This window comes from Rhizobium giardinii bv. giardinii H152, from assembly GCF_000379605.1.
Taxonomy (GTDB): Bacteria; Pseudomonadota; Alphaproteobacteria; order Rhizobiales; family Rhizobiaceae; genus Pararhizobium; species Pararhizobium giardinii.
This window is the reverse complement of the sequence record NZ_KB902578.1, coordinates 505,201-561,791: the sequence shown is the minus strand read 5'-3', so window position 1 is coordinate 561,791 and position 56,591 is coordinate 505,201. Positions and strand designations below refer to the sequence as shown.

56 protein-coding genes and 2 tRNA genes (2 of these 58 only partly in view) are annotated in these 56,591 nt (G+C 60.2%); 26 read left to right on the top strand and 32 right to left on the bottom strand.

From position 1 onward, the window contains the following. From A3AY_RS0102830 to A3AY_RS0102810, 5 genes are all read left to right on the top strand, one after another. Positions 1 to 611 carry the 3' portion of a FliM/FliN family flagellar motor switch protein gene (locus A3AY_RS0102830; protein WP_018324164.1) on the top strand. The gene continues 337 nt to the left of window position 1, outside the view, so the window shows 611 of its 948 coding nt (coding positions 338–948); its start codon lies beyond the left edge, outside the window; its stop codon occupies positions 609 to 611. 60 nt (positions 612 to 671) lie between these two features. Continuing rightward, positions 672 to 1,295, top strand: a complete 624-nt coding sequence (fliN, locus tag A3AY_RS0102825) for a flagellar motor switch protein FliN (RefSeq protein ID WP_018324163.1) — start codon at positions 672 to 674, stop codon at positions 1,293 to 1,295. 29 nt (positions 1,296 to 1,324) lie between these two features. After that, complete coding sequence (gene fliG, locus A3AY_RS0102820; protein ID WP_018324162.1) at positions 1,325 to 2,356, top strand: flagellar motor switch protein FliG; 1,032 nt, start codon at positions 1,325 to 1,327, stop codon at positions 2,354 to 2,356. 206 nt (positions 2,357 to 2,562) lie between these two features. Continuing rightward, entirely contained in the window at positions 2,563 to 3,639 is a 1,077-nt protein-coding gene (gene flhB / locus A3AY_RS0102815; RefSeq protein WP_018324161.1) for a flagellar biosynthesis protein FlhB, read from the top strand. A gap of 5 nt (positions 3,640 to 3,644) precedes the next feature. Next, positions 3,645 to 4,085, top strand: coding sequence for a hypothetical protein (locus tag A3AY_RS0102810; RefSeq protein WP_018324160.1), 441 nt, complete (start codon positions 3,645 to 3,647; stop codon positions 4,083 to 4,085). A 35-nt stretch (positions 4,086 to 4,120) separates the two neighbouring features. On the opposite strand, the gene visR is transcribed toward A3AY_RS0102810, so the two are convergent. From visR to A3AY_RS0102705, 21 genes are all read right to left on the bottom strand, one after another. After that, positions 4,121 to 4,867 (bottom strand): transcriptional regulator VisR, encoded by a 747-nt coding sequence (visR, locus tag A3AY_RS0102805; RefSeq protein WP_018324159.1) that lies wholly within the window; start codon positions 4,865 to 4,867, stop codon positions 4,121 to 4,123. Between the two features lie 10 nt (positions 4,868 to 4,877). Continuing rightward, positions 4,878 to 5,618, bottom strand: a complete 741-nt coding sequence (gene visN, locus A3AY_RS0102800) for a transcriptional regulator VisN (RefSeq protein ID WP_026203044.1) — start codon at positions 5,616 to 5,618, stop codon at positions 4,878 to 4,880. A 254-nt stretch (positions 5,619 to 5,872) separates the two neighbouring features. Next, the gene (locus A3AY_RS38885; RefSeq protein ID WP_154663240.1) at positions 5,873 to 6,154 is read right to left on the bottom strand and encodes a hypothetical protein; all 282 of its coding nucleotides are present in this window, start codon (positions 6,152 to 6,154) and stop codon (positions 5,873 to 5,875) included. Between the two features lie 280 nt (positions 6,155 to 6,434). After that, complete coding sequence (gene fliF, locus A3AY_RS0102795) at positions 6,435 to 8,123, bottom strand: flagellar basal-body MS-ring/collar protein FliF (RefSeq protein WP_018324157.1); 1,689 nt, start codon at positions 8,121 to 8,123, stop codon at positions 6,435 to 6,437. A gap of 298 nt (positions 8,124 to 8,421) precedes the next feature. Beyond that, a complete protein-coding gene (gene cheT / locus A3AY_RS0102790) occupies positions 8,422 to 8,814 on the bottom strand; it encodes a chemotaxis protein CheT (RefSeq protein ID WP_026203043.1) in 393 nt (130 codons plus the stop codon). 112 nt (positions 8,815 to 8,926) lie between these two features. Continuing rightward, positions 8,927 to 9,481, bottom strand: coding sequence for a chemoreceptor glutamine deamidase CheD (cheD, locus tag A3AY_RS0102785; RefSeq protein WP_018324155.1), 555 nt, complete (start codon positions 9,479 to 9,481; stop codon positions 8,927 to 8,929). Then, positions 9,478 to 9,867 (bottom strand): response regulator, encoded by a 390-nt coding sequence (locus A3AY_RS0102780; RefSeq protein ID WP_018324154.1) that lies wholly within the window; start codon positions 9,865 to 9,867, stop codon positions 9,478 to 9,480. Before A3AY_RS0102780 ends, cheD begins: the two co-directional genes overlap by 4 nt. 1 nt (position 9,868) lies before the next feature. Then, positions 9,869 to 10,924: a protein-glutamate O-methylesterase CheB gene (gene cheB / locus A3AY_RS0102775; protein WP_018324153.1), complete on the bottom strand. Its 1,056-nt coding sequence runs from the start codon at positions 10,922 to 10,924 to the stop codon at positions 9,869 to 9,871. Further along, positions 10,921 to 11,826 (bottom strand): protein-glutamate O-methyltransferase CheR, encoded by a 906-nt coding sequence (cheR, locus tag A3AY_RS0102770; RefSeq protein ID WP_018324152.1) that lies wholly within the window; start codon positions 11,824 to 11,826, stop codon positions 10,921 to 10,923. Before cheR ends, cheB begins: the two co-directional genes overlap by 4 nt. After that, positions 11,823 to 12,290 carry a chemotaxis protein CheW gene (locus A3AY_RS0102765; RefSeq protein ID WP_018324151.1) on the bottom strand — a complete coding sequence of 156 codons (468 nt, stop codon included), beginning with the start codon at positions 12,288 to 12,290 and terminating at the stop codon, positions 11,823 to 11,825. Before A3AY_RS0102765 ends, cheR begins: the two co-directional genes overlap by 4 nt. A 5-nt stretch (positions 12,291 to 12,295) precedes the next feature. Beyond that, the gene (locus A3AY_RS0102760) at positions 12,296 to 14,593 is read right to left on the bottom strand and encodes a chemotaxis protein CheA (protein ID WP_018324150.1); all 2,298 of its coding nucleotides are present in this window, start codon (positions 14,591 to 14,593) and stop codon (positions 12,296 to 12,298) included. 16 nt (positions 14,594 to 14,609) lie between these two features. Further along, positions 14,610 to 14,975: a chemotaxis response regulator CheY1 gene (cheY1, locus tag A3AY_RS0102755; RefSeq protein WP_018324149.1), complete on the bottom strand. Its 366-nt coding sequence runs from the start codon at positions 14,973 to 14,975 to the stop codon at positions 14,610 to 14,612. A 3-nt stretch (positions 14,976 to 14,978) separates the two neighbouring features. Further along, entirely contained in the window at positions 14,979 to 15,272 is a 294-nt protein-coding gene (locus A3AY_RS0102750; RefSeq protein ID WP_018324148.1) for an STAS domain-containing protein, read from the bottom strand. Between the two features lie 127 nt (positions 15,273 to 15,399). Next, a complete protein-coding gene (locus A3AY_RS34390) occupies positions 15,400 to 17,019 on the bottom strand; it encodes a globin-coupled sensor protein (protein ID WP_040667993.1) in 1,620 nt (539 codons plus the stop codon). Between the two features lie 786 nt (positions 17,020 to 17,805). Continuing rightward, positions 17,806 to 19,182 carry an FGGY-family carbohydrate kinase gene (locus A3AY_RS0102735; protein ID WP_018324145.1) on the bottom strand — a complete coding sequence of 459 codons (1,377 nt, stop codon included), beginning with the start codon at positions 19,180 to 19,182 and terminating at the stop codon, positions 17,806 to 17,808. A 4-nt stretch (positions 19,183 to 19,186) separates the two neighbouring features. Beyond that, positions 19,187 to 19,501 carry an L-rhamnose mutarotase gene (gene rhaM / locus A3AY_RS0102730; protein ID WP_018324144.1) on the bottom strand — a complete coding sequence of 105 codons (315 nt, stop codon included), beginning with the start codon at positions 19,499 to 19,501 and terminating at the stop codon, positions 19,187 to 19,189. A gap of 9 nt (positions 19,502 to 19,510) precedes the next feature. Then, a complete protein-coding gene (locus A3AY_RS0102725) occupies positions 19,511 to 20,515 on the bottom strand; it encodes an ABC transporter permease (protein WP_018324143.1) in 1,005 nt (334 codons plus the stop codon). Continuing rightward, the gene (locus A3AY_RS0102720) at positions 20,515 to 21,492 is read right to left on the bottom strand and encodes an ABC transporter permease (RefSeq protein ID WP_018324142.1); all 978 of its coding nucleotides are present in this window, start codon (positions 21,490 to 21,492) and stop codon (positions 20,515 to 20,517) included. Before A3AY_RS0102720 ends, A3AY_RS0102725 begins: the two co-directional genes overlap by 1 nt. After that, positions 21,492 to 22,988, bottom strand: coding sequence for a sugar ABC transporter ATP-binding protein (locus A3AY_RS0102715; RefSeq protein ID WP_026203042.1), 1,497 nt, complete (start codon positions 22,986 to 22,988; stop codon positions 21,492 to 21,494). Before A3AY_RS0102715 ends, A3AY_RS0102720 begins: the two co-directional genes overlap by 1 nt. Before the next feature lie 220 nt (positions 22,989 to 23,208). Continuing rightward, positions 23,209 to 24,198, bottom strand: coding sequence for a rhamnose ABC transporter substrate-binding protein (gene rhaS / locus A3AY_RS0102710; RefSeq protein WP_018324140.1), 990 nt, complete (start codon positions 24,196 to 24,198; stop codon positions 23,209 to 23,211). A 121-nt stretch (positions 24,199 to 24,319) separates the two neighbouring features. Continuing rightward, positions 24,320 to 25,132, bottom strand: coding sequence for a DeoR/GlpR family DNA-binding transcription regulator (locus A3AY_RS0102705; RefSeq protein WP_018324139.1), 813 nt, complete (start codon positions 25,130 to 25,132; stop codon positions 24,320 to 24,322). Positions 25,133 to 25,332: 200 nt separating this feature from the next. On the opposite strand from A3AY_RS0102705, the gene A3AY_RS0102700 reads away from it, so the two are divergent. From A3AY_RS0102700 to A3AY_RS0102670, 6 genes are all read left to right on the top strand, one after another. Further along, positions 25,333 to 27,432 carry a bifunctional rhamnulose-1-phosphate aldolase/short-chain dehydrogenase gene (locus tag A3AY_RS0102700; RefSeq protein WP_018324138.1) on the top strand — a complete coding sequence of 700 codons (2,100 nt, stop codon included), beginning with the start codon at positions 25,333 to 25,335 and terminating at the stop codon, positions 27,430 to 27,432. Positions 27,433 to 27,445: 13 nt separating this feature from the next. Beyond that, positions 27,446 to 28,738 (top strand): L-rhamnose catabolism isomerase, encoded by a 1,293-nt coding sequence (gene rhaI / locus A3AY_RS0102695; RefSeq protein ID WP_018324137.1) that lies wholly within the window; start codon positions 27,446 to 27,448, stop codon positions 28,736 to 28,738. A gap of 210 nt (positions 28,739 to 28,948) precedes the next feature. After that, entirely contained in the window at positions 28,949 to 29,203 is a 255-nt protein-coding gene (locus A3AY_RS0102690; RefSeq protein ID WP_018324136.1) for a GlsB/YeaQ/YmgE family stress response membrane protein, read from the top strand. Between the two features lie 62 nt (positions 29,204 to 29,265). Beyond that, entirely contained in the window at positions 29,266 to 29,454 is a 189-nt protein-coding gene (locus A3AY_RS0102685) for a hypothetical protein (protein WP_018324135.1), read from the top strand. A 114-nt stretch (positions 29,455 to 29,568) separates the two neighbouring features. Then, a complete protein-coding gene (locus A3AY_RS0102675; protein ID WP_018324133.1) occupies positions 29,569 to 30,030 on the top strand; it encodes a YbaK/EbsC family protein in 462 nt (153 codons plus the stop codon). A gap of 126 nt (positions 30,031 to 30,156) precedes the next feature. Next, a complete protein-coding gene (locus A3AY_RS0102670) occupies positions 30,157 to 30,546 on the top strand; it encodes a DUF930 domain-containing protein (protein ID WP_018324132.1) in 390 nt (129 codons plus the stop codon). A gap of 503 nt (positions 30,547 to 31,049) precedes the next feature. On the opposite strand, the gene A3AY_RS0102660 is transcribed toward A3AY_RS0102670, so the two are convergent. Beyond that, on the bottom strand, positions 31,050 to 31,241 hold the full coding sequence (locus A3AY_RS0102660; RefSeq protein ID WP_018324130.1) for a DUF2735 domain-containing protein: 192 nt from the start codon (positions 31,239 to 31,241) through the stop codon (positions 31,050 to 31,052). Positions 31,242 to 31,730: 489 nt separating this feature from the next. Here A3AY_RS0102660 and A3AY_RS0102655 point away from each other — a divergent pair, with 489 nt between their 5' ends. The 6 genes from A3AY_RS0102655 (at position 31,731) to A3AY_RS41010 (ending at position 35,574) form a co-directional block, all read left to right on the top strand. Continuing rightward, positions 31,731 to 32,771, top strand: a complete 1,041-nt coding sequence (locus A3AY_RS0102655; RefSeq protein WP_018324129.1) for a glutamine synthetase beta-grasp domain-containing protein — start codon at positions 31,731 to 31,733, stop codon at positions 32,769 to 32,771. Positions 32,772 to 32,979: 208 nt separating this feature from the next. Further along, positions 32,980 to 34,197, top strand: a complete 1,218-nt coding sequence (locus A3AY_RS0102650) for an adenylate/guanylate cyclase domain-containing protein (protein ID WP_018324128.1) — start codon at positions 32,980 to 32,982, stop codon at positions 34,195 to 34,197. Positions 34,198 to 34,371: 174 nt separating this feature from the next. After that, complete coding sequence (locus tag A3AY_RS0102645; RefSeq protein ID WP_018324127.1) at positions 34,372 to 34,773, top strand: hypothetical protein; 402 nt, start codon at positions 34,372 to 34,374, stop codon at positions 34,771 to 34,773. A 232-nt stretch (positions 34,774 to 35,005) separates the two neighbouring features. Next, the gene (locus A3AY_RS38880) at positions 35,006 to 35,149 is read left to right on the top strand and encodes a hypothetical protein (protein WP_018324126.1); all 144 of its coding nucleotides are present in this window, start codon (positions 35,006 to 35,008) and stop codon (positions 35,147 to 35,149) included. A gap of 80 nt (positions 35,150 to 35,229) precedes the next feature. Further along, positions 35,230 to 35,397, top strand: a complete 168-nt coding sequence (locus tag A3AY_RS38875; protein ID WP_018324125.1) for a hypothetical protein — start codon at positions 35,230 to 35,232, stop codon at positions 35,395 to 35,397. Between the two features lie 42 nt (positions 35,398 to 35,439). Further along, positions 35,440 to 35,574 carry a hypothetical protein gene (locus A3AY_RS41010; RefSeq protein ID WP_018324124.1) on the top strand — a complete coding sequence of 45 codons (135 nt, stop codon included), beginning with the start codon at positions 35,440 to 35,442 and terminating at the stop codon, positions 35,572 to 35,574. Between the two features lie 103 nt (positions 35,575 to 35,677). On the opposite strand, the gene A3AY_RS0102625 is transcribed toward A3AY_RS41010, so the two are convergent. The 10 genes from A3AY_RS0102625 to A3AY_RS34385 form a co-directional block, all read right to left on the bottom strand. Beyond that, positions 35,678 to 35,753 (bottom strand) — tRNA-Phe (locus tag A3AY_RS0102625). A 191-nt stretch (positions 35,754 to 35,944) separates the two neighbouring features. Next, positions 35,945 to 36,151, bottom strand: a complete 207-nt coding sequence (yacG, locus tag A3AY_RS0102620; protein WP_018324123.1) for a DNA gyrase inhibitor YacG — start codon at positions 36,149 to 36,151, stop codon at positions 35,945 to 35,947. Positions 36,152 to 36,155: 4 nt separating this feature from the next. Further along, entirely contained in the window at positions 36,156 to 36,776 is a 621-nt protein-coding gene (locus A3AY_RS0102615; protein WP_026203041.1) for a Maf-like protein, read from the bottom strand. A gap of 51 nt (positions 36,777 to 36,827) precedes the next feature. Then, positions 36,828 to 37,046, bottom strand: coding sequence for a translation initiation factor IF-1 (infA, locus tag A3AY_RS0102610; RefSeq protein ID WP_004435948.1), 219 nt, complete (start codon positions 37,044 to 37,046; stop codon positions 36,828 to 36,830). A 125-nt stretch (positions 37,047 to 37,171) separates the two neighbouring features. Continuing rightward, positions 37,172 to 37,588, bottom strand: a complete 417-nt coding sequence (locus A3AY_RS0102605; protein WP_018324121.1) for an arsenate-mycothiol transferase ArsC — start codon at positions 37,586 to 37,588, stop codon at positions 37,172 to 37,174. A 68-nt stretch (positions 37,589 to 37,656) separates the two neighbouring features. Further along, positions 37,657 to 38,127 carry a UPF0262 family protein gene (locus tag A3AY_RS0102600; RefSeq protein WP_018324120.1) on the bottom strand — a complete coding sequence of 157 codons (471 nt, stop codon included), beginning with the start codon at positions 38,125 to 38,127 and terminating at the stop codon, positions 37,657 to 37,659. Continuing rightward, a complete protein-coding gene (gene hisD / locus A3AY_RS0102595; RefSeq protein WP_018324119.1) occupies positions 38,124 to 39,428 on the bottom strand; it encodes a histidinol dehydrogenase in 1,305 nt (434 codons plus the stop codon). The genes A3AY_RS0102600 and hisD overlap by 4 nt, the downstream gene beginning before the upstream one ends. 63 nt (positions 39,429 to 39,491) lie before the next feature. Further along, positions 39,492 to 39,932 carry a DUF2948 family protein gene (locus A3AY_RS0102590; RefSeq protein ID WP_018324118.1) on the bottom strand — a complete coding sequence of 147 codons (441 nt, stop codon included), beginning with the start codon at positions 39,930 to 39,932 and terminating at the stop codon, positions 39,492 to 39,494. Positions 39,933 to 40,037: 105 nt separating this feature from the next. Further along, positions 40,038 to 41,330, bottom strand: a complete 1,293-nt coding sequence (murA, locus tag A3AY_RS0102585; protein ID WP_018324117.1) for a UDP-N-acetylglucosamine 1-carboxyvinyltransferase — start codon at positions 41,328 to 41,330, stop codon at positions 40,038 to 40,040. Between the two features lie 260 nt (positions 41,331 to 41,590). After that, on the bottom strand, positions 41,591 to 41,824 hold the full coding sequence (locus A3AY_RS34385) for a hypothetical protein (RefSeq protein WP_018324116.1): 234 nt from the start codon (positions 41,822 to 41,824) through the stop codon (positions 41,591 to 41,593). Between the two features lie 156 nt (positions 41,825 to 41,980). Here A3AY_RS34385 and A3AY_RS0102575 point away from each other — a divergent pair. From A3AY_RS0102575 to A3AY_RS0102535, 9 genes are all read left to right on the top strand, one after another. After that, positions 41,981 to 42,055, top strand: a tRNA-Thr gene (locus A3AY_RS0102575). Between the two features lie 422 nt (positions 42,056 to 42,477). Beyond that, positions 42,478 to 44,145, top strand: a complete 1,668-nt coding sequence (locus tag A3AY_RS0102570; protein WP_018324115.1) for a putative bifunctional diguanylate cyclase/phosphodiesterase — start codon at positions 42,478 to 42,480, stop codon at positions 44,143 to 44,145. A gap of 159 nt (positions 44,146 to 44,304) precedes the next feature. After that, positions 44,305 to 44,820 carry a hypothetical protein gene (locus A3AY_RS0102565; RefSeq protein WP_018324114.1) on the top strand — a complete coding sequence of 172 codons (516 nt, stop codon included), beginning with the start codon at positions 44,305 to 44,307 and terminating at the stop codon, positions 44,818 to 44,820. Continuing rightward, on the top strand, positions 44,817 to 45,995 hold the full coding sequence (locus tag A3AY_RS0102560; RefSeq protein ID WP_018324113.1) for a class I SAM-dependent methyltransferase: 1,179 nt from the start codon (positions 44,817 to 44,819) through the stop codon (positions 45,993 to 45,995). The genes A3AY_RS0102565 and A3AY_RS0102560 overlap by 4 nt, the downstream gene beginning before the upstream one ends. Next, complete coding sequence (locus A3AY_RS0102555; protein ID WP_018324112.1) at positions 45,992 to 48,352, top strand: SpoIIE family protein phosphatase; 2,361 nt, start codon at positions 45,992 to 45,994, stop codon at positions 48,350 to 48,352. Before A3AY_RS0102560 ends, A3AY_RS0102555 begins: the two co-directional genes overlap by 4 nt. A gap of 3 nt (positions 48,353 to 48,355) precedes the next feature. Then, positions 48,356 to 48,916 carry a slr1658 superfamily regulator gene (locus A3AY_RS0102550; protein ID WP_026203039.1) on the top strand — a complete coding sequence of 187 codons (561 nt, stop codon included), beginning with the start codon at positions 48,356 to 48,358 and terminating at the stop codon, positions 48,914 to 48,916. 12 nt (positions 48,917 to 48,928) lie between these two features. Continuing rightward, positions 48,929 to 49,276, top strand: a complete 348-nt coding sequence (locus A3AY_RS0102545; RefSeq protein ID WP_018324110.1) for a slr1659 superfamily regulator — start codon at positions 48,929 to 48,931, stop codon at positions 49,274 to 49,276. Between the two features lie 177 nt (positions 49,277 to 49,453). Then, entirely contained in the window at positions 49,454 to 49,636 is a 183-nt protein-coding gene (locus tag A3AY_RS38870) for a hypothetical protein (protein WP_154663239.1), read from the top strand. A 716-nt stretch (positions 49,637 to 50,352) separates the two neighbouring features. Continuing rightward, positions 50,353 to 56,591 carry the 5' portion of a type I polyketide synthase gene (locus A3AY_RS0102535; RefSeq protein ID WP_018324108.1) on the top strand. The gene runs 1,351 nt beyond the window's last position, so 6,239 of the gene's 7,590 nt are visible here — the first part of the coding sequence; the start codon lies at positions 50,353 to 50,355; its stop codon lies off the right edge, out of view.

Genomic DNA, 56,591 nt, shown 5'->3' with positions numbered 1-56,591 from the left:
CGCCGCCGACCGCCATTGAAGAACCGAGGCCGCGGACGCTCTCCAATATCGAGCTCGACGTTGCCTCCATGGTGTTCGAAAAGATCGCCGATGTGCTGAAATCGGCCGTCAGCGCCGCCGGGGGCTTCGAGCCGTCCGTCGCACGGCCCCACAATGCCACCGAACGACCGGCTGCGGACCCGGATGTCAAGGATGTCTTTGCCGCCTGCGTCAACGTGACGATGGGCCTTGGACCGGTACTCTCGACGTTCTCGATCATCGTGCCGCAGCAGGTCTTGCTGAAGACCACCGTTGTCTTCCCAAAGGGCGTCGCACAGGCCCGCAAGGCCAAGAGCGCGTGGGGCGAACAGCTGGAGCAGCAGGTCCGCCGCTCGGCCGTCGACCTCGAAGCCCGCATCAGGCTCGAGGACCTGACCCTCGATACGATCAGCCGCCTGCAGCCGGGCGATGTCATTCCCTTCCAAGACGCCAAGGACGTGCGTGTCGAAATCAGCGCCAACGGCCGCGACCTCTATGTCTGCGAGCTCGGCCGGTCCGGCGCAAGATATACGGTTCGGATCAAGGATACCCACGGTTCGGAGAGCGACATTCTCCACCATCTCATGAGTTAAACCCCCCCTGCCTTACCCGGCAACATGGTTGGGGCAAGTTTCAACTGGAATAGTTCGCACATGGCACCGAAGAAAGCACGAATTGAAGACAAGACGATCCTGAGCGCCGGCGATGCCGAGCTCGATCAGGCCATCGACGATCTGCGTGGCGTCCTACAGAGCAACGCTGCAGGCACTGCTCCGGCGACCGATTTCGGCATGGATTTCGCGGCCACGCCGGTTGGCGAAACATCGGATTTCGGCAGCACGTTCGGGGCCGAAACCGATCTCAGCAGCTTCGGCGGCGATTTCGGCGACAGCAGCAGCTTCGGCGACCTCGACCAGGGCGCAGCCGGCTCATCGTTTGACGCCGGATCGTTCGGCGGCAGCGATTTCGGCGGTTCGAGCAGCTTCGAGGAGATGTCCTCCACCGAGCCGGGCAGCGGCATGACGGCCAATCTCGACCTGATCATGGACATCCCGATCGATGTTCAGATCGTTCTGGGCACCAGCCGGATGCAGGTCTCCGGCCTGATGAACCTGACGGAGGGCGCAACCATCGCGCTCGACCGCAAGATCGGAGAGCCGGTCGAAATCGTCGTCAACGGCCGTGTGATCGGCCGCGGCGAGATTACCGTGCTCGACGAGGACGAGACACGTTTCGGTGTTAAACTCATCGAGATCAAGGGTACCAGTAAAGTTTGAACCCGATCACGGGTTATGAGGATCAATCCATGATGGATTTCGACAATTTTGAAGCTTCCTCGCCGACGAGGCCTCTCAGTCAGATGGACAAGGCCGCAGCCGTTCTGCTTGCGATGGGCAAGCCGGTCGCCGGAAAATTGTTAAAGTTCTTCACCCAGAGCGAACTGCAAGGCATCATCGCCTCGGCCCAGTCGCTTCGGTCGATACCGCCCCACGAACTGGAAATCCTGGTCAACGAGTTCGAGGACCTGTTCACCGAAGGCGCCGGCCTGATGGACAATGCCAAGGCCATCGAAGGCATTCTCGAAGAGGGCCTGACACCCGACGAAGTGGACGGGCTGCTCGGCCGCCGCGCAACTTTCGCAGCCTATGAAGCCAATATCTGGGATCGCCTGCAGGACTCCGATCCGGTCTACGTCGCCCAGCATCTTGGCAAGGAACACCCGCAGACGATCGCCTATGTATTGTCGATGATGCCGTCGACCTTCGGCGCAAAGGTTCTGCTGCAGCTGCCGGAAAGCAGCCGCGCCGATATCATCAACCGCGCCGTCAACATGAAGAATGTCAGCCCAAAGGCCGCTCAAATCATCGAGACGCGCGTCGTGGAACTGATGCGCGAGCTGGACGCAGACCGCAACTCGGCTGGATCCAACAAGATTGCAGAAGTGATGAACGAGCTCGAAAAGACTCAGGTCGATACGCTTCTTGCATCGCTCGCATCGATCAACACCGAAGCGGTCAAGAAGGTCCGTCCGAAGATCTTCCTCTTCGACGACGTCCTCACCATGCCGCAGCGCAGCCGCGTTCAGCTTTTCAACGACGTGTCGAGCGACATCATCACCATGGCGCTGCGCGGATCGAGCATGGAGCTGCGCGAAGCGGTGCTCGCCGCCATCGGCGCCCGCCAGCGCCGCATGATCGAATCGGATCTCGCGGCCGGCGATGCCGGCATCAACCCGCGCGATATCGCGATTGCCCGGCGTTCGATCACCCAGGAAGCCATTCGTCTCGCGTCCAGCGGCCAAATCGAGCTCAAGGAACGGGACGCAGCCGCAGCCTGACCCTGTCCGGCGCCTCGCTGCCTGCCCTCTTGCCCGCAAAACCGCAAAGCCCCTTGAATGCTGGTTCAGGGGCTTTTTTGATGCCTCCATCTCTGTTTCTGTGAAGCACCGCGATTCCGCGCATAACTTTCTTGCATCCTCCGCGACCTCGGCCCACAACCGCGAGACGGCAGCGGCCGCCCTCAGGAGCAAGAGATCTTCATCCGATGTCGGACGATCAGGACAAAGACAGCAAAACAGAATCGCCGTCTGAAAAGAAAATGAACGACGCCATAGAGAAGGGCAACACGCCCTTCTCGCGCGAGGTGACGATGTTCGCATCGGTCGTCGCCACCTATATTTTCATCGTCTTCTTTCTCCCCCAGGGTTTTTCAACCGTCGCCGAATCGCTCAAGGACATCTTCGAGCAACCCGAAGCGTGGCGCATCGACACCGCGACGGACGTGGTGGCGCTTGTCTCGCATCTTCTCTGGAAGGCGAGCGCGCTGATGATCCCGTTCTTCACGCTGCTGATCGTGTTCGGCGTCGGCTCGTCCATCCTGCAGAATCTTCCAACACCGGTGTTCGACCGGATCGCGCCGAAACTGAATCGCATTTCGCCGATGGCCGGCTTGAAGCGGATTTACGGCATCCAGGGCCTCGTCGAATTCGCCAAGGCGCTGTTCAAGATCCTGGTCGTCTCGATCATCATCGTCCTGACGCTCTGGAACGACTACTACGCCACGCTCGATTCGATGTTCTCCGATCCGCTGACAATCCTCGCGACGATGTCCGGCGATCTCAACCAGATCATGATCGTCATCCTGATCTCGACCTGCCTCATCGCCGCCGTGGATTTTTTCTGGACACGGTACCACTGGTACACCGAACTCAGAATGACCAAGCAGGAGGTCAAGGAAGAGCTGAAGCAGTCGCAGGGCGACCCGATCGTCCGCGCCCGGCTGCGTTCGATCGCTCGCGACCGCGCCCGCCGGCGCATGATCACCTCTGTTCCGCGTGCCACGCTCGTCATCGCCAACCCGACCCACTATGCCGTCGCGCTCCGCTACATGCGCGAGGAAGGCGATGCGCCGGTCGTCGTCGCGAAGGGACAGGACCTTGTCGCGCTGAAAATCCGCGAGATTGCAGAGGAGAACGGTATCCCCGTTTTTGAGGACCCGCCTCTCGCACGCTCAATGTTTGCGCAAGTCTCGGTTGATAGTGTGATTCCACCGGTGTTTTATAAGGCAGTCGCCGAACTCATCCACCGGATCTATGCCACGCAGCCGAAACGGGTGACGTAAAAGACATGAAAAAATGCGAATATTCCGAACAGCGCGAAAAAATTGTAGCCGATGCTATTCGTCCTGTTGCGACCGAATTGCGTCTGATCGATGCGGCCGACTATATCGCGCTGCTTCGTTTTGAATCACACGGTAGCCTCGCCGACCTGGTTTCCTCCGCGGCGGAGCTCTATTTTCTTCCCGGCACGGTAAATTTCGGTATCGGCGGCAACTACACGCTTGACTGGGATACCGAACCGGAAATCTCGCTCGATCTCGAGTTGAAGCCGGACGGCGTGACGGTCTATGCCCGGCTGGCGCTCGGCAAGGATACCGCCGGCCTCGAGATCAACCATATCGCATTCAAGAGCCCGTCCAGCGATCCGGACGAGAATACTGCGTTCCTGGCAAACAGCCTCAACGCTGCGAAATTCGTAAAATCCTATCCGACCGCCCTTGCGATTTGAGCGGCGATAACCGGCCATGACGGCCAATAATCCAATCAGCTGATATAACCGAGACGAATGGCCTTCGCGATCGCCTGGATTCTGTTGACCGAATCCAGCTTGGTCGTTGCTGCGCCGAGGTAGGCATTGACCGTATGCACCGACAGCCCCATCTTCTCGGCGATCTCTTCGCTGATATAGCCATCGCCGGCCATCTGCAGGCAGCCGATCTCGCGGTCGCTCAGCGCTTCGGCCGGCAGCATGCGCCGCTCGTCGGCGGCAAGCAGATCGGTCATGATCTGGCAGGCGCGGCCGTGCAGATCGATGATGACCTCGCTCGTCAGGTCGATGTAGCTGCCGGTGAACACGACATAGCCATTGCCCTGTGCGCCGAGCCTGACCGGCAGGGCAATGCCGCAATAGGGCAAAAGGCGCGCCTCCAGCCGACGGGTGAATCGACCGAAATCCGGCGCCTCCGCAGTTTGGTGCTCGCCCATGCCGTTCCACAGAAGCGGCAGCAGCGAGACATCCAGATGCTGAAGCATTTCGCCGCCATAGGCCGCCACCAGTTCGCGTGTCATGGCTTCGGCCGCGGCGCCCCAGTTGTCGAGCGCGCAAGTCAGCTTGCATGACGCAGGCAGGCCGTTTCCGTTCAACCGCAGCACCGAGAAGTTCTTGGCGTTGATCTGCTTCTGCATGCCTTGCAGCCGGGTAACGAGCGTTGCCGCCCGAGACGCCCTGGCTTGCAGCCGTCCTCCCTTGTGGTCATCTGCGGCGCGGGTATTCGAGAGGAAAAAGGTCATGGCCGCATTCCTAGACGAGGTTGTTGCGAACAGCGTAGGCGATCGCCTCGGAACGGGTCTTCGTCGCGGTCTTGCGCATCACGCTGGTGATGTAGTTGTTGATGGTGTTGCGGGAGATGCCAAGGATGACGGCAATCTCGTCGCTGGTCTTGCCCTCGGCAATCCAGAAGAGGCATTCGAGCTCGCGTTCCGTCAGTTCGAATTCTCGATCGACGCGGGTGCCGTGCTCCTTGGTAAAGCTCGCGAAATATCCGGCCAGCAGACCGACATCCCTCAAGCTTTCTTGCGAGAGAATGACATCCTGGGGGAAGAGCAGCATCAGGGACAGGCGGGCGCGACCGACGTTGAAGGTGACGGCACAATACTCGCGGCTGATGCCGCGGCTGACGTCGATGTCATCCGGCAGGCCCATGAAGACAGGCTGCATGACGGAAAGACATTTCTCCATCTCGTTGGTTTTGGAATGGAGCTGCGACAGCACCTTGCCGAGCCGCTTGACCACGTCGAACGGCCAATCCGAGCACACGACGAAATCCAGACCGTCGTCTTGCGACAGATCATAGCGAGCCAGAAGATAGTGGGTGGCCCCGACATATTCCGTCAACGCGGCAAGCCCCTTGCTGAGGTTGCCACGTTCCGCAAACTCGCCGAGCCTGCGGATCAGTTGTTCTTTCGAAAATCCTCGTCCGGCGCCGCGCACCGAAACGACCGGCACCGGCCAGATTGCGATCTCTGTCTGTAGAGAATCCATGACATTACCCCTGATGGATTCGTCCGTGCTCATTCAAGCGCTGTTTGCCGCCGCCGACACCCGGATCAAGGCATTCCGCTTTCCTTAACCCGACGCAAATTAGTACGCGAATCACTACACAAAATGTACATCGCTCCCCGCGAAAAACTACTACCCCCCTTCTCGTGATTTACTTTTGGCGGGTTTCATGGAGCGATTCGAAATCGACAGGTCCGCATACCGATCGAAAATGAATGCCTAAAACAGGATATATCCTAATTATCTGACATTAAACGATTTTTATTTGTAGAATTTTTCTTGTCGGCATTTTCCAGCAAACTGGCGGGCGCAACATTGGCACGGTTCCCGGAAAAAACGCTCCTTAAACCAGCGTCAGCAAGCCAAATCGAATTTGTCGTTTCTTCTCTTTTCTTATTTGTTTTTCGGCGCTGTTGCGGAATTGCATCAGCGCCTTTGATGTCTATTTTCCCGCTTGGCCATGGCATCCAAAGTATAAATCTAAATAGTATTGCTGTAATATTTCTATAATTTCGCACTCCTCCCGATTTCTGGAATCAATACATGGCACGCGGCTGACAAAATCTCAGACCAAAGCCTCCGCCTTCGGGCGGAAATTAACCGTTGGTTAAATATAACGAATCCCGGCGCGTGGCGTTACGTTGACCTGTCGCCTCGCGATTCTTGCAAAGCCGCCAAAGGCATCCGGCAATACAGGAAATGGGCAGGCGTCTATTTCCGGCAGGCCGAGCGGCGCTTCCCGAAGAAAAACCCGCCTGAACGGCGGGTTGGTATTTCGCGGCCCATGTCGGACGAAGGCTAAGCCGCCTTTTCTGCAACCCACTTGCGAAGGATCTTGGCGGCGCGCTCCTCGCTGATCTCGACCATGCGGGCAAGCCTGCGTTCGGGGCCTTCCTTGACCCGGCGATTGAACCCGCCTTCGCTGTCGTCGCCGAGGCTGAGCAGGTCGTCGGTGCTGTCGAACCCGAAGTCGGAACCGAAGCCTTCCATCAGCGCCCCGCCCGCAGCACCCGTCGTGGCAGGCGAGAAGTCCGGCAGCTCGAGGCCGACGGCTTCGTTCTCGGCAAGAGCCGTGGCACCCGTGCCGATTCCCATCGAGCGGGCCAGCGGACGCATGCCCATCCAGACGACCACGACTGCGACCGCGACGAAGGCAAGCGCGTTGATGATGCCACCGAGATTGCGGGTCAGCGTTTCCATGATGCCCGGACCTGAGACCGGCTCGTCGAGCAGCTGCGTGTTGACGAAGTCCATGGCGGTCAGCGTGATCACGTCGCCGCGAGCTGGATCGAGGCCGACGGCCGACGCGACGATCTTCTGCATGTCCTTGATATAGGCGTCGATCTTCGCCTGGTCGGCGCCTTCGCCGACCATGGCGGCAACGCGGCCGCGGTTGACCACCACGGCGACGGAGAGTTTCTCGACCGTATAGCTGCTTTTGACCGTCGCTACAGTCTTCGAGTTGATTTCGTAGTTGGTCTGCTCTTCCTTCTTCTCGGTCTGGTCGTTCGACTGAGGTCCGGTCGTGTTGCCCTGCGGTGCTGCCTGTGGAACGTTCTGCTGTACGGTCGCTGCGTTGTCCGCCTGCTGCTGGCTGGATTTCTGTTCTTCCTTGGTGATACGGGTCGAGCGCTCGACGCGGGATTCCGGATCGAAGACCGTTTCCTGGATCTGCTGGGTATCGGTGTTCAGCTGGGCGGTGACGCTGGCGCGGAAGTTGTCCATACCGAGGAAAGGTGCGAGCGCCTTGTCGATATTGCTTTCGATTTCCTGCTGAACATTCTGGACGATGCCCAGCGACTGATTCATGGCGCTGTTGGCAGGATCATCGCCGGAGGCCAGAAGCTGGCCGGCGGAATCGAGGATGGTGACGTCATCGATGCTCAAGCCCGGAACGGACGAAGCCACCAGATGGCGGATGGATGCTGCAGCGTTGCGGCCGATGTTGGCGCTCGCCCGGATCATCACCGAGGCCGTCGGCTTCTGTTCCGTCTTGCGGAAGCTGCCCCGGTCGGCCATGACGATGTGGACGCGGGCGGCGGCAATTCCGGAAATCTGCTGGATGGTGCGGGCGATTTCGCCCTCGAGCGCACGGACGCGGGTGACTTCCTGCATGAAGGAGGTAAGGCCCAGCGAGCCGACATTGTCGAAGAGTTCGTAACCGGCGTTGGCGCTGTTGGGCAGGCCGCGCTCGGCGAGATAGAGGCGAGCCTTGCCCGTCATGCCGACCGGCACCTGCACGCTCGACCCATCAGCCCCCACGGCAAAGTCGATATTCGCTTCGGCGAGCGCGACGCTGACCTGATTGAGGTCGCTGCTTTCGAGCCCAACATAAAGCGTCTCATAGGATGGCTTGTTGACATAAAGGCCGGCAGCGAGAACGATCCCGACTGCGACGACGCCGGCCGCTATCAGCGCGATCAGCTTGCCCTGGCCGAGACTTGCCAGGTTTTTCGTGACCGTCGAAAGTTGATCCAACAGATTCATTCTGTTTCCGCACCCAGTGGCGCATGTTCCCTACCGGCAACATCGCCCGGGACATGCACAGATCCAAACATTCGGGATTGTCGGATCGATTCGGTCCGTGGCCTTCGTCAAATCACGCCAAATCTACCAACCCCGATTGGCACACTAGGAAACGAAACTTGCGCGAACTTGTCTTGAAGGCCTGCTTTTGACCGCAGTGCAAAAACCGATTTCGGGAAGGACGGCACAAAACGCGACCGCCGCCTCAGTGCGACGACCAAGGCGGCGGTTAGCGAATCGAAGGAAAATGCAGCTGCGCCTAGAAGGCTTCGAAATCGCCGGCGGCTTCTGTCAGTGGCTGTGAATGACCGTGCCGAAGCAAGCCGTTGCCAAGCGATTTCTGCATGTCTGCCAGCTTGACCAGGTTGAGGGCGGTTGTCACGTCAACCAGCCAGTGCTGCGGAATGGCCGCCGTCACAGTGTCGATGAATTCGGCAAGACCGCGTGTCTTCTGAACGGCGAGATCGATCCCCTGCAGAACCTTGATACGGTCGGCTGAATCCAGAACAGCTTCACCGTGGATATCGCTCAACATCGGTTCGATCCGCTCGATCAGATAAGCCACGTCATAGAGCTCGGAGACGATGCGCATCATCACATCCGGGAGCGCCTCGTCTACGTGAGGCATATGGCTCTTCAATTCAGTTCGCATTACTCGCCCTCACGCTGGCAGCAACTGCCGTCCCGGATTTCCCTGACGGCCTACGCTATACAATTTGCCAAAGCCACGCCCGGGACGGAAATCCCAGGCCGCCGCCCAAGCGCTAGAAAAACTCGATCGTGTTGTCGGCTGGCTTCGGTGCAGGCCGGGGGCGCTGCTCCTGGGCCACGGCCTTTTGCGCTTCCACGCCCGTCAACGCATATTGGCGGGCGCGGCCACTGAGGGGCCAATATTCGAGCTTGCGGCCGTGATCGCCGCCGGTGCTCTCACCGACCACCTTGATGCCTTCGTCCATCAGGAACTGCCGGGCGAACAATGCATTCTGCTCGCCGACGTTAGAGAAGCGCGCGATCGTCTTCGCACCACCGAAGATCTTCGCTTCCAGCCGTTCCCGACGCGCACCCTTCTTGAGGAGCCCGTTGATCAGCAGTTCCATCAGATGCACGCCATAGCGCGTTGCATCACCGCCCGAGGACATCGCCTCGGCCGAGCCGGGCAGCAGGAAGTGGTTCATGCCACCGACGCCCGCGACCGGATCACGCATGCACGCGGCCACGCAGGAGCCAAGGATGGTCGAAAGCACGACATCCGGATCGCTGACCACCTTCCATTCGCCCTGAATGACATGCACACGTTTGGTCGCGGTATCCATGATCATTTCAATGCCCCGAAAACAGCCTCGATCGCAGCCTTCATCTTTTCGATCGTGAAGGGCTTTGCCAGCACGTTGTTGGCGCCGAGCGCGGCTGCCTTGGTCACCAGTGCGCGGTCGCCCTGCGCCGTCAGGATAATGAAGGCCGCCTTCTTCGTCGCTGGATTGGCACGCACCGCCTGCAGGAGGCCAAGGCCGTCCATCTTCGGCATGTTGAAGTCCGAGATCACCAGGTGATGAGGCTGCTGGGCCATGATCTTCATGCCCTGTTCGCCATCGCCGGCAGCCGTGATCTGCTTGAAGCCGAGCTGCTGCAGCGCGTCACCGAGCAGCAGCCGACTTGTGACCTGATCGTCGACGATCAGAACTTTGATTTTTTCCGCAAGTGACATCTTATTCGCTTCCTTCTCTTCGGGCGGCGGTGCTTTTCAATACTTCTTCCCCGATTGAGCTGAGGGGTAGTTGGGTTTCGACGGCGCCCAGTTCATAGGCAACCCTCGGCATTCCATACACGACACAGGTTTTTTCATTCTGACCGAATGTGCGGGCACCTGCGTGGCGCATTTTCAAGAGACCAGATGCGCCATCGCGGCCCATTCCGGTCAGGATCACACCGACTGCATTGCGGCCTGCGAGCTCCGCAACGGAATCGAACAGCACATCGACGGATGGGCGATGGCCATTCACCGGTTCGCGGTCCAGCAGACGGCAGCACGGTGAAGATGGATTGACGACCTGCAGATGGCGTTCGCCACCCGGTGCCAGATAGATCTTTCCGATCTCGAGCCTTGCGCCATCCGTCGCTTCCTGCACGGTTGGAGCACAGAGGCGGTTCAAGCGCTCGGAAAAGCTCTTGGTGAACGTGTGCGGCATGTGCTGCGTGATCACCGTCGGCGGGCAATTGGCCGGAAACTTCTGCAGAACCGCAATCAGCGCCTCGACGCCACCGGTAGACGAACCGATGGCGATGATCTTCCTGCCTGCCCTGTAATCCGAGCTCGCATTGGCGTTGGCGGCGCTGGGCACGGCAACCTTGTTGCCGGTGATGATATACTTGCGCTGCGACCGGGCCGCGGCTTTCACCTTGTCGGCAAGATCGCTGAAAGGACGGGGATCGCCCGGCAGCGGCTTTCCGACGCAATCGAAGGCACCGATTTCCAATGCGGCAATCGTCGCTTCCGCACCCTTGTGCGTCAGCGTGGAAACCATGATCACCGGCATTGGACGCAGCCGCATGATTTTATCCAGGAATTCCAGCCCGTTCATATTGGGCATCTCGATGTCGAGCGTGATGACGTCCGGGTCGAGATCCTTGATCGCCTGGCGCGCCTGCATCGCGTCGGCCGCCTGACCGATAACCTCGACCTCGGGATCGCTGCTGAGGATACGCGTGATCAATCCCCGCATCGTGGCGGAGTCATCGACGACAAGAACGCGTGCTGCACTCATGAGCGTCCTCCCTGTGCCTTGCCCGTATAGCGGTAGGTGGTAATGCCGATGTTGTCGAAGACCGACTTTGCGTCGCCGGAAACACGCTCGGAATGCCCTATATAGAGATGTCCCTGGGGCGCGAGCATGCCGGCAAAGCGTGACCAGATTTTCATCTGGGTGGGCTCGTCGAAATAGATGACGACGTTGCGGCAGAAGATGACGTCGAACGGCCCCTTGAACGGCCACTGGGCCATCAGGTTCAGTTCGTTGAAGGTGATGAGCCGCTTGACGCGATCATCGACCTGCCACTTCTGGCGGCCGTTGACCGCGGTTTCGGAGAACCACTGTTTGCGCATCGCCGGACTGACGGTCTCGAGCGCCGTCGCATCATAGGCGCCGGCCCGGGCGAGTGCCAGGATCTTCGGATCGATGTCGGTCGCCAGAATACGGAAATCGTAGTCCGCCGCATTCGGCATCATCGACAGAACGGTGAGGGCTATCGAATAGGGCTCCTGCCCGTCGGAGCAGGCAGCAGACCAGATGCGCACCCGGCCGCCATTCTTGGCGCGGTTCAGCAGGTCTGGCAGAACATCCGTCTTCAGGTGGTCGAAATGATGGTTTTCGCGGAAGAAGCGGGTGAAGTTGGTGGTCAGATGCGAGAGCATGTCGCGCCGCTCGGCGGCACCGGCCGGCGAGGAGACGAGCTGGCAATACTCGCGAAACCCCTTGAGGCCGAGATTGCGGATGTGCTTCGACAGGCGCGAATAGACGAGCGAAGCCTTGGATTCGTTCAGGTAGATGCCGGCGTCGGCATAGATCATCGCAGCGATCTCGGCGAGGTCGCGGCGGGTCAGCGGATATTCGCCACTCGCCAGGCACTCGTCCGGAGATAATCTGGTGTCAAAGGCCGGCATGCTCATGCTGCTTCACTTTCTGTCTGGGGGAAGACGGCTTCCAATTCGATCAGGCAGATCATCCGCTTTTCGATCGCAAGCACGCCGCGGGCGAAGGTCCGCTCGAACTCGGACGTCATGTCCGGTGTCGGCTGGATGTCCTCGTCCCTGATCGTCAGAATATCGGAGACCGCCTCGACCAGGAGACCCACGATCTTGCTCTTGACCTGCGTAACGATGATGACATGGCGCACGGTCGGTTCGGCAGGCTTCATTCCAAGCCGCGCCGAAAGATCGATGATCGGCAGCACCGCACCGCGCAGGTTGATGACGCCGAGCACATAGGACGGCGCATGCGGCATCGGTGTCGCTGGTGTCCAGCCGCGGATTTCCCGCACGGACATGATGTTGACGCAGAATTCCTGATCGCCGATGCGGAACGCGATCAACTCGCGTGCTCCGCTGGTCAGATTTTTTGCGAGATAGCTCATGGTCCTTACCCGGCAGCAGCAAGCGACGTTTCGAGGTTGAGGGGCTGGCCACGCGATGCCGCGACAACGGCATCGACGTCCAGGATGAGAGCGACGCGGCCGTCACCGAGAATGGTGGCAGCAGCAATGCCCGGTACATGCGTGTAGTTGGCTTCCAGGCTCTTGATGACGACCTGGCGCTGACCCTGGATGGCATCGACCATCAGAGCGCGCTGGCCGCCGCCTTCGGATTCCACCAGAAGGGCGACGCCTTCAACCGGATTGGCCTGGGTCGCACGGAAATTGAGGATCCGGCCGACGTCAACCAGCGGGCAAAACGAGTTGCGGATCGAGATCAGCCGCTGCGTCGCACCGAAGGAGTGGATTGCCGCAGCGTCGGGCTGCAGCGTCTCGACGATCGCCGTCAACGGAACGACCAGCGTCTGGCCCGCAACCGTGACGACCATGCCATCGAGCACGGCCAGCGTCAGCGGCAGGCTCATGGTGAAGACGGAGCCCTGCCCCGGCTTCGACGAGATATTGATGCGACCGCCGAGCGCCTGGATCGACCGCTTGACCACGTCCATGCCGACGCCGCGGCCTGAAAGGTCAGACACCTTGTCGGCGGTCGAGAAGCCAGCGTGGAAGATCAGGTTGTCGATTTCTTCGTCGGACAGGTTGGCGTCCGCCGCGATCAGGTCGTTGTCGATCGCCTTCTGGCGCACCTTCTCCCGGTTGATGCCGGCACCGTCGTCGGACAGTTCGATGACGATGCGGCCCGAGCGATGCTTGGCGGTGAGCTTCACCGTGCCTTCGGCGCTCTTGCCGGCTGCAAGGCGCTTTTCCGGCATTTCTAGACCGTGGTCGACGGCGTTGCGGATCATATGGGTGAGCGGCTCGGCCAGCTTGTCGATGACCGTTTTGTCGACTTCGGTATTTTCACCTTCGGTGACGAGGCGAACCGACTTGCCGGTGATATCGGCGATTTCCCGGACCGTGCGGGCCATGCGCTGGAAGACCGGCTTCACCGGTTGCGCGCGGATCGCCATGACCGAGTCCTGGATTTCCCGCGTCAACTGCTGGAGTTCTTCGAGGCCCATATTGATCGACGAGACGCCGTTCGAGTCATTCTCGATGACGCTCTGCGACAGCATCGCCTGGTTGATGACGAGTTCGCCGACGAGGTTGATGAGGCGATCGACACGATCGAGATCGACGCGGATCGTCTGACCGGCGGCGGATGCCTGCTGGGCATTGTTCTGGGCCGCGGCGGCGGCGGCGGCCCCCTTTTCGGCAGCGGCGGCTCGCGACGTATTGGCAGCCATCTGGACGACATTGGATGCGGTTTGGGCAGCCGTGACCGCCTCCTGAGCGGCGGCGATCTGTTCTTCTTCCTCGACAACGCCCAGCGGCGCGTGAGGCTCTTCATCGAGCGCCGAGAGATCGAAGGGAACAGGCTGCATCGGCAGTTCTTCGGTCTCGCCGTCGGCGCCTTCGCCGGCGTCCGCGGCAATCACGTCAAGTTCGCAATCCCATTCGGCGAATTCAAAAACGGAGCGGATCGCATCTTCGCCCTTGTCGGTCCTGATGGAGACCTTCCAGGAGAAGTAAGCGGCTTCCGGGTCCATCTGGTCCAGCGGCGGCAGGCTGTCCATGTTGCAGTGGATGCTCATCTCGCCGAGGCGGGAGAGATCGCGGAGGAGCAACGTCGCTTCGTTGCCCTTGGTGTAGAGCTCGGATTTCGGCTTGAAGACCACCTCGTAGGCCGGGTGTTCGATCATTGCTTCCTCTTCGCCGCCGAAATCGTCAAAGGAGAAAGCAACGGGGACAAAGCCTTCGTCATTGGGTGCTGCAGCCGCTGCGACAGGCGCAGGCTTTGGTGCCGATGCCGCCTTGGGGGCGGCGGCCTTTGGTGCGGGAGCCTCGGCGGCCGGCGGCGCCTCGCCCTTGGCAAGCGCCTCGAGCTCGCGGATCAGCTGTGCCGAGCGCGCCTGGTCGACGCTGCCGCCGTCGCGGGCGACATTGGTCAGATCAGCCAGAACGTCGGCCGATTTCAGCATGACTTTCAGGACGTCCTGTGTCGGTTCCAGCTTGTTGGAACGAACGCAATCAAGTGTGGTCTCGAACACATGCGCGAAGGAGACCAGATCATCCAGCGCGAAAGCGCCGGCGCCCCCCTTGATGGAGTGCACCGCGCGGAAGACCGCGTTCACCGTTTCCGGATCACGGTCGCCGTCGTTGAGGCGCAGGAGACCGGATTCCAGTTCGGCGAGTTGCTCCTCGCACTCCTGGAAGAAAATCTCTTTGATTTCGTTCATATCCATGGGTGGATTCCTGGCGTTAGGCTGTTACGCGCTCGATGGCATCGATCAGTTTGGTCGGATCGAACGGCTTTACGATCCAGCCGGTCGCGCCTGCCTGGCGGGCACGGTTCTTCTTTTCCGCGTCGCTTTCCGTCGTCAGGACGAGGATCGGGATTGCCCGGTACTTTTCGTTCTTGCGCACGCCTTCGATGAAGCCGAAACCGTCGAGACGTGGCATGTTGATGTCGGTGACGATGACATCGGGATTGGCATCCTCGAGAACCTCAAGGCCCTCGACGCCGTCTTCCGCCTGGATGGTCTCGAAACCTGCATTGTTCAGCGTGACCAAAAGCATGTTCCGGATGGTTCTGGAATCGTCGACCGTGAGAACTTTCTTTTTCATGTCTCAAATCTCCTTTGCCATCAGGTGATCAATGTTCACCCCGATGAGCTGCGTCGTTTTCGTGAATGCGTCCGACACCTTGGAGAAGGCGAAGGAATGCTTGTCTTCTTCCCAGCTTTTCGCGCCGGCCAATAGAACCTGAACGCAGAGTGCCCCGACGCGCTCCACTGCCGAGGCATCGATGACGAGGTTGCTGCCGCGCAAAGCCATCAGCTTGCCGTGCAGCGTGTTCGCCTCGTTCAAATCGAGAACGGGCGCGAGGCTCAAACTTTTCTGAGCGGCCTTCCTGGTTGCCATCTCTACTTTCCTTGCCTGACTGGGAGTAATTTACATTGATGGTTCAACTGGTTTTCCGACCGGCCCTGCACGCGCCGGAGTTCGAAGATCGCCGCTACCGGCTGGCTGTGTTTCTGGCGGCTCATCATCAGCGCCCCCATCCGGCAAGGCGACCTTGGAGACCGTAACCGTCATCGAAACCGTCATCTGCCTCGCTGGCCTGTTCCTGCGGCGCAATCGTGAGAGGAGCGGCAGCCCGTGGCGGCACCGCGTTCCGCGCCTGCCGCTGGACGTGGAACTGGCGGATCGTCTGGCCGAGTTCGAGGATCACCGTGTGAAGATCGTCGCACGTGCTTTTCGCGCCCGCCACCTGCCCAGCATTGACGCCGATTTCAGCGCCGATGCGGCCGAGCTCGGATGTTGCCGCCTGCAAGCCGGTGACCTGTCCTGCAGTTTCGTCTGCAATACCTGCGATGGCGTCGTTGATGCCGCGAACCTGCTCGACGATGCTGCTGATCGCGTCCTGTGTGCGGCCGACCCGCTCGACGCCCGCTTCGACCTGCGATTTCGTATTCGAGACCAGCTGCTTGATTTCGCGAGCCGCGTCGCCGGAGCGCTGTGCCAAAGCGCGAACTTCCTGGGCCACCACCGCAAAGCCACGGCCGCTCTCGCCGGCGCGCGCCGCCTCGATGCCGGCATTGAGGGCCAGAAGGTTGGTTTGGAAGGCGATCTCGTCGATAACGCCGATGATCTGGCCGATCTTTTCGGCGGAAGCCTCGATGTCAGCCATCGCGGATATGGCTTGGCCGGCGATCTCGCCGCTGCGCTCAGCCGACTGCCGGGTCGCCGCAACGCTTTTTTCCGCGGTACGCGTCTGAGCGGCATTGTGCTTGACCCGATCGACGATGGCGGCAAGCGAGGCCACGGTGTCGCCGAGTGCTTCGGATTGTTCCTGCGCCTTTGCGGCGAAGTGGCCGGTTTGACCGGCAAGCGCCTGCGACGCGGTTTCCATCGTGGCCGCATGATCCGACAGCCCGATGACCTGCCGCTGCAGGACGTCGAGCGCGCCGTTGAGTTCCTGTGCGAGCGGCTGGTAGGCGGCGGAAACGTCGGTCGGCGCGCGAACAGAAAGATCGCCCCGGCCGAGCGACTGGGTCACATCGCCAAAGAGGGCGAGCGCTTCGGCCTCGCCGGCCTTGCGCTGCTCGGCAAGTTGGCGCTGATGGCTGTGGCGTTGCTCGTTGAAGCGAAGGGAAACGGCGATTTCGGTGTCGACGAAGACGGTGCGCACCAGGGCAGCGACAAGGTCGTTCAGTTCCTGCTTGCGCGACTTGCCGAGCGGCAGCACGGATTTCGGCCACAGTTCCTCGATCATCGAGCAGATCAGCCGTTCAAGAACGATCGCATGGCCGGCGATCTGCCAGCGTGGATCGAGCCCCATCTTGCTCTCGGCATCGGACAAGACCTTGACGCGTTCGGCATAGAGGCTGTCGAAGCGGGCGTCGGTCAGCACGCTCCAGTGCGAGGATTGCAGATCATGCAGCCGTTCGATCTGGCGATCACTGGTAAAATGGCGGGCGGCCTCGGGGAACGTCTGCAGGCGCTGGAAGAGATCGCGCAACGCCAGTTCGACCTGGGCGCCCAACGACTGCCGGTTCCTGCGCAGAACATCGGTCTGGGCATCGTCGAGCCCGGCAAACCGCAGGCGCTCGAGCAAGCTGCCTGCCTGAGCCTTCCTGGTCTGATCTGGCGACGTATCCTGCCTCACGCTGTTCCCCGGTCCGGTGCGCACCTCTGGAAACCGGCGCGGCCTTCAGAGGGTATTTACTAGAATTCGAACTATTGCAGCGCCTCGCACATGCCTTGACGGCGCGCGATGCCTGTCGTGCCAACGGATAGACTGAAGGGGCGATGCCCAAGCGCGCCTGCAAGATGCGCGTGGAGACGGCGGCGACGCCATCCGGCCACGGCATTCGGCCGCTTCGTTCCCAAGAGATATCCGGTAAATGCATACCGGATCGGAACCGGTTCGTCGGTACGGCATCATGCCCTGTCGGGAAGTAGAGTTTCCCACTCCGACGTGTACGATCATGTTTATGGTTAATTCCTTGCTTGAAGGTTAACGGTAGATATTCCCTTTCGGCTTTCACTAAAATTAGCCTCGTGTCGCCGCAACCAGCCCAACCGCATGCCGTTCGGGGGTTTGCGCGCAATCAAGAAACAACAGGTTTTGAATGGTAAAACTTGAGAGTTGATCTTGCGGGCGTGGCTCGGTAACTACGGCCTATTCTGACCGGCGCAAGCCATGCACAAGCATAGCCGGTCACGGTGAAGCGGCATCATGATGATGACGTAGAAGGAACGAGCAATGATTGTTCTGGGACTGAGTGCTACGCTGATTGCCACGCTGACGCTGGCAGCGATCTCCATGCTCCTCAATATCGAGGAAGACCGCAAGTCCATGAATTCGCGGGTCTTTTAAGAACCTCTTCGAAAATTTCTGACACGCTGTAGTTTTTCTGCCTGACGTTGCTTCACGTCCAGCTGTCTGTACTCACGCTGCTTCAGACCGTCCGCATTCAGCCCGCCATTCTTTTGCATAAGCCCTGTAGGTCTCGGGCACATTACCGCCAAACTCCGCCGTATGAACCTGCGCGCGACTGCCATCGGCAAGGCACGCAGCTCCAAGGCTCGTTCCCGTCGCGCTCTGGCTACCGATCAGCACCGGTCTTCCCGTCGCCGCACTCAGCATGTGCAGATATGTCGGGTTCGCCGCAAACGGACCCTCGACGACAACCTCCCCCCGGGCGCCGATCAGATCGAGGCATGTCGCACTCATCATCGCCAGATAGAAAGACACGACGACGAAGCGTTCCGCGCCCGTCAGTGCATCCTCTTTGCACGTCCAGCGTGCCCTTGCCCGCGGAAAAGGGCCCGAGTCTTCCGGCACGGCCGGCAGCAGCATGCATTGGCGAGCCGCCATTGCCGTCTCGACGTCCTCGGAAACGGTGATCGCCGGGTCAGGGATCAAGGTCGCAAAGGCACGGCCTCCCATGAACCGCGCCGAAGGCACGGGATCGCCGAGCGCATTGACGTTGATCAGCGTGTCACGCGCTTCGTCCAGAACCACCTTGTCCGCACCCATCGCCATGATCACAACCCAGGTTCCCGTGGAGACGACAGCGAACGGCGCTGGCCGCGTCAGGACATGGGGCAGCAGCGAGGCGTTGGAATCGTGGATCCCGCAGAAGACCGGCAAGCCTGCCGGCAGCCCGCTCTCCTTTGCCGGCTGCGCGGTCAAACCACCCAGAAGGTCGCTCGCCCGACGCACCGGCGCAAACAGCGGCCGCCAGCCGCGGGCGTCGACCATCGTCGAAAAATCGCCGGCATAGGGGTTCCAAAGGTCGGTATGGCAACCGAGCGAGGTCAATTCCGTAGAGGCTACGCCGCTTAGCCTATAGGACCAGTATTGCGCATAGGTGAGGATCGTTGCGACATTGGCAAACAGTTCCGGGAACGTCTGTTCCTGCCAGTAGATCTGTGCCCCGATATTCAGTCCCATCGGCAGCCGCGCGGCGCCCGTCTCGACAAAGGATGGCCGAAGCTTGTCATAATCCGCTGCCAGTGCGTCCGGTCCGGTAAATTCATAATCGAGCAGCGGCAGCGCCAGATCGCCGTTCTTGTCGAGCAGCACGGCCGTCGCACCGTGCGTGGTCACGGAGATCGCATCGATCGGCTTTTCCGCATTGAGCGTGGCGAGGCTTTCGACAATGAAACGCCACAGCCGCTCCACGTCGAAATGCGGGTAGAGGCCACCGACCGTCACGCCATTGGCCGTCTTGCGCACGGCGATTTCCTCGAACCGATCGAGGTCGACCAGGGCGACCTTGGCATTCGTCTTGCCGATGTCGATGACGGCTATGGTTTTCATGGCGTTACTTCATGTGAAAGACGGTGACGAGCGGAACGGCGACAGGCTCGTTGTCGGCCTTCGTCTCCATGATGTCGGCCATATAGGCCCACCATTTCTTCATCACGGGATGCTTGGGCAGGTCGGCCATCGTATGGTCATCGCGCCGCCAGAGAACGCCGAACAGGAGGTTGGTCTCCTCATCGAGATGGATGGAGTAATCCGACACACCGGCCGACGTCAGAAGTTCCGACAGTTCCGGCCAGATGGCGTCGTGGCGGGCCTTGTATTCCTCGGCCATGCCTGGATTGAGCCGCATGCGAAAGGCGTATTTTTCCATGGCTCGTCCTCAATGCGCGACGCGGCGGCGGGCGCGGGCCCACAGGATCGGCAGGGCGATGACCGAAATCAACAGCACGCCGATGAAGATCGACATGACGATGCCGGGCACGTTCAAGAGGCCGAAGCCGAAAGTGACCATGCCCATGATGAAGGCGGCGAGCACGACGCCCGGAATGGTGCCGGAACCGCCGAGAATGCTGACGCCGCCGAGAACCACCATCGTTACGACTTCGAGTTCCACGCCAAGCGCGATCGACGGCCGGGTGGAGCCGAGGCGTGAAGTCAAGCAGATCGAGGCGATGCCTGCCATCAGGCCCGTCAGCAGGAAGAGGATGAACTTGACGCGGCCGACCCGCACGCCGGAGAACAGTGCCGCCGTCTGGTTGTTGCCGATCGCATAGACCGCTCGGCCGAAGTTCGTCTTGTGCAGCAGCACGCTGTAGATCGCCGCGAAGAGCGCAAAGAGAACGAATTCGAAGGAGAACACCCACCAGACATAGCCCTGGCCGAAATAGGCGAAGCTCGCGGGGTAGCCGGTAAAGGCCTTGTCGCCGAGAATGATGAAGGACAGGCCACGGAACAGGCTCATCGTACCAATGGTGACGACGATCGACGGCAGGCCGAGGCCGGTGATCAGCAGGCCGTTTATCATGCCGCAGACGAGGCCGGTGCCGAGGCCGACGGCGATCAGGACCGGCGTGTCGAATCCGAAACTGACCGCAAGCCCCATGGCCGTCGAGGACAGCGCAATGATCGAGGCGACCGACAGGTCGATCTCGCCGGCGATGATCACCAGCGCCATGGCAAAGGCGATCATCGCCTTCTCGGTGAAATTGAACGTCGCGTCGGACAGGTTCCACGGGTCAAGGAAATACGGCGAAGCGAAGGAGTTGATCGTGAAGATCAGCACCGCCACGACCAGAAGCAGGCTTTCCCAGCTTTTCAGCAGCCGATTGCCGCGGCTCTGCAGCCGGTCGGGAATGACCCGGGGTGAAAGAGTCCGCTCCGCCATCAGACCGCCTCCGCTTTCTTCAGAATGACACGACCCTTGCGCTTTTCTGCCCGGGCGTTGACGGCAACGGCGATGATGATGACCGTTCCGGAAATTGCGAGCTGCGCGAAGGGCGAGATGTTGACGACCGGCAATGCGTTCTTGATCACGCCGAGGAACAGGCTGCCGAGCACGGCACCGGGCACCGAACCGATGCCACCGGCGATCGAGATGCCGCCGATGACGCAAGCCGCAATGATATCCAGTTCGAAACCGGCGGCGATATCGACATAGGCGACGGCATAGCGCGAAACCCACAGATAGCCGGACAGGCCTGCCAGCGCGCCGGACAGGCAGTAAGCAAGGAAGCGCGTGCGGCCGACATCGATGCCGGTATAAACAGCCGCATGCGGGTTGCCGCCGACGGCAAAGAAGGCGCGGCCGACCGGCGTGCGCGTCATCAGCAGATAGACGGCGGCGATAGCCAGAACCGAAAGCCAAGAGAGCACCGGCAAGCCGGCGAGCGGTGCGCGCGGCAGTGCCTTGAAGGCGTCGCTCATCTGATGGGCATTGATCCAGGCGCCATTGCTCAAAAGAAAGATGGTGCCACGATAGATGGTCAGCGTGCCGAGCGTCACGACGATCGGCGGAATGTCCAGCTTCCAGACAAGCAGGCCGTTGATCGAGCCGAGCAGCGCCCCGAGGACAACGACCGCGAGAATGACCAACGGAATCGGCACGCCGGGAAAGGCGGCATTGATCATCGCCGCGACCATGCCGCAGAGCGCCAGGTTTGCAGCCATGGACAGATCGATGCAGCGCGTCAGGATGACGGCCATCTGGCCGAGCGCCAGGATGATCAGGATCGAGGTGTCATTATAGACCCGGGCCAGATTGGCGGGTGCGACGAAGCCTGGGAAGCGCAGGGTGATCGCCATCAGCAGCGCGGCAATGGCGACGACGAGAAGGATTTCGCGGTTCTTCAGAATTTTGGCCATTACGCCGCCTCCGATATGCCGGCGGCGGCCCGCACAAGCTTTTCCGCCGACAGCTCGGAGCGTTCGAAACGCCCGACGATGCGGCCTTCGCGCATGACGATGACACGGTCGGCCATGCCCGTGATTTCCGGAATTTCGGAGGAGACCATGATGACGCTCAAGCCCTGCCCCGCCAGTTCGCTCATGAACGCGTGCACGGCGGCCTTCGAGCCGATGTCGATGCCCTTGGTCGGCTCGTCGAGGATGATCACCTTCGGTTGCGTCGCCAGCCATTTGGCGATCACCACCTTCTGCTGGTTGCCGCCCGACAAGGTGCCGACGTCCTGATCGAGCGAGGCGGCGCGCAGATCGAGCCGCTGGGTATATTCGCGCGCCAGGGCGAACTCATTGGCGAGCTTCAAAAAGCCGGACCGCGACGTCCGGTGCAGCGAGGGCAGCGTAACGTTCTGGAAGATCGGCAGGCCGATGATCGCGCCCTGGCGACCGCGCTCTTCCGGCACATAGACGATGCCGGCTTCGATCGCCTCGGCCGGCGAACGAATGACGAGCACCTCGCCATCCAATTTCACGGCACCGGCGGAAGGCCGGGTGATGCCGATCAGCGACTGCATGAACTCGGAACGGCCGGCACCAATCAGACCGTAGAAACCGAGGATTTCGCCGCGGCGCAGTTCGAAGTTGATATCCTCGAACTCGGTCGGATGCCGGTAGCCGGAGACGGTCAGGACAGGTTCACCGATCGCCACGTCGACCTTCGGGAAGACCTGGCCGACATCGCGGCCGACCATCATCTTGACCAGTTGATCCTGCGTCACGTCGGCGATCAGCCCCTCGCCGACCATGCCGCCATCACGGAACACGGTGTAGCGATCGGCAATGCGGAAGATCTCGTCGAACTTGTGGCTGATGAACAGGATCGCCTTGCCGTCTGCCTTCAGCCGATCAATCAGTTCGTAGAGTTCGTGAATTTCCTTGTGCGACAGAGCGGCGGTCGGCTCGTCCATGATGACGACGCTGGCGTCGATCGAGAGAGCACGGGCGATTGCCACCATATGCTTGTTGGCGATGCCGAGATCCCGCAGACGGATGGTCGGATCGATTTCCGCTCCGACCCGGCGCAGCAGTTCGCGAGCATCGCCGTTCAGCTTCTTCCAGTCGATCAGGCCGAAACGATTGCGCGGCGCGTGACCGAGGAAGATGTTCTCCGCGACGGAAAGCTCGTCGAACAGCACGGTTTCCTGATGGATGGCGGTGACGCCGGCGTAAGCGGCGGACTGGGCCGTCGGGAAATGGGTTTCCTCGCCATCGACGCGGATCACGCCAGCGTCGGGCTGGTAGATGCCGGTCAGGATTTTCACGAGCGTCGACTTTCCGGCGCCGTTCTCGCCGATCAATGCGGTGACGGAACCGGGATAGAGTGAGAGCGAAACCTCGGAGAGCGCACGCACACCCGGAAAGGACTTCGAAATGCCCTCAAGCGCGATGGCGGGCTTCAGCCGCGATGTGGTCGTTTCCTGCAACAAGAGGCAATCCACCGGTATGATTGAATTTGAAATAAGTGTGCGGAAGCGGTAGCGGCGGACACGATCTACCCCCTCCCCCTTGTGGGGAGGGTTGGGGAGGGGATTTCCTTTTCAAGAAGAAAAAGAACCCCTCCCCTCCGTTTCGCTCCGACCCTCCCCACAAGGGGGAGGGTTAGTCCGAGCAAGCCTCGCCTCAGAAGATCTTGGCGAATTCCTCGACGTTCGACGCATCATAGACGAACGGGTCGGCCATCGCGCCCTCGTTGTTTTCGTCGAGCTTGACGGTACCCATGCGGCCCATCTTCAGTTCGGCGCCCGGCTTGGCTTCCGCGCCGCCGATCAGGTCGTAGGCGATCATCGTTGCGGAATAGCCGAGGTCGATCGGGTTCCAGATCGCAAAGGACTTGGACGAACCGGCCTTCACGTGACCAGCCATTTCCGAGGGAAGGCCAAGACCGGTGACGTTGATCTGGCCGACCTTGCCGGCATCTTCGACGGCTTGGGCTGCGGCAACGATGCCGACCGAAGTCGGTGCGATGATTGCCTTCAGGTTCGGATAGGACTGGATGAGGCCCTGCGTTTCGCGATAGGACTTGTCCGCAAGGTCGTCGCCGTAGACGGTCGCTACGACGTTGATACCCTTATAGTTGCCTTGCACCTTCTTCATTTCCTCGATCCAGGTGTTCTGGTTCGTAGCGGTGGCCGAAGCCGACAGCACGGCGACATCGCCGCCCTCTGGCAGATGATCGGCCGCGAGCTTGATGATCATGTTGCCGATCAGCGGATTGGACGACGGGTTGAGGTGCATTGCCCGGCCTTCAGGTGCAACGCCGCTGTCCCAGGAGATGACCTTGATACCGCGATCCATCGCCTTCTTCAGCGCCGGAACCAACGCGTCCTTGTCATTGGCAGAAATGGCGATTGCATCGACCTTCTGCGCCACCAGCGAATTGATCACTTCGATCTGGCCCTCAGCCGTCGTCGAGGTCGGCCCGGTGTAGATGATCTCGACGTCGCCGAGTTCCTTGGCTGCTTCCTGCGCGCCCTTGTTGGCGGCCTCGAAGAAGCCGATGCCGAGCGCCTTGACGACGAGGGCGATCTTCTTGTTTTCCGCATGCGCGGTGCCGGCCATCAACGCCAGCGAAACCGCCGTTGTGACCATCAGTGCTTTCAAAATCTTCATTGACTTTCTCCTCCCTGAAGCCGTGCGGTCACAATGACCGCGTTCATCCGGCTTTATGCCTTCAGTTTCTGCCGGACTGCCTTGCAGCCGGCGATTTTCCACTCCCCTCTTCCCGCCAGCGTCATGCCGACGAGGAAGCATTCTCCTCAAGAGTGCCGGACCTCGTATTGGCAACAACCAAATGGACGCCGGCATCTTCGAGCATACGGACATGTCTGTCCTCGATGCCCGAATCCGTGATCACCGTGGTGATGCGCTTCAGCCCGCAGAGAATGAGGCTGGAGCGCTTGTGAAATTTCGACGAGTCGATCAGCACGACGAGCTCGTCTGCCTGGTCGATCAGTTTCTGCTCCGCCTGAATGAGCAGTGGATCCCCCTCCATCAGGCCGAGCGGCCCAAGCCCCTGCGCACCCATGAACATGCGGCGCGCATAGAAATTGCGCGTCACGTCATTGTCGAACGGGCTGAGGATGATGTTCTGCTCCCGGTAGATCGTGCCACCCGAGAGCATCACCGTATTCTTCGAATGCTTGAGCAGGTGTTCGGCGATCGGAAACGAATTGGTGAACACCTGCATGCGGCGGTTCGCCAGGAAATGCACCATCTGGAACGTCGTCGTGCCGCCGTTGATGATGATCGGCTCGCCGTCCTGGCAGAGCGCCACTGCCTCCTTGGCGATCGCCTGCTTCTGACGCGCATGCAGGCCTTCATTGACGCTGAAGGGGCGGCCGGCAAGCCCGACGAACTGCGGCGGATTGATCGCTTCTGCGCCCCCGCGCACTCGGCGAAGACGTTTCTGCACGTGCAGAGCGGCAATATCCCGGCGGATCGTCGCTTCGGAACTATCGGTCAGTTCGACCAATTCAGGCACGGTCACGACCGGCTTGTCCTGAACCGCCGACAGAATGATCCTGTGTCGCTCTTTTTCGTGCATTCCATCCTCCAACGATGCCTATGCTTCCATCACGACCGTGCATTGTCAATCACTTTCGATCATATTTTTTCATTGTGCGCTGCAATATGATTGTTTTTGATCGTTTATGATTGACATCGCAGCGATCTTTGTGTGATCTGATCACAATGAATGCGCCCTTGCCCACTGGCCGGCGCGGAATTGACCGGGAGGAATGATCAATGCTCGACAAGCAACAAGGCGCGCGCCTTGCCAATCTCTGGGATGACGGCAAGGCAGCCGCCATGAGCGAGCCGGAACGGCTGCTCTATCGCTCCAACCTTCTCGGTTCCGACAAGCGCATCACCAATTACGGCGGCGGCAACACCTCCGCCAAGGTCGTCGAGAAGGACCCGCTCGGCGGCGGCGAGGTCGAGGTTCTCTGGGTCAAGGGTTCCGGCGGCGATGTCGGCACCATCAAGATGGATGGCTTTTCCACACTCTACATGGACAAGCTGAATGCGCTGAAGGGTCTTTATCGCGGCGTCGAATTCGAAGATGAGATGGTCGGCTACCTGCCGCATTGCACCTTCAACCTCAATCCACGTGCTGCTTCGATCGATACGCCGCTGCATGCCTATGTGCCGAAAAAACATGTCGACCACATGCATCCGGACGCGATCATCGCGATCGCGGCATCGAAGAACAGCCGCGAACTGACACAGAAGATTTTCGGCGACGATATCGGCTGGCTGCCGTGGAAACGCCCCGGCTTCGAGCTCGGCCTGTGGCTTTCGAAATTCTGCGCTGAAAATCCGAATGCACGCGGGCTGATCCTTGAAAGCCACGGTCTTTTCACCTGGGGCGATACAGCAAAGGAAGCCTACGAGACCACGATCGAGATCATCAACAAGGCGATTGCCTGGTTCGAGACGGCCAACACCGCTCCGGCCTTCGGCGGTGCGGTGAAGCCGGTGCTGCCTGCCGCCGAGCGCCGCGCCGTCGCGCAAAAACTGATGCCGGTCATTCGCGGCATGATCAGTGCAGGCGAGCGCAAGCTCGGGCATTTTGACGACAGCCAGGCCGTGCTCGACTTCGTCACGTCCAAGAACCTCGAGCCGCTGGCGGCGCTCGGCACCTCCTGCCCCGACCATTTCCTGCGCACCAAGATTTGCCCGCTGGTCGTCGATTTCGACCCGGCCAATCCGGATATCGACAAGACGCTGGCCGGCCTTGAAGCGGCAATCGCCGAATATCGTGCCGGTTACGCCGCCTATTACGAGCGCTGCAAGCACGCCGACAGCCCGGCGATGCGCGACCCCAATGCGGTCGTCTATCTCGTGCCCGGCGTCGGCATGATCACCTTTGCCAAGGACAAGGCGACGGCCCGCATTTCCGGCGAGTTCTATGTCAACGCCATCAACGTCATGCGCGGCGCCTCCGGCGTTTCGACCTATGTCGGCCTGCCGGAACAGGAGGCCTTCGACATCGAATATTGGCTGCTCGAGGAAGCGAAACTCCAGCGCATGCCGAAACCGAAGATGCTGGCCGGCAAGATTGCGCTCGTCACCGGCGGCGCCGGCGGCATCGGCAAGGCAACGGCGAACCGCCTGATGCAAGAAGGCGCCTGCGTCGTTCTCGCCGATATCGATGAGACGGCTTTGGCAGCGGCGCATGCCGAACTGGGCGGGCGCTACGGCAAGGATTTCGTCCGCGCCGTGAACATGAACGTCACTGACGAAGCGGCGGTCGAGAAGAGCTTTGCCGATGCACTGCTCGAATTCGGCGGCCTCGACATTCTCGTCTCCAATGCCGGCCTTGCCTCCTCCGCCGCCATCGAGGACACGACGCTGGCGCTCTGGAACAAGAACGTCGATATCCTGGCGACCGGATATTTCCTCGTCTCGCGTGAAGCCTTCCGCATCTTCCGCCAACAGAAGGCCGGCGGCAACGTCGTCTTCGTCGCCTCCAAGAACGGGCTTGCCGCCTCCCCGGGCGCGTCGGCCTATTGCACCGCCAAGGCGGCCGAAATCCACCTTGCCCGCTGCCTGGCGCTCGAAGGCGCATCGGCGCAGATCCGCGTCAACGTCGTCAATCCGGATGCCGTTCTGCGCGGCTCGAAGATCTGGACGGGCGAGTGGAAGGAACAGCGCGCGGCGGCCTACAAGATGGATGTCGACGAACTGGAAGCCCACTATCGCGATCGCTCCATGCTGAAGCTCAGCGTCTATCCGGAAGACATTGCGGAAGCGATCTATTTCCTCGCCTCCGACATGTCGGCCAAGTCCACCGGCAACATCATCAATGTCGACGCGGGCAATGCCCAGTCGTTCACACGCTAGACCGGAGGGCGACATGACACTGATGATCAAAAACAACGTCATCGATGCCGACAACGCGGCCCGCCTTGCCGATCTGAAAGCCGATTACGATTATCTCGGCGCGCAACTGTCGCGCCGCGGCATCGACATCGGCGCGATCAAAGAGAAAGTATCCACTTACGGAGTTGCCGTCCCTTCCTGGGGCGTCGGCACCGGCGGCACGCGCTTTGCCCGCTTTCCCGGCACCGGCGAGCCACGCAACATCTTCGACAAGATCGAGGATTGCTCGGTCATCCAGCAACTGACGAGAGCGACGCCGACCGTTTCCTTGCACATTCCGTGGGACAAGGTCGACGACCTCAGCGAACTGAAGGAAAAGGGCAGCGCGCTGAGCCTCGGTTTCGACGCGATGAACTCCAACACCTTCTCCGACGCACCGGACCAGGCCCATTCCTATAAGTTCGGCTCGCTGTCGCATGCCGATGCCGCCACCCGCCGGCAGGCGGTCGATCACAATCTCGAATGCATCGAGATCGGCAAGGTGCTCGGCTCCAAGGCGCTGACCGTCTGGGTCGGCGACGGCTCGAACTTCCCCGGCCAGAGCAATTTCACCCGCAGTTTCGAGCGTTACCTCGAGTCGATGAAAGCGATCTACAGGGGCCTGCCGGATGACTGGCGCATCTTCACCGAACACAAGATGTTCGAGCCGGCCTTCTACTCGACCGTCGTGCAGGACTGGGGCACCAATTATCTGATCGCCCAGGAACTCGGTCCCAAGGCCTATTGCCTCGTCGATCTCGGCCACCATGCGCCGAACGTCAACATCGAGATGATCGTCGCCCGGCTCATCCAGTTCAAGAAACTCGGCGGCTTCCACTTCAACGATTCGAAGTATGGGGACGACGATCTCGATACGGGTTCGATCGATCCCTACCGCCTGTTCCTCGTCTTCAATGAACTGGTGGATGCGGAAACGCGCATCGCCGAAGGTTTTTCACCGGCCCACATGCTTGACCAGAGCCACAATGTTACCGACCCGATCGAAAGCCTGATGAACTCGGCGATGGAAGTCAGCCGCGCCTACGCCCAGGCGCTGCTCGTCGACCGCAAGGCGCTTGAGGGCTACCAGGATAGCAATGATGCACTGATGGCGACGGAAACCCTGAAGTCGGCCTTCCGCACCCATGTCGAACCCATCCTCGCCATGGCCCGGTTCGAGGCCGGCGGCGCGATAGCACCGGTTGCGGCCTATCGGGCAAGCGGCTACCGCGCCAAGGTCTCGAGCGAGCGCCCGGCTTCGAAGAGCGGCGGCGGCGGCATCGTCTGAGTCGCGACTGATTCGCGCAACGGCCCGGCGAGAGCCGGGCCGTTGCCCATTGGGGGCAAACGGATCGGCCCGCAGAGCGGAAATTTGGCCGCTGTGCGTGGTGGCAAGCCATTGAAAGCAAAAAAACTTCGAAGATGCGATTTCCCCTCTGACGCGGTTGTCTTTTCGCTCTATCTTGCATTTGCGGATACAACGTAAAAGGAACCATCCATGGGTATCGAAAGTATTGTCGTTTTTCTGATCGTCGGCGCCATTGCCGGCTGGCTTGCAGGTTTGATCGTCTCAGGTTTCGGCTTCGGCCTGCTTGGCAACATCGTTGTTGGCGTCGTCGGCGCGTTCATTGCCGGAGCATTGTTTCCGCGGCTCGGCTTCGGCGTCGGTGGCGGCGTCCTTTGGGCGATCATTCATGCCACTCTCGGCGCAGTCATCCTGCTCGCGCTGATCAGGATCGTCAAACGCGCCTGACGCAGACCCATGGGAACAGTCCGCGCAACCACGGGCTGTTCCTGCTTTTCTCGGGAGTTACCATGTCCGACCTCTATGATCCCCGGATCGAACAAGCACTTCAATCCTTCATTTCCGATCATCCGGGAATGGATACCCGCAACCAGGCCATCGCCGCCATCCTGGTCAACTGGTTCACCAGCCACGGCTACCTGCCGCACGATCAGGAAGGCATTCGTCCGGAAAATCTTGACGCATCGAACGACGACTGAAAGTATCGCCGGACAGCTCACGTGACGGTTGAGCGCCCGGAGCATTTGCCGTCACTCCTCCAGATATCCGGATCGGCCGCGCGGCTTTGATCCCAGCAGACCTGTTGCAGCACCATGAGCCTTTCCTCCGTCAAGTCATTCTTCGCCGAAAAAGCCCCCGACATCGCCGTCATCGAGCTCCCGCAGAGCACGGCCACGGTCGCTCTGGCTGCCGAGGGGCATGGCGTCGAGCCCGCGCAGATCGCCAAGACACTGGCGCTTCGGGTCGCCGACGAGGTTATCCTGATCGTGACGCGCGGCGATGCCCGCCTCGACAACAAGAAGTACAAGGCCCTCTTCGCTACAAAGGCCCGCATGCTCGGCTTTGACGAGGTCGAGGAAGAAACCGGTCATCCCGTCGGTGGCGTCTGCCCCTTTGGCCTGGTGAAACCGCACAAGGTCTATTGCGACATCTCGCTGAAGGCGTTCGATGAAGTCGTGCCGGCTGCCGGTGCGCCCCACGCGGCCGTCAAAATCAATCCCCACCGTATGGCAGCCCTCTCCTCGGCGGAGTGGATCGACGTTTCGGATCTCTAACGCGTCGCTCCTGCCTTTGAATGAACACAAATGTTTCCTTCAAGTTAACGTCAGTTTCCGCCTGCGCTTCCCCGACGCGTGTTTTGCGGGTTCCCTTTTCTGTCTTGTCGAAGGAGTATCCGCGCGATGAACAGGCTTGTTTGCTTGGGCTTGCTTACCGCTGCCATGGCGACGCCGGCAGCAGCCATGGACCGGTCACTGGTCAGGCAGTTCAAGGAACTCGATCCGCAGACCCGTCTGGAACAGCGATGCGACACCGAAGCGATGTGGGAAATCAACGCCGACAAGACATCGTTCAAGCCGGACAAGGTGATCGCTTACACGTTCGCAGAACCGATCCTCGAGAACAACAAACTGCAGGCGCCGGGTGCCGTGTTTCGCAGCAAGGGGGAATGGTACAAACTGAAATACAATTGCAGCACCGGGCCTGACCATATTGAGGTGCTGTCGTTCAACTATACGATCGGCGACCTTGTTCCCCATGATGAATGGGAGGCGCACTATCTCTATCCCTGAGCCGAGCGGTCGCCGGCTTACAGGACGATGAACAGAACCATGAAGGCGGCGAGCGACAGCGCAGCCATGATGTTCAAAAGCGTCTTCATGATGTGATCAGCCATGCCGTGCATCCTTTCCCTCCGCAGGATCAACGTGAGACCGTATGGTTCCGCCCTGCGGCGATCTTCGCCCGCCCCGGCATGCCTGCCGAGACGCTGACCTCCTCTCGGACAACGGACCAGCAGCGGTTTTGATCCGGTCGAAAGGCGATCTGCCTTAATTTGCGCCTAAACTGTTAAAATAGCGTCACATTCGGTCGAGCGGTTGGCATTTGTTAACCATATGCTCGCGATTGACCGGCGGAAAGCTCTCCGAGAGTCGAAGGATCAGGCTTTCAGGTGTGTCGAGGGGGCGTTCTCAATCAACCAATCGTATCACGCGGATTATCATCAACGCGCAAACGCGGCGCTCTGCTGGAGCGGCATAGTCGAGAATGGCAGGAGCCGGGGCTTCCGTCCTGATCAGGACTTCGGCGCCTGCTCCTCGCGGAGCGCTTCTTCGTGGTACCAGTTGCTGTAATCGACTACCGGAAGCTGCTTGGCGCGAAAATCGGTAATGGTGCCCGCCTGCTCGAAGCGGCGTCCCCCCAATTTACGGCCACCAGCGGGGAATTCGAAGATCGTGGCGGTCTCGCCTGCAGAAATCATTGCCATGAATCGACTTTCTTTTGTTTCGGAGCCTGTCCGGGGTCGAATTTCGTGACCATAGCAGAGTTGCGCGGGATTTGCGCGGATTGATTAAAAAAAATACACAAAGCCTAAAAAATAGGCCATTTTTTAGGCACAGACGTTCTTGCGAGATTTTCGCGACAAATTTTAAGCGTTTGCACGCCAGTCAAATTGCCGCAGGTTTTGCGTAAATTTTGCGCAGAGCCTGCGGTTTTCATTGAACCGAGGCTACAAAATCAGGAAAAATCGCCTTCCATCGGTGGAAAAAGCCTAATTTTGCCAGTGATTTCACATTTCCGGGCGATCCCGGCCTCCCTGAACCCAATCGGCACCGGTGTTTCCCGTTTCAGCCACCAGATCGGGCATCTCCCGCAAACTGGCACGCGCCGTGCATGTATGTCGCCAGCCGTTGGCGGCGCAGCGCGGTACAGGCTTCCCTGGTGCTGTGCATCATCAACCCATGAGAGGTTCGAAATGACGAAATACAAGCTCGAGTACATCTGGCTCGATGGTTATACACCGGTACCGAATCTTCGCGGTAAGACGCAGATCAAGGAATTCGAAACGTTCCCGACGCTTGAACAGCTTCCGCTGTGGGGCTTCGACGGTTCGTCGACCCAGCAGGCCGAAGGCCGCAGCTCGGATTGCGTATTGAAGCCGGTAGCGATCTACCCGGATCCGGCCCGCACCAACGGCGCGCTCGTGATGTGCGAAGTGATGATGCCGGATGGCGTCACGCCGCACCCGTCCAACAGCCGCGCAACGATCCTCGACGACGAAGATGCCTGGTTCGGCTTCGAGCAGGAATACTTCTTCTACGAAAACGGCCGTCCGCTCGGCTTCCCGGAAAGCGGCTACCCGGCTCCTCAGGGCCCGTACTACACCGGCGTCGGCTACTCCAACGTCGGTAGTGTCGCGCGCGAGATCGTCGAAGAGCATCTCGACCTCTGCCTGGCAGCCGGCATCAACCACGAAGGCATCAACGCCGAAGTGGCCAAGGGCCAGTGGGAATTCCAGATCTTCGGCAAGGGCTCCAAGAAGGCTGCCGACCAGATCTGGATGGCACGCTACCTGCTTCTTCGCCTCTGCGAAAAGTACGGCATCGACATCGAGTTCCATTGCAAGCCGCTCGGCGACACCGACTGGAACGGTTCGGGCATGCATGCCAACTTCTCGACCAAGCATATGCGCGAAGTCGGCGGCAAGGAGTATTTCGAAGCCCTTATGGCGCAATTCGAAAAGAACCTGCAGGCACATATCGACGTCTACGGCCCGGACAACCACCTGCGTCTGACCGGCAAGCACGAGACGGCTCCGTGGAACAAGTTCAGCTACGGCGTTGCTGACCGCGGTGCCTCGATCCGCGTGCCGCACTCCTTCGTCAACAACGGCTACAAGGGTTACCTGGAAGACCGCCGCCCGAATTCGCAGGGCTGCCCCTACCAGATCGCTTCCCAGATCCTGAAGACGATCTCGGAAGTTCCGCTCGAAGGTAACGTTTCGGCTGCTGCCTAAGCGATTTCTCGTGGCGCCGATTCACCAATCGGCGCCACGATTCTGTTTATCGACGGGCATCGCCTCGACCGGCCGATCCTCCCTGAGCCGTTTGTCGATCGGCACCCGCAGCCTCCAGACACTTAGGCCACATCCCACACTGGTATTCCGATCTCGGCGTGACTAAGTTTGCAGTCCTGAGCGCCAACGATCATGACGGGGTGTCGTTATGCAAATTCCATCCAGTGCGACTTCCGGACCGCGTCCTTGCAGCGCAGACCTGCTGCCGGGCGACAGCAGCGGCATCATCGATTGGCTGATGACCGAGACGCGCGACGAGCGATTCATTGACAATATCTTCGTAGAGATGTGCGACAAGCTCATCGAGGCCGGAGTGCCGGTCTCGCGCGGCACGCTGCATTTCCGCATACTTCACCCGCAATGGCTCGGCGCCCGGATCCTGTGGCTGAAAGGCATGAAGGAAGCCGATATCCGCACCGTTGGCTATGGCGTCGAAGACACCGCCCAATATCGGAACAGCCCGATCAACGAGCTCAACAGCGGTGCGACCGTCGTACGCCAGCACCTCGAGCCAGAATTCGGCGACGCTCTACCCTACCCGCTTTACGACGAACTCCGCGCCGAGGGGCATACCGACTATGTTGCCTGGCACCTGAAGCACACGCTGGGCAAACAGCATATCATCACCTTCGCCAGCGACAGGCCCGGTGGCTTCAGCGATGCCGAGATTACATTTCTGGCCGATCTGCTGCCCGCTTTTGCGCTTGTCAGCGAAATCCGCCTGAAAAACCGCCTGGCGCGCACGCTTCTGGAAACCTATGTCGGCCCGCATGCCAGCGAACAGATCCTTGCTGGCGCAACCACCCGCGGCAGCGGCGTCACTGTGAGCGCGGCAATCCTCATCTGCGATCTGCGCGACTTTACCGCCATCTCCGACATGTGGCCGCGCGACGATGTCATAGAACTCCTGAACGGCTATTTCGATGCCATGTCGGAGCCGATCGAACGGCATGGCGGCGAAATCCTGAAATTCATGGGCGACGGCCTGCTCGCGATCTTCCCCCTCAGCAGTGCCAGCGCATGCCATGACCTGCTCAAGGCCATTCGTGAAGGCCAGGCCGCGATGATGGCGCTGAACGAGGAGAACGTGAAGAAGGGTCATGCAGCCCTCGGCTATGGTATCGGCGTCCATGTGGGCGATGTCATGTACGGCAATATCGGTTCGCGCAGCCGCCTCGACTTCACCGTCATTGGCCCGGCCGTCAACATCGCCTCGCGCCTGGAAAGCCTGACCAAGGAGCTCAAGCGCCCCGTCCTTCTCTCACGCGCCTTCGTCGAGGCGGCGGGATGCCAAACGGAGCTTGAGAATCTGGGCTTGCATGCGTTGCGGGGACTTGGCGAGCCGATCGACGTGTTTGCATTTTGAGCGCACGCCAGCCTCCTCAAACTCGACATCCGTTTGGCAGATCAACGCAAGGCAAGCCGGAACCGCGCAGACGCAGCCGCAGCGCGAGGAGTTGCGCGGCGCGCCTGTTTGGCTCTTCGCGGCAAATCCAATTCGATGCTAATATTGGCGTGGTAGCAATGGGGGGAATCGAGAATGCCACGCGTCGCTCAGCTTTATTTCAGAACAGCCATCGCCTTCCTGATCATCGGGATTTCGATGGGCCTACACATGGCCATCGCAGGCGATCATAGTGCGATCGGTGCCCATGCTCATGCGAACCTGCTCGGATGGGTCACCATGGCGATCTTCGGCGGATATCATGCCCTCAATCCCGCCAAGGCAGAACGCCGGCTCGCGATGATCCAATATGCCGTCTACACGGCCGGCGTGGCTTTGCTGGTGCCGGCGCTCTACGTCATGCTCACCGGAAACCCCTCGCTGGAGCCCGTTGTCGCAGTTGCGTCGCTCATCATCTTTGCCGGTGTTTTGCTGTTCGCAGTGATCATTTTCAGCAGCGAGACGACCGTTGCGCGTCCGACGACCGTCGGCGGCTAGCCGGCATAAGATGCCTGCTGCCTCACTGATCTCAAGCGGCTATGCTGGAAAGCGCGTGGCATTTGGTTTGCGCCCAACACGCATGAGGCGTCGGATAACACGCCGATAGCTCAACGAAGTTCTCCGCCCGTTTCAATCTGTCAGCGTGCCAGTCGAAAGGCGGTCATGGGCACCCACGCGGCGGATTGGAACCACACCGAACGAAAACCGTTGCCCCATTGAGGAGCGCGTTATGGTCCGCAACGGCAAGCATGCAGTTATCGCCATCATTGCATTTTCCGCCTTGGCGGTCGTCCTCGTCTACCTTGCCAGCTTGCGTGTCACCGAGCCGGACGGCACGATCGATCCGAAAGAGAGCGTGGTTGACCCCTCGTAACACTGCTCTTGCGGCCCCACGCGGCAGCACAGGAACTTTCCGCAAGCTCTATCCGTTATCGGTTCGAAGGGAGGTGCGACATGGACTACTCTACCTGGATGTTCGCCCTGCTCGTCGGCGCTACCATCATCGGTTCTGCGCTCGCTTACGGAATGTTCAGCAACCGGCGATGCAATTCCGAACTGAAACTGACCCAGCAAGATCGAATGGATGAAAGATCCTGGCGAAAGGAACTGCTCCGTGACTAGGCCGCACTCTCGCAAGTTTCTATCGTCCGCCGGTGACCAGTAATGACCGCGCGCGAGGTCCTGCTGGTCTTGACCGCAGCGTTCTTCGTCCTGGCGCTGCTGTTGATCTACAACGCCTACTACAATCCCGTTTCGACGAGCGGGGTCGTCCCGCCAGCGACGGTGGAACCGCAATGAAAATGAGAAACACAAGCGGATCAGGACCAATCCCGAAGTGCCCCGTTTGAGTCCAAGCTCTCTGATCGGCTAGGATCAATCAAATCAACGGGAAAATTTTAAATGGTGCCCGGAGGCGGATTTGAACCACCGACACGCGGATTTTCAATCCGCTGCTCTACCAACTGAGCTATCCGGGCATCCCTGCTTTTTCAGCAGTGGTTCCGCTTGAAGAACCGTGGGGCGGTTGGCTGCGCCCCGGAAGCGAGCGGGGTTATAACATCTTGTTCGGCGGTGTCCAGCACCAAATGACGTTTTTTCGACAGGAAAATGTCATTTGGTGCAAACATCTGAAAAATAACGGCTATCCGCAAAAATTCACGGAACTGCCTTACTCCTCGTCTGCGGCTTTTGATTCATCGTCGGCGACCGGAATGGCGTAGGATCCGGTGAGCCAGCGGTTGAGATCGACATTGCGGCAGCGGTCGGAGCAGAACGGGTAGTGTTCCCGGTGCGATGGGCGCCCGCATTCTGGACATGGCACCGTCTTGCGCAGCGGCGCAACATTTGATGCGCTCTTGTTTCCTTCCGAACTCATGGCGTCAGCCCTTCATCCAGCTTTCATGCACGTCATAACCTTCGCCCATCAGCAGGCTCACGGTCTCATACAGCGGCAATCCGACGACATTGGTATACGAGCCCACCAGCTTGACGACGAAGCTGCCGGCGATGCCCTGGATGCCATAGGCGCCAGCCTTGCCGCGCCACTGGCCCGACGCGAGGTAGCTGTCGATATCGTGGCTGGAGAGCCGCTTGAACCGCACCTTGGTGTCGATGACCTTTTGGCGCACGGTATTGTCCGGCGTGATCAGGCAGACACCGGTATAGACGCGATGGCTGCGGCCTGACAGAAGGTGCAGCGCGCTCGAGGCCTCGCTGACCAGTTCCGGCTTGCCGAGGATGCGGCGGCCGACGGAAACGACGGTATCGGCAGCAAGGATGTAGCTTCCCTCCCAGCCGGGCTCGCCCTTGATGGCTGCAAGGGCTGCGCGCGCCTTTTCGGACGACAGCCGCCAGGCCAGCGAACGCGGATGTTCGGTGCGTTTCGGCGTCTCGTCGAGATCCATCGGCATCAGGCGCGCCGGCTCGATGCCAGCCTGGGCGAGCAGCTCGACACGCCGCGGCGAACCGGAGGCCAGAATCAGCTTGTGTGTCAATGCCATCGCAACAGGGCCATCGATCTCGAGTTTTGCGGCAAACAAGCCGCGCCGCGCTTATTTGAAGCGATAGGTGATACGGCCCTTGGTCAGGTCGTACGGGGTCATTTCGACCAGCACCTTGTCGCCCGCGAGAACACGGATACGGTTTTTGCGCATGCGACCGGCCGTATGAGCGATGATCTCATGTTCATTTTCAAGCTTGACACGGAACGTCGCATTGGGAAGCAATTCGGTGACTACGCCCGGGAATTCAAGGACTTCTTCTTTCGCCATGTAGGGTATTTCTTTCTGTGCTTTTCTGCGGACGCGACCGGCGCCCTTCAAAATTTGGCGGAAACTACACAATCGCCGCGGTTTTGTGAACAGCAACGACCCGTCTTTTCCGGTTTTACCAAGGCCTATGCCATCTTGTCCGGCATTTGTCCAAGCAAACGATGCTTGAGCAGCGTGGCGAGGTGATTTCGGACGTCACGATAGGCCGCAACGATCTGTTCGCGGGTTCCGGTCGCAACCGTCGGGTCGGGCGTCGGCCAATAGACTACATCGATTGCCATCGACCGCGTCAACTCCAGCGCCGCATGGTGCGCCTCTGGCGCAAGCGTGACGATCAGGTCGAAATAATCATCCTCGAGTTCATCCAGCGTATGCGGCTGATGCCGCCCCACCGTCAGCCCGATTTCCGCCAGCACTACATCGACGAAGGGGTCGCGCTCTCCCGGCCTGACGCCGGCCGAGGCGATATAGGTTCCCGCCGGCAGCATCGCCTTCGCCAGCACTTCGGCCATCGGCGAGCGAATGGCGTTCATGCCGCACATGAACAGCACCGACCGCGGCGCTTTCCCGGTCTGCTGCGTCAAAGTGGAGGAGGCAGCGACCGACACGACTACCCCCGCCAGTACAGCACGCAGACAAGCGTGAACAGGCGCCGTGCCGTGTCGAAATCCAGCTTGATCTTGCCCGACAACCTGTCCATCAGCGTTTGCGAGCCTTCATTGTGAATGCCGCGCCGACCCATGTCGATCGCCTCGATCTGGCTCGGCGTCGAGGAACGGATCGCCTCGTAATAGCTTTCGCAGATCATGAAATAGTCCTTCACGATCCGGCGGAAGGGCGTCAACGACAGAATATGGGTCGCCACGCTGCCCCCTTCCTCGGTGGTGATCGCAAAGACGAGCTTCGAATCGATCAGCGACAGGTTCAGCCGGTAGGGACCGCCGGCATGGCCTGCCGGCTCGAAAAAGTTCTCCTCGATCAGGTCGAAGATCGCAACCGCCCGCTCGTGCTCCACGTCTGGCGTTGAGCGGCCGATGGTATGGTCGAGCACGACATCGCAGAGGCGGTGGCTGCCTGTCATCCTTCCTCCCCGAGGTTGAGGCGAATGGCAACCGAGCGCGCGTGGGCTTCCAGGCCCTCGGCACGGGCAAGCGCGATTGCTGCCGGCCCAAGGTCACGCAACTGGTCGGAGCCGAGGCGCAGGATGGACGTGCGCTTCATATAGTCGAGCACGCCGAGGCCGGACGAGAACCGGGCCGAACGGGCCGTCGGCAGCACATGGTTTGAGCCGCCGACATAGTCGCCGATCACTTCCGGCGTATGGCGGCCGACGAAGATGGCGCCGGCATTGCGGATCTTCGGGATCATCGCGTCGGCATCGGCAAGGGCGAGTTCCAGATGTTCGGCCGCGATGCGATTGGCAAGCGGCACCGCCACCTCCAGATCGGGCACGAGGATGACCGCACCGAAATCGCGCCAGCTGGCGCTTGCGGTTTCGGCGCGCGGCAGTGTCCGCAACTGGCGCTCGACCGCCGCCTCGACCGCCGCCGCAAAGGGCGCGTCGTCGGTGATCAGGATCGACTGGGCGCCGACATCGTGCTCGGCCTGGGCCAGAAGATCGGCAGCGATCCAGTCCGGATCGTTGTCACGGTCGGCAATGACGAGCACTTCCGATGGGCCGGCGATCATATCGATACCGACGGTACCGAACACCTGGCGCTTGGCCGCGGCGACATAGGCATTGCCCGGTCCCATGATCTTGGCGACCGGCGCAATCGTCGCGGTGCCATAAGCCAAAGCGGCGATCGCCTGGGCGCCGCCGATGCGGTAGATTTCCTCGACGCCCGCCATGCGCGCAGCCGCAAGCACCGCCGGATTGATGACGCCGCCATTGGCAGGCACGACCATGACAATGCGCTCGACACCCGCCACCTTCGCCGGCAGCGCATTCATCAGCACCGAGCTCGGATAGCTCGCCGTGCCGCCCGGTACGTAGAGGCCGACCGCATCGATCGCCGTCCAGCGCGAGCCGAGGCCGACGCCCATCGAATCCTCGTAGATGTCGTCCTTCGGCCGCTGCCGCGCATGATGCGCCTCGATCCGGACCGCGGCGACCTTCAGCGCGCCGAGGACCTCGGAGGGAACCATCGCGATCGCCGCGTCGATCTCTTGCGCGGTCACGGCCATGCCGGTCACCGTAAAATCGAGGCCATCGAATTTCCGCGTGTAATCGGCGAGCGCCGCATCGCCACGCCTGCGCACGTCATCGATGATCGCCCGCACGGCCGCATTCACATCTTCCGAAACCTCCCGCTTGGTCGTCAGAAAGGCCGCGAACTGTTCTTCGAAGCTGGGCGTGAGATAGTCGAGGCGGATGGCCAATGGAAAGGTCCTTATGCGTGGTCGACAGAAGCGCGCGGCCTGGGACTGCCGGCGGGCAGGAGATCAGGCACCGGCGGGATGACGCGGCTTGAAACCGGTTTCCCACGCGCCACCCGTATCTGCAAGCTGTACCTCGATACATTCCACATCGAGCATGATCGAAGCATCGCCGGAAAGGACGAATTCGACGGTTCCATCCGGCCCCTCGCCGTTCTGCTCGAACTGAATCGCCAGGAGCGACAGCACCTGCTCGCCATCTCTGCGATCAAACCCGATCGAGCGAACCGCATTGACGCGCTTGAAAAGCAGCACGCTGCGGCGGCGTTCGAAGGATTTGCCGCGCCCTTCCGCCGTTTCCCAGACAAACCGGTTGATCACCAGCGACAGCTGGCGTGAGCGAGGCGCATAGGCGAGACCCGATACCTTGAAGACCGCGTCCTGCACATGGGCGGAAACGATCGCGAGGTCCTCCTGATCCAATCCCATCAGCTTCAATGCGTCCATGCCCGTCCATCCCTCCATCTGCCGCCAAAGGCGGCGTCCGTCATGACAAAGGACATAAGATGCCGCTGTCGAATCCGCAACAGCAAGAACCGCGCAGGCATTGGATCAGTCGCTCACGCGCTCCACCTTGGCGCCGCAGCGATTGAGCTTTTCCTCCAGCCGTTCGAAACCGCGGTCGAGATGATAGACGCGCGACACCATGGTCTCGCCTTCCGCCACGAGGCCGGCGATGACAAGGGACACCGAGGCGCGCAGATCGGTCGCCATCACGGGCGCACCCTTCAGGCGCGCGACGCCCTCGATCTTGGCTGTCTGGCCCGACAGCGAGATTTTCGCGCCGAGGCGGGCCAGTTCCTGCACGTGCATGAAACGGTTCTCGAAGATGGTCTCGGTGATGTGCGAAATGCCGCTCGACTTGGTCATCAGGCCCATGAACTGTGCCTGCAGATCGGTCGGGAAGCCCGGGAAGGGATCGGTCACGACGTCCACGGGCTTGATGCCGCCGCCGTTGCGCACGACGCGAAGGCCCGTCTCCGTTTCGGAGATTTCAGCCCCGGCACGGCGGATGGCTTCAAGGGCAGTATCGAGCAGCGCGGCGTTCGTGCCCTCAAGCACGACATCGCCGCCGGTCATGGCAACGGCCATGGCATAGGTACCGGTCTCGATGCGGTCCGGCAGGACCCGGTGGCGCGCGCCCGACAGCGACGTGACGCCTTCGACGGTGATCGTCGACGTTCCGGCGCCGGTGATTTTCGCGCCCATCGCATTCAGGCAGCGGGCAAGATCGGCGACTTCCGGCTCACGCGCGGCATTGCCGATGGTGGTTGTGCCATTGGCAAGCGTCGCTGCCATCATCATCACGTGGGTGGCGCCGACAGAGACCTTCGGGAACACATAGCGCGCGCCGACCAGGCCGCCCTTCGGCGCCGTCGCATTGATATAGCCGCTATCGATCTCGATCGTGGCGCCGAGCGCCGCCAGAGCCTCGATGAACAGATCGACCGGCCGTGTGCCGATGGCACAGCCGCCCGGCAGCGAGACGCGCGCCTTGCCTTCGCGCGCCAGAAGCGGGCCGATCACCCAGAAGCTCGCCCGCATCTTCGAAACCAGCTCGTAAGGTGCGGTGGTATCGACGATGTTGCGGGAGGTGAAATGGATCGTGCGCGAATAGCCTTCGCTCTGGCGCTCGCGGCGGCCATTGACGGAGATGTCGGCGCCGTGATTGCCGAGAATGCGGATCAGCTGCTCGACATCGGCAAGGTGCGGGACATTTTCCAGCGTCAGCGTGTCATCCGTCAAAAGCGAGGCGATCATCAGCGGCAAAGCGGCGTTCTTGGCGCCGGAAATCGGGATGATCCCGCGAAGTTCATTGCCGCCGGTAATTCTGATGCGATCCATAGGGTACCTTACGGGCGCCGCCCGCCTTTCCTGACATTCCGATCTTGAGAGATTGGCGCCTCCATAAAGGAAGTGCGGTGAAATGAGAAGCAAATTGAAACGATGGCGGCCAAGCACCCGGATGGACGAAAGCCGACATCTGCCACTGACGTGAAGTTCGCCCCGGCGCCCTGGATAGGGCACGACAAAGGCTGAAACAATAAACCCTGCCATCGCATGCCGATCCGCGTCCGAATCCGCTCGATGGTAACAGCCGCCGTTTAATCCCCAGATTCGTCCGATTTTGCGGCAGGCAACCCGGATGTTTCATCGGGATCGCCGGCACGCCGCGCCCGCCCCTGCTGCTTGCGCCGCAGCAGGTTTTCCCGCAGCGTCCTGGCCGCTCGCTCCCGGCGCGCCTCCGCCTGACGGCGCGCTTCCTGTCCGCGCTCACCCTTGCCGGAAAGCTCGGGCTTGCTGTCGCTGTCGTGTCTTTGATCGTCTTTATCCTGCATGACCGCTGAAATACCGCAAATCCGCTCGGTCGGGAAGCATTGCCGCCGTTTCCCCCGACCTGTCCAACGAAATATGAGATTTGCGGCTTGCGCTTCGCAACAAGCTATGGCAATAGGCCCTCGCTCGCGCCGGACAACACCGATCCGCCGCACGATGCTGCTATAGCTCAGGGGTAGAGCACTCCCTTGGTAAGGGAGAGGCCGAGAGTTCAAATCTCTCTAGCAGCACCATTCATTTCCTGAAGTCAGTTTTTCTGGGTGACCAATGAGTGAGCCCGGTATTTGCGCCGTCTCCCCGCGCCCCGATGCGCCGACCAGAAACACCAATGCCAAGGTGGAGGCCGTCCAGCCGGGTGCCCAACGATATCCTGCGTTGACCAAAGCGTCAAAATTGCGTGTCTTGGTAGTAAATGATAAAAGAATACGCGGCAGGAACGAACGCGACTCGCCATCGCCCCTTGACCAAATCGCTGATGACAGCGAGATTTCATGCATCTCTCCGTGGTCGAGCGGCAGTGACGGCAACACTTTCGGCGATAGTTGTGAATTGGCTGACAAGGTGAAATAACATCGAAGTTATCTGAATGCTATGCAATCTCAGGTAGATTAAGCAGGTATTGCTTGGACCGTAGGCAACAGCAGGAGAGGCGAGAATGCGGGACGCTGACAGAACGTTGTCTGCTTCATCTTCGGTGGAACGTTATTCCTTCACGCAAAAAGACGAACTCATCTCGCTTTACGACGAGAGCTTTCATCTGATCGATTGCTCGCCCCGGCACAGCAAAACATATATTATCGACTCTCTGGTCGATGCCACATTGTGGCACGTCTATCCCGGTCTGCTGGCTCCCAAACCTAAAGCGGCTGTGGAATTCGTGCTTGCCAGCGGCGTGCCGCGGAGCGTCGAAATCGCCGACGCAACAACCAGGGATCGTCTCGCACTGCTCATCTTTCGCACGCCCCGCGGCATTGGCGTCGTTGAAGTGGAAGGTGGTGCAACCTATCGCAAGGCATCCAGCGACAGCGACCGCGCGCTTCTCCTTCACCAGGCCACCCATGATGTTCTGACAGGGCTGCCAAACCGGCGCCAATTCAGCGATCAGTTGCGAGGTACCCTGCCCGTGCCAAACGGGGCGAAGCTGGCCCTCATGCAAATCGATCTTGATGATTTCAAACCGATCAACGACACGCTGGGCCACGGCGCCGGCGACGCTGTTCTCAAAATGGCGGCAGAGCGAATAAGAAACGTGCTGGGAGAGCGGGAGGTTGCCTACAGACTGGCAGGTGACGAATTTGCGGTCATCCAGTGGAAAGTCGACCAGCCTGCAGAGGCCGAGCGCTTGGCTGACGCGGTCGTCAAAGCCTTCAAGGAGCCGTTCACAGTCGAGGGCATCAACGTCTTCGTGGGAGCGAGTGTGGGTATTGCCATCGCCCCAGGGGATGGAAACGAGACAGAGCAGTTGATGAAGGCCGCCGATATCGCCCTCTACGCTGCGAAGAAAGATGGGCGCGGTCTCGCGAGGACGTTCAGCCGCGCGATGCTGATCGTCCTGGAGCAACGCGAAATGTTGCGCCGCAGCTTGCGGACAGCGCTGCAAGAGGGCCAATTCTTCGTCGAATACCAGCCGCTCGTCAGGCTGCCCTCTTCAGTTGTCGGCTTCGAGGCGCTGTTGCGGTGGCGTCATCCGATCGTTGGCCTCATCCCGCCGAGCGTATTCATTCCCATGGCCGAGTCCGACGGCCTGATGAGCGAAATAGGACAATGGGTGCTGGAGCAGGCTTGCCGAACAGCGACGACGTGGCCGGCCCACTTCACCGTTGCCGTCAATCTCTCTTCGGCGGAGTTTTTGCGGGAAGGGTTGACGGACCGGGTCGCCCAGACACTCGACGCGGTCGGCCTGCGTGCCGATCGTCTCGAACTCGAAGTGACTGAATCCGTGTTGCTCGAGCGGACGACAGACAATCTGGATGCGCTCAATACGTTGAATGTCCTGGGCGTTCAGATTTCGCTCGACGATTTCGGGACCTATTATTCCTCTTTGAGCTATTTGAAAAACTTCCCGTTCGACACGATCAAGATCGACAAATATTTCATCAAGGATCTCGAGACCGACGAGAAAAGCCAGACGATTGTCCGGTTTGTCATCGCGCTGGCGCATGGTTTGGGAATGCGCGTTACCGCCGAGGGCGTGGAAACGCGAGGTCAAATAAACTGGCTTCAGAAGGAGGGATGCGACCAGTTGCAAGGGTATTTCCTGGGCGTTCCGATGCCTGCGGCAGCGATCGACGAGTTCCTCCGCCAGTCGTCGTTAGCACTTTAGTAGCGGGCTTGTAGCAGGCTGTCGCTTGTGCAAGAGGTCCGAAACTGGAAAAACAGCAGGTGCGGCGTTCACATCTGGCCGCACCTCGAGCGGGTTAGAAATCGGCGTTGAGGTATTGAAGCGCCGTAGCAGAGTTCGACTCGTGGAGAAGGAAACGGCATGCATGTAGCCGAAAGAGAGCCTGAAGCAGACTTCGAGCCCTTGCTTCAGCTTGAGATGGAAATGGGGACCTTTCTTTCGGATTGGCACCATTGCGATCAATTGTCCACCTTCGTGGCGCGGATGATCAGCCTCAACCGGACAGATCCCGTTCGCCATTCGAACTTCTTCTCGTCGGCGCTCAACGAACTCCTGGAGGTCTTGTTTCGCGGTGGCTTTCCCGATGGTCAGATCGGCTGTGCGGTCTATCGGCAAGGTCCGACGGAACGGGTGAAACTGACGTTTCCATGCCCTCCACGCCAGCGGCATTTTCTCAATGAAGCTGTGGCCAAGGCGCGCCGGGGGGACGCACTTGCGCGCTATCTCGATTCCATTTCGACCGACCTGGCACCAACTCGGGATGCCGTTCTCCTGGACCTCACGATCAACTTCGACGCTCTGATTCACCTGGAAGACAGCGCTCCCTCGTCGATAACGCTCGTCGTGGATTTGCCGCTTGAAGGAATTGTGACTTGAGTTCGGTAAATCCTCCCGCTCGCTTCAGCGCAGAGTTTGACGCCAACAGCCAGGAGTTTTCTCTTGCCGGCGTGGTTCGGCCGCGTTCGGCCGACGAGATCGCGACAAGCATATCGACGCTGAAGGAGGCGATCGAAGAGGTGCGCGGCGTCCTCTACATCAATGTGAAACGCCTCATACAGATGAACAACACGGCTTTTCACGCCTTTGTGCGGGTGGTTCTCGATGCCTGCCGGGCGCGGTCGGATCTTCGCTTCGTGATCATCACCTCGAGCGTCGTCGGGTGGACCACACGGATGTTTGCACATCTGAACAAGCTCGACCCGCAAATAACAGTCGAGGTCTACGATTCCAAGTTCTACCCTGGCCAGAACTTCGTGGAAAACACGAGCTTTATTCCGATACTGCGCACGCAAACCAAGATGACGTGGCGCCACGAGCGCGCAATCCTTCCTCGTCACGGCATGCGCCCTGGAATCGTGATGGCGGACATTTGCTGCGGTATCGGTGATTTCGCGGTGCTCGTGCAAAAGGATTTCCAGCCGGCGCGAATTGTGGCGCTCGATCATTCGCGGGCAAGCCTTGCCTATGCGCGCGATGTGGCAGCCGGTTTCGGTATCAGCGGTATCGAATATACCTATGGCGACGCGTCCGAGATGTTGCTCGAGGGCAATCAGTTCGACCTGGTGACCTGCCGCCATTCGCTGCAGATATTCAACCGGCCAGACGTGCTGCTCGGCGAGCTTTACAGGATTTGCAAGCCAGGAGGGCGGGTGTACGTAACCAACGAGAAAAACTCGCATTGCCTCGGCGAGCCTCGATCGCAGAGCATTCAATGGACTTACAACGAGGTCGCGAAACTGTTCAGCCATTTCGAGATGGATGTGGAACTAGGCCCCAAAAGCCGCCGGTACCTCGCCGACGCCGGCTTCGAAGACATCATCGTCGAGTCCTTCATGGTCACCAATCTGGATGGCGACCCGCGGGACTTCGCCGACGTCATCATGGCCTGGGAAGATGTCTATGCCGGCGAAATGGCCGTGAAGCGTGGAGATAGTGCCGAGTTCATCCAGCGCTTCCGCCAGGGTTTCCAGGACCATATCTTCGCTGCCCTCCATCCCAAAGGCTATGCCGGCTGGCCGATCTGGGTGGCGTCGGGACGCAAGCCTCTATGAACGCACCGCTGCACCACACCCCCCGCCTTGGCCTGCGCTCATTCCGCGCCAAGTTCGTCCTTGTCGTTGGCGGCGCCGTGCTGTTCGATCTGCTCGTCAGTGGCGGCCTTGCACTCTGGAACGTCCAGCGGCTCTCCCGCGATGCCACCGCGGAGGTGGGCCAGGGGCTGGAACGGGCCAACCAGGACTACATCCGTTCCTACGCGGAAACGACAGCCGCCCGCGTTAATCTGCTGCTGGCTCAGGTCCATTCCGACGTCGGCACTCTGGCCGGCGTGCTGCAGGCGCAGATCGACCATCCGGCGAGGGAGGCCCAGATCGGGGAAGCGATGGTCCGGGGCGCCCCCGAAGCGGTTAACGTCGTCTATGATGAGAAGGGTCGATGGGCGCAGAATCGACCTGGACCTCTCTCCGTCGTCAGTGTGTGGGGATATCTTCTCGATTCAAATCACAAGCCGCTTCCCAAAGTTGAGGCAGAGATCGAAAACAGCGCAGTCCTCGATCTCGTCGCGCCGAGCCTGCTGGCAAACGGCCAATCGAAGCTGCAGATGTATTATATCGGCCCGAGAGAACGGCCTATCTTCAGGACAGCGCCCTATACGAATCAGGCCCAGACATTCGACAGGCTCTATCCGGGGCACAACGAGGCGGATTTCTGGACCTTCTTCTTCCCGGGGCTTTACGAGTCGTGGCAACAGTGGGCTCAGGATCCAGGCCTGCGCCCGGTAAACAACGACATTACCCAAACGGCACCGTATACGGACGCGATCACCGGCAAGCTCATCGTCAGTTTCTTCCGGCCGCTGTGGACTGGCGACCGCAAGGGGGTGGCGGGTGCGGCCGGCGCCGATATTACCCTCGATCAACTGGCGGAAATCGTTGAGAACGTCAAAGTGGCCGATAATGGTTTCGGCTTCCTGACGATGTCGGACGGCAATGTCGTCGCCATCAATCCGGTGGGAGAGAAGGTGATCGGTCTTCGGTCGTCAAGCGCTGAGAACAGTGAAGGCGTGACCGGTCTCGACCGCTCTCTGCGCAGGAGCGCACAGCCGCAGATCGCGCAATTGCCGTTGGATCAGGACGGCTCGTTGCAACATATCATGCTCGATGAAAACGGCGAGAAGGTACCCTACCTGGTCGTCCTGAAGCAGCTGCAGCCGACAAACCTGTGGGGATCCGGTCCCGTTGGGCGCGAAACCATGTCGCTTGGCATCGTCGTGCCCGAACGCGAAATCTATGCCTCGCTGTTTGCTGCGCAGGCGAAAATCACAGAGGCCACGAACCGAATCCTAGTCTATCAGATCCTGGCGCTGCTCGTATCTCTGCTTTTCGTGATTAGTGCGGTGTTCGCGATATCCAAGCGAATAACCGGCGGCATTAGCGCCCTCGCCGGTGCGGCCAAGCGCATCCAGGTCAAGGATTATTCCGTCCGGGTTGATATACCGACCCGCGACGAGGTCGGCGAGGCCGGCGCCGCTTTCAATCGCATGGCGGAGCAGATCAGTTTTCATACCGAGAATCTTGAACAACTTGTGGAGGACCGAACGCGCGAGATCGAAGAGGCGAACCTACAGATCTCGGCATTGAACACGCAGTTGCGCAGCGAGAATTTGCGCCTCGGGGCGGAACTGGCCGTGGCGCGCCGCATCCAGATGATGGTCCTGCCAAAGGCTGGAGAGCTCCAGGAAATCACGGAGATGGAGATTGCAGCCTACATGCGGCCCGCCGACGAAGTCGGGGGTGACTACTACGACGTTCTTAAGGATGGTGAGCGACTGAAAATCGGCATCGGCGATGTCACCGGGCATGGCCTGGAAAGCGGCGTATTGATGTTGATGGTCCAGTCGGTAGCGCGGGCTCTCCAGGAAGCGGGCGACATGGACCCGTCGCAATTCCTCAATTCCGTAAACCGCGCCATTTACAAGAATATTGTCAGAACCAACACCAACAAGCATCTATCCCTCGCGTTCCTCGACTATGAGAAGGGACGCCTGACGCTTTCCGGCCAGCACGAGGAACTCATCGTGGTTCGGAAGCTGGGCCTGGTGGAGCGGATCGACACCCTTGATCTCGGTTTGCCGATTGGCCTGGAAGCGGATATCTCGGCATTCGTGGCCACTCGGGAAATTGCGTTCGGCCACGGTGATATGATCATTCTTCACACCGACGGCGTTACGGAAGCCGAGAACTGCGACGGCGAGCTTTTTGGTATCGAACGGTTGTGCGAGAGCGCGCGGCAGCGATACGGGCGAAGCGCCGAAGACGTCAAACTGGGAATCATCGAGGACCTGATGGCACATATCGGCACGCATAAGATTCACGACGACATCACACTCGTTGTCATGAAGCACAGGTGAGCGATGACAACCTTATTTGGAATGCCAGACCTTACGATCGACACGGGCGAACATGTCACACGACTTCGGCTGTTCGAAGGACCACTGGACCTCAGCTTCAAACACTGCGCGATCACGGCGGATTTCGTCGCAGAGTTCGTCGCCTTGCGCTACCGCGCATCCCGCAGTCTCTACAGAGAAGTCCGCCACAACGTTGGCTACTTGACCAACGAGTTGATAGAAAATGCCGTGAAATTCCGTATGGGCGGTGAAGTTCTCTTGGAGGCTTCGATCGAGGCAAACACCTTTCGCGCAAAGGTCTCCAATTTCATCGACAAGACAGCGGCCCAGCGGTTCCAACATCTGCTTTCAGAAATAACCACCGGCGATCCCGGAGACCTTCTCATAGAGCGGATCGAAGCGAATGCGATGCATGTGAGCACGACCACTTCAGGGCTTGGACTTCTGACGCTCATGAGCGATTATGGTGCTCACTTTGCGTGGGTTTTTGGTTCCAGGGAACAGGACAACAAAATCCCGCTGGAAACCTATGCGTCTATCACGGTCCCCGACATCTCGAACTGATGGGCACACAACATGGAAATCAAGGACGAAGAATATCGCGTCTGGTCGGAAGACAAGGCAATCTATTTCGATGGGACCATGCGCCTGCATGGCACGGAGGCTTATGCTCCTATTTTTGCCCTGGTCATGAGCGTTCTTGAGGGCGAACCGGATCATGTCATCATAGACCTGACGGGGCTGCAGTTTCTCAATTCCTCCGGAATCAATCTGCTTGCCAAGCTCACCATCGAAGCGCGCAACAGACCGAGTGTCCATCTCACGGTCCGCGGAACGTCCGAGTTTCCGTGGCAGTCAAAGTCTCTGCCAAACCTCAAGAAGCTACATCCCGGGATTGAGCTTACGACGTTTTCGACGCCTTAGGCCGCACGCCTCATTCCGGATAATCCAAAGACGGGAGGCGGTTCAGCGCGGCCAAGGCATTCTTGACATCAACCTCAAATAAGAACATAACATGAACAAAAGAGTGGCTCGGCTCCCGAGAGGTGGTGCCGGCTCGACGTGATGGCAGATTTGTGCGGCAGATTTTTGAGGTCAGTGATGCGCCATATCGATGAGATTACCGAGCGGACACAAGCGGTACTCGCTCAATCACGAGCCTTCAGGGAGCGCTCACGGGCGATGCGGGAAGAGCACAAGGCACTGATCGAGCGCGCTTCGATCAAATCCGGCCAGCTTCATTTCGTCTTTCCGTCGCCGCATGCGGATAGCGCCAAACACTGATGGTGAGGGCGAAAGCGGGCATTTTCCGGCGCAGAGCACACCGACCCAAGGGAGCACCTCGGCGATCGGAACACACGAGGGTCACGTGAAGCTGGCAAGCTTGCCGGTTTGCCCCCACGGCGACGGGGTAGGCATCCCGTTCGATGCGGAGCCGAACTCACCGTTATCCTGGATACCGCCACCCCTTATGCTTGCTGCCTGCGGGATCGCCGACGGTCCGAGCTGCCAGCATCATCGCAGAGGATGACCTGCGCATCAGGCCGACAAAATCGCTGGGCAGCAGCGCCCTGCACGATTGCTTCACCCGGGAAGCAGCATCGCCAATGGAACCAAAATGCTTCCGCCGGACAGATCGCCGAAAAACCATCATAGACACCCCCCAAGGCTAATTTTTTAGCGAAACTATCCCCTAAATTCAGCGTGTTAAGCCAGTCGCACCATGGCAGGAGCGCGTCGCTCCTGCGTCCTATGCCGCGTCAAATGCTGCCGTCTTCACAACGGTTACGAACTGTTTTCATAAGTGTCTGGGAGCGCATGTATGTTCGCGCTACAGGGTTGAAAGCTGAAAAACATGGGGTAAAAGGACACTAATATAGCTGGCTTCGAAGTGACGAGGGATCGATCCGACGGGATCGGTTAGAGAAGTTCCGATTGCTTTTTCGCGTGTCAGGTGCAATCAGCAGGATAACTCCAAAGTTTAGAGCGTTCGATACAATATGACAGTTGAAATCATAGGGCGTGCATGTCTCGCGCCCGGAGCCAATTCGCCGCAGGCACTGTTCCGAATTTTGCGCGAGGGCAAATGCACCGTCACGCGCGTACCGTCGGACCGTTGGGATCTCGCGCGCTTTTGGCATCCGGTTATCGGCAACCCGGGCAAGACCTATTCCTTTGCGGCCGGTGTGCTTGACAGCATCTATGATTTCGATCCGGCTGTCTTCGGCATGTCGCAGCGCGAAGCCATGTATATGGATCCGCAGCAGCGCGTCCTGTTGCAACTCGCCTGGCGCGCTCTCGAAGACGCCAATATCGCGATGACGTCGCTGCATGGCGAGAATGTCGGCGTCTACATCGGTGCGTCCAGCCTCGACCATGCCAACCTGACCGTCGAGGATCCGGCCGCAGCCGGGCCTTATTTCATGACCGGAAACACGCTTTCGATCGTTTCCAATCGTATTTCCCATATCTTCGGTCTCAGCGGCCCGAGCATGACGGTCGATACCGCCTGCTCCTCCTCGCTGGTCGCGCTAGACCAGGCGATGCGGGCGCTGAATGCCGGTGAAATCGACACGGCGATCGTCGGCGGTGTTAACATTCTGGCCCACCCGCTACCGTTCGTCGGCTTTGCCCAGGCGCGCATGCTGTCGCCCGAGGGCCTTTGCCGCGCCTATGACAATGACGGCGCCGGTTATGTGCGCGCCGAAGGTGGTGTCGTCTTCATCCTGCGCCGCTCGGACAGAACGCGTCAGGAAAAGGACCGCAGCTACGCCAAGATCGTTGCCACCGGCGTGAACTCCGCCGGCCGTACCAATGGTATCTCGCTGCCATCGCGCGAAGCCCAGGCCAACCTGCTGCGGTCGATCTACGAGGGCAACAATATCGATGCCAATCAGGTCGCCTTCGTCGAAGGCCATGGCACCGGCACCAAGGTGGGCGATCCGGCCGAAGTCTGGTCGATCGGTACCGTCATTGGCGCCAATCGCCGTGCGCCGGTTCCGATCGGCTCGATCAAGTCGAATATCGGCCACACCGAGCCAGCCTCCGGCCTGTTCGGCATGCTCAAGGCGATGATGGCGCTGGAGAACAACTATCTGCCCGCCTCGCTGCATTTCGAGACGCCGAACGACAACATCGACTTCGACGGGCTGAACGTTCGCGTCACTGCGAACCCGATCGAACTGCTGCGCGGCAAGCGCGCGCGCCTCGCCGGCATCAATTCCTTCGGTTTCGGCGGCGCCAATGCCCATGTCGTCATCAGCGACCCGGATCCCGTCCAGGACGAGCGCAACCGCAACAACGCCACCGGCCATGTGTTCATGGCTAGCGCCCACACCGTCAACAGCCTCGAAGAGCTGTTGAAATCCTACAAGTCGACCTTCGCCAAGGCTTCACCGGAAGAAGTTCGCTCCATTGTCGCCGCCTCCGGCGCCAATCGCACCCAGATGCGCTATCGTTTTGCCGCGCGTAGCGATCATCCGGAAGACATTGTCCGCGCCATCGCCAGCCACCTCGAAAAGCCCGCATCCGACATAGGCGAAGCCGGCGAAGCCGTGACGAAGGATGCGAAGGTTGCCTTCGTCTTCTCCGGAAACGGTTCGCAATGGGCCGGCATGGGCGTCGAAGCGTTCCGCGAAAATCTGCATTTCCGTCAGTGCTTCACCTCCGTCAGCGCGCTTTTCAAGTTCCATTCGGACACCGTGCTGACCGATCTGCTCACCGATCCCGATCTCGACAAGAAGCTCGCCGACACCAAGGTTGCACAGCCGCTACTGTTCGCCGTTCAGGCGGCTCTGTCGGATTCGCTGGTTGCCATGGGCATCAAGCCGACGGCGGTTTTCGGCCATTCGGTCGGCGAAATCGCCGCAGCCTATGCCGCCGGCGCCCTTTCGCTCGTCGATGCGGTTGCGATCGTCGCCAAGCGTTCGCTGCACCAGGATCTGCTTGCCGGTCAGGGCACCATGGCCGCCGTCATGCTTGGTGAAGAGGGGGCAAGCGCCTTCGCCAAGGCACGCGGCCTTGAGCACGTGTGCGTCGCCGCGGTCAACGCCCATAATTCGGTGACCATTTCCGGTCCTGCGCACGAAGTCTCCGCCTTCCGCGACGCGGCGCGCAAAGCCAAGATCCCGGTCCAGATTCTTGACATCAACTATCCGTTCCACCACCCGATCATCGATCAGGCAAAGAAGGCGTTCCTCTCAGATATTCCGGACATCGCGCCGCGCAAATCGGAACTCGCCTTTCTCTCCACGGTCACCGGCGACCGGCTGGATGGCACGCAACTAGACCCCGATTACTGGTGGAAAAACGTCCGAGAACCGGTCCGTTTCCAGGCGGCAACGGAAGCTGCGATCGAACTCGGCTGCAGCCTGTTCATCGAAATCTCGCCCCGCCCGATCCTGTCGTCCTATCTGAAGGAAACGGTCAAGCAGTCCTCCGCGCCGGGCATGGTCGTGCCGACCCTGCTGCGCGATGCTGGTGAAAAGGGCCGGGATCCGATCTCGCGCGCCATGGCGCGCGCCATCGCTCACGGTGCAGCCTTCGATGAAACCCGCCTGTTCGGCAAGCGCAACGCTTTCGTCCGCCTGCCGAACCTCCCCTTCGAGCCGACGGAACTTCGTCCGGCGACCACCACCGATTCAACCGATCTGTTCGGTCGCGGCTCCAAGACGCCCTACACGCTGGCTGGCTGGCGCGCCGATCCGAACGGCGGAAGCTGGAAGAACCATATCGACGCGCATCTGTTTCCGGATCTTGCCGAGCATGTCGTTGACGGCAAGGCCATCCTGCCGGGGAGCGGCTTCATCGAAATCGCCGTCTCCGCCGCGCAACAGTATTACGGCACGCCGAACGTCGACATCACCAATCTGGAAATCGTGCGGCCGCTCGAGCTTACCGACAACCGGATGATGGAATTGTCGACCATCCTCTCGCCAGAGACCGGGGATATCGAGATTCGCTCGCGCGAGCGGCTGTCGGAGGACGATTGGGCCGTGCACGCCGTGGCGCGTAGCCGCAAGCCCATTCCGTCTGATGAGCCCGCCGCCGCAAGCCGGTTCGCCGGCCTGGAGAAAACGGCGACCGTAACGCCTGCCAAGGCCTATGAAACCGCACGCCAGTTCGGCCTCGACTACGGTCCGCGGTTCCAACTGATGGCGCGTGCCGTCTCCTATGGCGACCGGTTCATCGATGTCGAGTTGAGGGACCCGGAAGAGGCGGGCCATCCGTTCGTTTCCTACAGCCTGAACCCGATCTCCGTCGATGCGACTTTCCATGGGCTGGTGGCGCTTTTCGACCGGTTCACCGGCGAAGCCGGCGGTGCGCCCTATATCCCGGTGCGTTTCGGGTCGGTGCGTGTGACCAATTCGGGCACGATGGTCAAGCGGGCTCTGGTCGAGATCGAACGCATCAGCGCCAATTCGATCAAGGCGAAATTCCGCTTCTTCGGCAAGGGCGGCGAACTCATCGCCGCTTTCGACGATTGCCGGTTCCGCCGGACCTATCTGCGCCAGCACAAGACGTTGGACATGCTGTCCTTTCACTACGAGGCAGTGCCCTCGGACCGCGCCGTGCCGCTGGCGGCAACGCCGCGTAGCGCCCTGTCTCTTCCGTTGATTGCCGGTGCGGAAGGCGCTGGCATCGACAACACGACCTTGCTATTCAACGCGGCGATCTATCGCGCCTGCCATGAAATAGCGCTTAAGCTCGGCAAGGGAACCGGCCTGATCGACACACGGTCGCTGCCCGGCGATTTCGCCTTTCGGTGCTTCCTCGCCAACTGTCTCTATGTTCTGGAAGACGCAGGCTTGTGCGAACACAAGGGCGGCAGTTGGAAGATCGCGCCTGAATTCTCGCTGCCCCCGGTCGGCGACATCCTGAAGGAACTTTACGGCGAACGCTCGGAACGCGCCGTCGAAGCCGTTTTGATCAACAATGCCTATGCCGAAGCATTGGACCGCATCGACAGCCTATTTACCTCCGAAATATCGGCCAACGAGGCCAATGTTGCGGCCAAACCGCAAGGTTTCATCAGCGATGCGACGCTCGACCATCAGACGGTTCACTCCGAATCGACGCGTCAAAAAATGGCTCTGGTCTTGTCCGCAGTCGAAAAAGCGCTCGCAGACGGCAAGGGTGACCTGCGGATCGTCGAGGCCGGTACGGTATCCACCGGCTTTACCCGCCGTCTCGCCACGCTGGTTTCCAAGTACAACGCCTCGCTGCTCGTGGTCGAGCCGCGCGAAAATGCGCAGCGGAATCTCGAAATCGCATTCGAGGAAGACGCGCATGTGCGCGTCCTGAAGAAGGACGCTTTCGCGGCGCTTCCGGCCTTCGATCTCGTCGTCAGCGCATCCGACACGATTTTCACGCTGGTCGATGAAGATGTTGCCATTCGCAACGCGATGCGTGTCTGCCTCCAGGAAAACGGTGCCCTCATCGCCGCAACCAGCGCACCGACAGTCTTCAGCGACTTTGCTTTCGGATTGATCGACGGCTGGTTCGCCCGCACCCAGACGGTGGAATTCCCGATCGGCAGGCTTCCCACCGCGACGCAATGGCAGAAATGTCTGGGCGATCTCGGACTGCGCAACATCTCTGTTCAAGACCATGAATTGTCGCATGGCAATATCACCGTGGTCGAAGCGCAAGGCGGCCAGTTTACTGACAGCGCGCCAGCGGCTCAGGCATCGGTCACGGAGGTCGCGAGCCCCGTGCTCGTGCTTCACGAAGGCAGTGTTTCAAGCCTTCACAGCATCCTGCCCACGGGCAAGGATGCGATCGAGGCTCCCCTCGTGCCGGTTCAACTGACCGGTGATCTCGATGCCGACAAGGATAAAATCGCAGAGGCGATCGAGGGGCTCAACGACAAGCCGGTGCGCGCCGTATACCTGTCGTCGGCAACGTCCGGTGGTCGGAGCCAGGATTCCGCAGTGCTGCAAAATCGGGTGCTGTCGCTGAGTGCCTTTGCCGAGGCACTGCGCCAGTATCATTCCAACGCCGAGCCGACCGCCGGACATCGTCCGCGCCTGCTCATCGCAGCTCCCGGCGGGTCGCCGGTAGCTGCGGCGTCTCGCGTCCAGGATGAGCCCGGCTCGAGCATCAACAGCGGCCTGTGGGCATTCGCCCGCGTGTTGCAGAACGAATATGATTTTCTCGATATCCATTCGCTCGACTTCACCGGCGCCAAGGCAGGTGCCGGCAATCAGCTGGCCACGGCAATCGCGATGCTGGCGGATGCAAGCGCCAACCGCGAATGGCTGCTCGACGGAACGACCGGAACTCTTTCGGAAATCCGCGCCGTTCCCGGCCCGGTCGACCGGAGTCTGCGCAAGACCAGCGCGTTCAAGGCGGCGACCATCCGCCAGCGTGTCAGCTCGCAGGTCGGCAGCATCGCCTGGGAAGAATGCGACATCCCGCAAGCGGGTCCCGGCGATGTCGTCGTTGAGGTAGCCGCCACCGGCTTGAATTTCCGCGACGTCATGTGGGCCATGGGCCTTCTGCCGGAAGAGGCGCTCGAAGACGGTTTTGCCGGTGCGACCATCGGCATGGAACTGTCCGGCCATGTCGTCGCCATCGGCAGCGGCGTGACCGACCTCTCGGTCGGCGACGCCGTAATGGCGATCGCGCCGGCGGCGTTCTCCACCCATGCGGTCGTTTCGCGGTCGGGGGTTGCAAAGCTGCCGGAAACGGTCAGCCCTGTAGCCGCCGCGACAGTGCCTGTCGCCTTCCTCACCGCCTATTATGCGATGGTGGAACTTGGCCGTATCCGCGCCGGCGAAACAATCCTCATCCACGGCGCTGCCGGCGGTGTCGGCCTGGCCGCCTTGCAGGTTGCAAAGCTCGCCGGTGCCAAGGTCATCGCAACGGCAGGAACGCGCGAGAAGCGCCGTTTCCTGAAGATGCTCGGCGCTGATCACGTCTTCGATTCCCGCTCACTCGCCTTTGTCAACGACATCCGTGGCGTGACCGGCGGTGAGGGTGTGGACCTCGTCCTGAACTCACTGTTCTCCGAAGCGATGGAACAGAGCCTGTCGCTGGTAAAGCCGTTCGGCCGGTTCCTCGAACTCGGCAAGCGCGATTACTACGCCGACAGCAAGATCGGGCTCAGACCCTTCCGCCGTAACATCAGCTATTTCGGCATCGACGCCGACCAGTTGCTGGTCAACGCGCCGGATCTGACGAAACGCATCTTCACCGAAATCGGAGCGCTTTTCGAAGAGGGCAAGCTCGTGCCCCT

Excerpts from the sequence above, each read along its gene's own strand:
- cheD (WP_018324155.1), bottom strand. The coding sequence starts at position 9,481 with ATGATCATGGATACCGCGACCAAACGTGTGCATGTCATTCAGGGCGAA.
- fliG (WP_018324162.1), top strand. The coding sequence starts at position 1,325 with ATGATGGATTTCGACAATTTTGAAGCTTCCTCGCCGACGAGGCCTCTC.
- A3AY_RS0102605 (WP_018324121.1), bottom strand. The coding sequence starts at position 37,588 with ATGTGCGGCATGAACGCCATTCGCTCGCCGATGGCCGAAGTGCTGGCG.
- A3AY_RS0102590 (WP_018324118.1), bottom strand. The coding sequence starts at position 39,932 with ATGGACGCATTGAAGCTGATGGGATTGGATCAGGAGGACCTCGCGATC.
- A3AY_RS0102655 (WP_018324129.1), top strand. The coding sequence starts at position 31,731 with ATGACGAAATACAAGCTCGAGTACATCTGGCTCGATGGTTATACACCG.
- A3AY_RS0102705 (WP_018324139.1), bottom strand. The coding sequence starts at position 25,132 with ATGCACGAAAAAGAGCGACACAGGATCATTCTGTCGGCGGTTCAGGAC.
- A3AY_RS0102555 (WP_018324112.1), top strand. The coding sequence starts at position 45,992 with ATGAACGCACCGCTGCACCACACCCCCCGCCTTGGCCTGCGCTCATTC.
- A3AY_RS0102545 (WP_018324110.1), top strand. The coding sequence starts at position 48,929 with ATGGAAATCAAGGACGAAGAATATCGCGTCTGGTCGGAAGACAAGGCA.
- A3AY_RS38880 (WP_018324126.1), top strand. The coding sequence starts at position 35,006 with ATGGTCCGCAACGGCAAGCATGCAGTTATCGCCATCATTGCATTTTCC.
- A3AY_RS41010 (WP_018324124.1), top strand. The coding sequence starts at position 35,440 with ATGACCGCGCGCGAGGTCCTGCTGGTCTTGACCGCAGCGTTCTTCGTC.
- A3AY_RS0102765 (WP_018324151.1), bottom strand. The coding sequence starts at position 12,290 with ATGAGCTATCTCGCAAAAAATCTGACCAGCGGAGCACGCGAGTTGATC.
- cheB (WP_018324153.1), bottom strand. The coding sequence starts at position 10,924 with ATGAGTGCAGCACGCGTTCTTGTCGTCGATGACTCCGCCACGATGCGG.
- A3AY_RS38875 (WP_018324125.1), top strand. The coding sequence starts at position 35,230 with ATGGACTACTCTACCTGGATGTTCGCCCTGCTCGTCGGCGCTACCATC.
- A3AY_RS0102700 (WP_018324138.1), top strand. The coding sequence starts at position 25,333 with ATGCTCGACAAGCAACAAGGCGCGCGCCTTGCCAATCTCTGGGATGAC.
- fliN (WP_018324163.1), top strand. The coding sequence starts at position 672 with ATGGCACCGAAGAAAGCACGAATTGAAGACAAGACGATCCTGAGCGCC.
- A3AY_RS0102565 (WP_018324114.1), top strand. The coding sequence starts at position 44,305 with ATGCATGTAGCCGAAAGAGAGCCTGAAGCAGACTTCGAGCCCTTGCTT.
- murA (WP_018324117.1), bottom strand. The coding sequence starts at position 41,330 with ATGGATCGCATCAGAATTACCGGCGGCAATGAACTTCGCGGGATCATC.
- rhaS (WP_018324140.1), bottom strand. The coding sequence starts at position 24,198 with ATGAAGATTTTGAAAGCACTGATGGTCACAACGGCGGTTTCGCTGGCG.
- cheY1 (WP_018324149.1), bottom strand. The coding sequence starts at position 14,975 with ATGAAAAAGAAAGTTCTCACGGTCGACGATTCCAGAACCATCCGGAAC.
- A3AY_RS0102570 (WP_018324115.1), top strand. The coding sequence starts at position 42,478 with ATGCGGGACGCTGACAGAACGTTGTCTGCTTCATCTTCGGTGGAACGT.
- A3AY_RS0102660 (WP_018324130.1), bottom strand. The coding sequence starts at position 31,241 with ATGGCAATGATTTCTGCAGGCGAGACCGCCACGATCTTCGAATTCCCC.
- flhB (WP_018324161.1), top strand. The coding sequence starts at position 2,563 with ATGTCGGACGATCAGGACAAAGACAGCAAAACAGAATCGCCGTCTGAA.
- A3AY_RS34385 (WP_018324116.1), bottom strand. The coding sequence starts at position 41,824 with ATGCAGGATAAAGACGATCAAAGACACGACAGCGACAGCAAGCCCGAG.
- A3AY_RS0102550 (WP_026203039.1), top strand. The coding sequence starts at position 48,356 with ATGACAACCTTATTTGGAATGCCAGACCTTACGATCGACACGGGCGAA.
- A3AY_RS0102750 (WP_018324148.1), bottom strand. The coding sequence starts at position 15,272 with ATGGCAACCAGGAAGGCCGCTCAGAAAAGTTTGAGCCTCGCGCCCGTT.
- A3AY_RS0102650 (WP_018324128.1), top strand. The coding sequence starts at position 32,980 with ATGCAAATTCCATCCAGTGCGACTTCCGGACCGCGTCCTTGCAGCGCA.
- A3AY_RS0102675 (WP_018324133.1), top strand. The coding sequence starts at position 29,569 with ATGAGCCTTTCCTCCGTCAAGTCATTCTTCGCCGAAAAAGCCCCCGAC.
- A3AY_RS0102670 (WP_018324132.1), top strand. The coding sequence starts at position 30,157 with ATGAACAGGCTTGTTTGCTTGGGCTTGCTTACCGCTGCCATGGCGACG.
- A3AY_RS0102735 (WP_018324145.1), bottom strand. The coding sequence starts at position 19,182 with ATGAAAACCATAGCCGTCATCGACATCGGCAAGACGAATGCCAAGGTC.
- A3AY_RS0102760 (WP_018324150.1), bottom strand. The coding sequence starts at position 14,593 with ATGGATATGAACGAAATCAAAGAGATTTTCTTCCAGGAGTGCGAGGAG.
- A3AY_RS38870 (WP_154663239.1), top strand. The coding sequence starts at position 49,454 with ATGCGCCATATCGATGAGATTACCGAGCGGACACAAGCGGTACTCGCT.
- rhaM (WP_018324144.1), bottom strand. The coding sequence starts at position 19,501 with ATGGAAAAATACGCCTTTCGCATGCGGCTCAATCCAGGCATGGCCGAG.
- A3AY_RS0102600 (WP_018324120.1), bottom strand. The coding sequence starts at position 38,127 with ATGACAGGCAGCCACCGCCTCTGCGATGTCGTGCTCGACCATACCATC.
- rhaI (WP_018324137.1), top strand. The coding sequence starts at position 27,446 with ATGACACTGATGATCAAAAACAACGTCATCGATGCCGACAACGCGGCC.
- A3AY_RS0102645 (WP_018324127.1), top strand. The coding sequence starts at position 34,372 with ATGCCACGCGTCGCTCAGCTTTATTTCAGAACAGCCATCGCCTTCCTG.
- visN (WP_026203044.1), bottom strand. The coding sequence starts at position 5,618 with ATGGATTCTCTACAGACAGAGATCGCAATCTGGCCGGTGCCGGTCGTT.
- A3AY_RS0102720 (WP_018324142.1), bottom strand. The coding sequence starts at position 21,492 with ATGGCCAAAATTCTGAAGAACCGCGAAATCCTTCTCGTCGTCGCCATT.
- visR (WP_018324159.1), bottom strand. The coding sequence starts at position 4,867 with ATGACCTTTTTCCTCTCGAATACCCGCGCCGCAGATGACCACAAGGGA.
- yacG (WP_018324123.1), bottom strand. The coding sequence starts at position 36,151 with ATGAGTTCGGAAGGAAACAAGAGCGCATCAAATGTTGCGCCGCTGCGC.
- fliF (WP_018324157.1), bottom strand. The coding sequence starts at position 8,123 with ATGAATCTGTTGGATCAACTTTCGACGGTCACGAAAAACCTGGCAAGT.
- A3AY_RS0102725 (WP_018324143.1), bottom strand. The coding sequence starts at position 20,515 with ATGGCGGAGCGGACTCTTTCACCCCGGGTCATTCCCGACCGGCTGCAG.
- infA (WP_004435948.1), bottom strand. The coding sequence starts at position 37,046 with ATGGCGAAAGAAGAAGTCCTTGAATTCCCGGGCGTAGTCACCGAATTG.
- cheR (WP_018324152.1), bottom strand. The coding sequence starts at position 11,826 with ATGAGCATGCCGGCCTTTGACACCAGATTATCTCCGGACGAGTGCCTG.
- A3AY_RS0102615 (WP_026203041.1), bottom strand. The coding sequence starts at position 36,776 with ATGGCATTGACACACAAGCTGATTCTGGCCTCCGGTTCGCCGCGGCGT.
- A3AY_RS0102810 (WP_018324160.1), top strand. The coding sequence starts at position 3,645 with ATGAAAAAATGCGAATATTCCGAACAGCGCGAAAAAATTGTAGCCGAT.
- A3AY_RS0102685 (WP_018324135.1), top strand. The coding sequence starts at position 29,266 with ATGTCCGACCTCTATGATCCCCGGATCGAACAAGCACTTCAATCCTTC.
- cheT (WP_026203043.1), bottom strand. The coding sequence starts at position 8,814 with ATGCGAACTGAATTGAAGAGCCATATGCCTCACGTAGACGAGGCGCTC.
- A3AY_RS0102780 (WP_018324154.1), bottom strand. The coding sequence starts at position 9,867 with ATGTCACTTGCGGAAAAAATCAAAGTTCTGATCGTCGACGATCAGGTC.
- A3AY_RS0102690 (WP_018324136.1), top strand. The coding sequence starts at position 28,949 with ATGGGTATCGAAAGTATTGTCGTTTTTCTGATCGTCGGCGCCATTGCC.